This window comes from Streptomyces sp. NPDC059989 (assembly GCF_042736975.1).
Classification (GTDB): domain Bacteria; phylum Actinomycetota; class Actinomycetes; order Streptomycetales; family Streptomycetaceae; genus Streptomyces.
In genome coordinates, this window is the sequence record NZ_JBHWUO010000003.1 from 210,714 (window position 1) to 266,960 (window position 56,247).

Sequence of the window (56,247 nt, forward strand, 5' to 3'; positions counted from 1 at the left end):
CCACCCGCCTGCGCGGAGCCACGGACCACGCGGGCTGGGAGCACGGCACGGCGGCGGCCGACGCCGCCCATGTCGGAGGCCGAGGCAAGCCGCTCCCGCGCTAGCGCGGGGTGCGCACCGAGGCGGGCGCGAAGGCGGTGCGGGAGCGCCGGGTTCCGTGCTGGGACGGGGTCCGGTCGGTGCCGGCGGATGGGGACGCCCCGGCGTCGGGCGGGCTGCGCGGGGCCGCCCAGCAGTTCCTGGGCTCGTTGGACGAGGTGTCGGAGGCGCTTCGCCCTTGAGGGTGAACTGCAACCGGACCACGGGCGACCGGCGTCTGAGCCTGTGTGTGATCAAGGGACCACCCCGCGTGCACGTGCATCTGCCCATGCATGCGCCCATGAACAGAGCTATGATCCGGTGCAGTTGACATCTGCACTATCGGGGGCTTCCTGTGGACCACGCGTACAACGGGATGGCAGCTGCAGAACTCGACGGAGTGACCTGGCAGAAGAGCAGGCACAGCAACTCACAGGGATCCTGTGTGGAGTTCGCGAAACTGCCCGGCGGCGACGTCGCCATGCGCAACTCACGCTTTCCGGACGGACCGGCACTCGTGTACACGCCGGCCGAGATAGAGGCCCTGCTCCTGGGCGTCAAGGACGGCGAGTTCGATCACCTGATCAGCTGACGGAACAGCGCACCCATCAAGCCATGCACGTGCAGCGGCCGGGAATGATCGCAATGATCAATCCCGGCCGATTGTCGTACGGGTGGCGGCCGCTCAGTCCTGGAGCAGGAACAGCGCCCAGACCACCTTGCCGGTCAGCCGGCCCGCGAGCGGGTGCCAGCCCCAGCTGTCGCTGTACGAGTCCACCAGGAACAGCCCGCGCCCGGACTCCAGGTCGAAGTTCTCCTCCGTGCGCTCCGGCGAGAAGGCGCCGCCGGGCCGGTCCTCGCTGGGATCCCGCACCGCGCACACCAGCCGGGTGCTCCACCGCATCAGGTGCAGCCGAACCGGAGGCTCCGCCTCGGCGGCCGGCCGCCGCGAGTCCTCCGGCAGGGCATGGCGAAGCGCGTTGGTGACGAGTTCGGAGACGACCAGCGACACGTCGTCGAAGCGGTCGTCGAGACCCCACTGCGACAGCGTGGAACGGGTGAACGTACGGGCGCCCCGCACCGCCTCGAAGCGGGCGGGCAGAGCGCAGGAAGCAGACCCGGAGACAGCCGTGGGGTCGACCGGGGGCAGCCCCTGCCGTAACGGCTCGAGCATGGTCGATCCATTCGTCCCCATGCGAGGCACTCCCGGGATTCGCGGGCGGAGCGGTCATCTCCGTCCAGAAAGAACTGCGGGGTGGGTCCGTGCGCCGGCGCGAACAGCACGCAGGTGCGCGGGGACCATCGTTCCGAATGGCGGAGCCGGATGCAAGGGCAGATGCACGTGCACGCGCCGGACCTGTCCACTCCCGTGACGGTTCTTGCTCATTTCTTCCTACGCATACTTACGGACTTCTTTTCCGGGACGCCGAATTCCGTTACAGAACGAGTACGGGCCGATGCGTTTTGGTGGCAGACTGCGGCCCCTGGGGTACGGGGGCCCCGCACCGCACGCGCACACACCACGCGCACGCCATTGCGATGGGGAGGGCAGTACTAGTGACCGCAGAAGCAAGCGGTTCTGTGGTGCGCCGCATCCTCCTGGGCTCCCAGCTCAGGCGACTCCGAGAATCCCGCGGCATCACCCGTGAGGCGGCCGGCTACTCGATCCGCGCATCCGAATCGAAGATCAGCCGCTTGGAGTTGGGAAGGGTGAGCTTCAAGGCCAGAGACGTCGAGGACCTCCTGACGCTCTACGGAGTCACGGACACCGCGGAGCGCGAGTCCCTGCTGAGCCTGGTCCGCGAGGCCAACGCGACCGGCTGGTGGCACAGCTACGGCGACGTGCTGCCCGGATGGTTCCAGACCTACATCGGCCTGGAGGGCGCCGCCTCGCTCATCCGCATCTACGAAGTCCAGTTCGTGCACGGCCTGTTGCAGACCGAGGCCTACGCGCACGCCGTCGTCAGCCGCGGCATGCCCGGCGCCACCTCCGCCGAGATCGACCGCCGCGTCGCGCTGCGCCTGGAGCGCCAGAAGGTCCTCGTCTCCGAGAACGCGCCGGTCTTCCACGCCGTCCTCGACGAGGCCGCGCTGCGCCGCCCGTACGGCGACCGCGACGTCATGCGCGGGCAGCTGGAGCACCTCATCGAGGTCTCGCAGCGGCCCAACGTCCAGCTCCAGGTGATGCCGTTCTCCTTCGGCGGTCACGCGGGCGAGAGCGGAGCCTTCACCCTGCTGCGCTTCCCCGAGTCCGACCTCCAGGACATCGTCTATCTGGAACAGCTCACCAGTGCTCTCTACCTGGACAAGGACGAGGAAGTGGGGCAGTACGAGAGGGCGATGCGGCGACTTCAGGACGACTGCCCCGACCCCGACCGGACCAGGGATCTTCTCCGTGGCCTGCTCCAACTGTCTTGATTCGCACGTAGTATGACGTCTGATCAGTGCATGACGACCGATCGGTCTCCGGTGCAGCGCACGGGTGCGCGCTCGCAGTAAGGGATGGCATGTCGATATTCAGCGACCTCGCTCACCAGTACATCGACGGCGAATGGCTGGCCGGCACCGGTTCGTGGGACATCATCGACGTCAACCCGTACAACGGCGAGAAGCTGGCGGCGATCACCGTCGCCACCGTCGAGCAGGTGGACCAGGCCTACCGCGGCGCCGAGCGCGCGCAGAAGGAATGGGCCGCCACCAGCCCGTACGTCAGACGCGCGGTCCTGGAGCGCGCCCTGCGGATCACCGAGGAGCGCGAGAAGGAGATCATCGAGGCGATGATCGACGAGCTCGGCGGGACCCGTCCCAAAGCCGAGTACGAGGTCTTCCTCGCGAAGGAGTTCATCCGCGAGGCGCTCCAGCTGGCCGTCCGCCCCGAGGGCCGGATCCTGGCCTCGCCGGTCGAGGGCAAGGAGAACCGGGTCCAGCGCCTCCCGGTCGGCGTCGTCACCGTGATCAGCCCCTTCAACTTCCCCTTCCTCGTCACCCTGAAGTCGGTCGCCCCGGCGCTCGCACTGGGCAACGCGGTGGTGATCAAACCGAACCAGAACGCCCCGGTGGTCGGCGGCGGGGTCATCGCCAAGATCTTCGAGGACGCGGGCCTGCCCGCCGGACTCCTCAACGTCCTGGTCACCGACATAGCCGAGATAGGCGACGCGCTCCTGACGCACCCCGTCCCCAAGGTGATCTCCTTCGCGGGATCGGACCGGGTCGGCCGGCACGTCGGCGCCGTCGCCGCCCGCCACTTCAAGCGCACCGTCCTGGAGCTCAGCGGCAACAGCGCCCTGGTCGTCCTCGACGACGCGGACCTCGACTACGCGGTGGACGCGGCCGTCTTCAGCCGCTTCGTCTACCAGGGCCAGGTCTGTATGGCCGCCAACCGGATCCTCGTGGACGCCGCTGTCGCGGAGGAGTTCACCGAGAAGTTCACCGCCCGCGTGCGGGGCCTGAAGACGGGCGACCCGCACGAGGCCGACACGCAGATCGGCCCGCTGATCAACTCCTTCCAGGCCGACGCCCTGACCGCGCTCGTGGACCGGGCCGTGGAGTCCGGCGCGACGGCGCTCGTACGGGGATCTACGCGCGGCAACCTGGTCGAGCCCACCGTGCTGGCCGGGCTCCCCGAGGACTCCCCGCTGCTCGGCCAGGAGATCTTCGGCCCGGTGGCGCTGCTGGTGGTCTTCGACGGCGAGGACGAGGCCGTACGGCTGACCAACGCGACCCCGTACGGGCTCAGCGGCGCCGTGCACACCCGGGACGTGGAACGCGGCGTCCGCTTCGCGCAGCGCATCGAGACGGGGATGATCCACGTCAACGACTCCACGATCGGGGACGAGCCGCTGGCCGCCTTCGGCGGCGAGAAGGCCTCGGGCCTGGGCCGCCTCAACGGCGAGGCCACCGTCGAGGCCTTCACCACCCAGAAATGGATCTCGGTACAGCACGGCCGGAGCCGCTTCCCGTTCTAGACTCATCCGGGCGTACGGCATGCGTCCGGGGGAGATCGAGTTGAGCAACATACCGGAGACGGGACGGACCCCTCGGGTCCAGAACCGGCTCGTCGTCATCCAGATCGTGGTCTTCTCGCTGCTGCTCACCCTGGGCGGGCGGCTCTGGTACCTGCAGATACGCAATGGCCAGGGCTACACGGACGAGGCGAAGAACAACCACGTCCAGCAGGTGGTCCAGCCCGCCGTGCGCGGGTCGATCCTGGACTCGCGCGGGGTTCCGCTCGCCGACAACGCGACGCACCTCGTGGTCTCGGCCAACCGCACCGAGCTGCTCACCATGAAGGACAAGGGCAAGGCCGTCCTCACCCGCCTCGCCGGGGTCCTGGGCATGGACCCCCAAGAGGTGATCGACAAGGTCCGGCTCTGCGATGCCAAGACCCCCAAGCCCTGCTGGAACGGCTCGCCGTACCAGCCCATCCCGGTCAGCGACGAGGCCACCACCGAGCAGGCGCTCCAGATCCACGAGCACGCCGAGGACTTCCCCGGCATCACCGCCGAGCCCACCGCCATGCGCCGCTATGCCGCGCCGGACGAGGCCAACACCTCCCAGGTGCTCGGCTACCTCTCGCCGGTCACCGACGAGGAGATCGCCAAGGCGAAGAACTCCGACTCGCCCTACCTGCGCTCCGACCAGGTCGGCCGCTCCGGCCTGGAGCGCACGTACGACAAGGAGCTGCGCGGCAAGGCCGGCATCACCCGCTACGAGGTCGACAACCTCGGCCGCGTCACGGGCCAGGGCCGGACCGACAAGGCGCAGCCCGGCTCGAACATCGTGACCTCGATCGATTCGCGCGTGCAGGCCGTCGCCGAGCGCGAGCTGAACAACGCGATGATCGAGGCCCGCAAGACGTACGACAAGAACACCCGCAGGAACTACGAGGCGGACTCGGGCGCCGTGGTGGTCATGGAGGCCAAGACCGGCCGCGTCGTGGCGATGGCCTCGAACCCGACCTACGACCCCAACGCCTGGGTGGGCGGCATCTCGGCCAAGGACTACGCCGGGCTCACCGACAAGGAGTCGAACTACCCGCTGCTCAACCGGGCGATCCAGGCCCAGGCGGCGCCGGGCTCGATCTTCAAGGTGGTCTCCTCGACGGCGGCGGTGAACGCCGGGTACCCGTTCAACAGCCGCTACCCCTGCCCGAGCTCGTACTCGGTCGGCAGCCAGACCTTCACCAACTTCGAGTCCCAGGGCCACGGCGACATCACGATCGGCCGCGCCCTGGAGGTCTCCTGCGACACCGTCTACTACGCCCTCGCGGACCAGGAGTGGAAGAAGGACGGCGGGATCAACCCGAAGAAGAACCCGAACGACTGGTTCTTCAAGACCGCCCACGAGTTCGGCCTCGGCAAGCCCACCGGCATCGACCTGCCCAACGAGGTCGGCGGCCGGGTCCCCGACCGCAAGTGGAAGCAGGACTTCTTCGAGGCGAACAAGGCCGCCTGGTGCCGGGACGGCAAGAAGAACGGCTCCTTCGCCGAGAAGATCGCCTACGAGAACTGCCGCCAGGGCAACCAGATGCGCGAGGGCGACGCCATCAACTACTCGATCGGCCAGGGCGACACGCTCGTCACGCCGATCCAGATGGCCTCCGTCTACGCGGCCATCGCCAACGGAGGCACGCTGCACCACCCCGGCATCGGCAAGGCGGTCGTGAGCGCCGACGGCAGCTCGGTGCAGGAGATCGCGCCGAAGGTGCAGGGCAAGCTGCCGATGGACGGGAAGACCCGCGACGACATAGACGAGGCCCTCGCCGGCGTGGCCACCAACGGCAGCGCCGCCTGGCGCTTCGGCGGCTGGCCGCAGAAGCAGATCCCGATGCACGCCAAGACGGGCACGGCCGAGGTCCAGGGCAAGCAGACCACCTCGTGGTTCGCCTCGTACACCGAGGACTACGCGATCGTCATGACGATCTCGCAGGGCGGCACCGGCTCCGGGGCGTCCGGGCCGGCGGTCCGCAAGATCTACGAGGCGATGTACGGGCTCGACCCGACGGGCAAGCAGGACCTCTCCAAGGCCCTGCTGCCGCAGCCGGCCGGCGCGCTGCCCGTGCTCCGTCCGGACCCGGAAATCCCCGTCAACTGAGCGGGGATCGAGGACAGAAGCTGACCGCATTGCTCCGTAACGTGGTTCTTGTCAGCAGGAGAGACACGAACATCCACGCAGAAGGCGGTCCGTCATGGCTCAGATTTCCACCGAGGTTCCCGGCGACGAGCGCGGCACGCTCCTCGCCTTCGTCGAGTCCCAGCGCGCCGCGATCCGCGAAACGCTGCTCGGGATGAGCGAGGAGCAGGCCGCGAACCGCGCCACCGTCAGCGCGCTCACCCTCTCCGGGGTGGCCAAGCACGCCGCCGAGGTCGAGCTGGGCTGGCTGCGGATGGCCCAGCAGCGGCCGAACGAGCTCCAGCGCTCCCCGGAGACCTGGGGCGACTCCTTCGTCCTGGTCGACGGCGAGTCGATCCCCTCGGTCCTGGCCTTCTGGGACGGGGTCACGCAGGAGCTGGAGGCCTTCGTCACGGCCCTCCCGAGCCTCGACGACACCTTCCCGCTGCCGCCGAGGCCCTGGTTCCCGAAGGGCCACAAGGTCTCGATGCGCTGGATGCTGCTGCACCTGGTGGAGGAGTTCGCCCGGCACGCGGGCCACTCGGACATCGTCCGCGAATCCCTCGACGGAACCAAGGCCATGGGTTAGGGGACGGGTTAGCTAGCCTGGCCCCATGTCAGCGATCCGGCTTCTCGTACTCGGTGCCGTCCGCCAGCACGGGCGGGCGCACGGGTACCAGGTGCGCAACGACCTGGAGTACTGGGGCGCGCACGAGTGGTCCAACACCAAGCCCGGGTCGATCTACCACGCGCTCAAGCAGATGGCGAAGCAGGGGGTCCTGCTCGCGCACGAGGTGGCGCCCAGCGCGGCGGGCGGGCCGCCGCGCACCGAGTACGAGGTCACGGACGCCGGCCGCGCGGAGTACTTCAAACTGCTCCGCGAGGCCCTGGCGGCGTACGACCAGAAGTCGGACGTGCTGTCGGCGGCGATCGGCTTCATGGTCGACCTGCCGCGGGACGAGGTGCTGGCGCTGCTGCGCGAGCGGCTGGCGAAGCTGGCGGGGTGGCGGTCGTCGGTGACCGAGTACTACACGCCGGAGGGCGGCCCCGAGCAGCTGGGGCACATCGGCGAGATCATGCACCGGTGGGTCCACTCCGCGGATGCCGAGGCGGAGTGGACGCGCGGGCTGATCGCCCGGATCGAGGGGGGCGCGTACTCCTTCGAGGGTGAGGGCGATCCGTTCGTGGGGGTGCTGGCGGAGGGCCAGGAGAACCCGTTCGCGCAGTGAAGTCCCTCTGATCACCGACCGGGGATCACGATCACGGATCACCGCGCACCCGCGCACCCGCTTACTGATCAAGTTTGACTAGTCCGTAGCCGGGCAGTACCTTGGCGCGTCCCAGTACTCAAGTTTGACTACCTAGGAGTCGTGTTGGCGATCTTCGTCGAAGGTGTCCACAAGCGGTACGGGGCCAAGGCGGCCCTCGCCGGGCTCGACCTGGAGGTCGCCCCCGGCACGGTCCACGCGGTCCTCGGCCCCAACGGCGCCGGCAAGACCACCGCCGTCCGGATCATGAGCACCCTGCTGCGCCACGACGAGGGGGTGGTCCGGGTGGCGGGCCACGACGTACGGAAGGACGCGGCCGCCGTCCGCTCCCGGATCGGGCTGCTCGGCCAGCACGCGGCCCTCGACGAGGAGCTGGACGGACGGCAGAACCTGGAGATGTTCGGCCGCCTGCACCACCTCGGGGCCCGGCGGGCCCGGACGCGGGCGGACGAGCTGCTGGAGCGCTTCGGCCTGGCGGACACCGGCCGCAAGCCGGTCACGCGGTACAGCGGCGGCATGCGGCGCCGGCTCGACCTCGCGGCCTCCCTGATCACGGACCCGGAGGTGCTGTTCCTGGACGAGCCGACCACCGGGCTCGACCCGCGCGGCCGCGCCGAGGTGTGGAGCGCGGTCCGCTCCCTGGTCGGCGGGGGCACGACCGTCCTGCTGACCACCCAGTACCTGGAGGAGGCCGACCAGCTGGCGGACCGCATCGCCCTGGTCGACGGGGGCCGGGTGGCGGCCGAGGGCACGGCCGACGAGCTGAAGTCCCTGGTCGGGGCGGACCGGATCGTCGTGGTCCTGCCCGACGCCGAGCGGCTGGCGGCGGCCGCCCCGCTGCTGCCGGACCCGACGGTCGACGCGGACGCCCTGACCCTGAGCTTCCCGGTGGAGGACCGGATGGCGAGCCTCGCCCGGACCCTGCGGGCACTGGAGGAGGCGGGCATCGAGGTGGCGGACCTCTCGATCCGGCGGCCCACGCTGGACGAGGTGTTCCTGAGGCTCACGGACCGTACGGAGGTGGCCGCATGAGCAGCATGGCGTGGATCGCATCGGACTCGTGGACGATGACGCGGCGGGAGCTCGCGCACTGGGCGCGGCAGCCCGTGCAGGTGGTCGTCGGGCTGGTCTTCCCGGTGATGATGCTGCTGATGTTCGGCTTCCTGGTGGGCGGCGGGCGCGGGATCGACGGCGAGTACGTCGAGTTCCTGGTGCCGGGGATGCTCGCGCTCACCATGGCCTTCGGGCTGGAGGGCACCATGACGGCGGTCACCCAGGACCTGGGCAAGGGGGTGATCGACCGCTTCCGCGCGATGCCGATGTCCTCGTCGGCGGTCCTCGTGGGCCGCAGCGCGGCGGACATGCTCCAGTCGGCGCTCGGGCTGGTGGTCCTGGCCGGCGTCGGGCTGCTGCTCGGCTGGCGGTGGCACGGCAGCGCGGCCGCGGCGCTGCTGGCCTTCGCGCTGCTCCTGCTGCTGCGCTTCGCGATGCTGTGGATCGGCATCTTCCTCGGCATGGTCGCGGGCCGGCCGGAGATGGTGCAGGCGGTGCAGATCCTGGTGTGGCCGGTGGGCTTCCTCTCCAACGCCTTCGCCTCGCCGGAATCGATGCCCGGCTGGCTGGGGGCGGTGGTCGAATGGAACCCGATGTCGGCGACGGCGACGGCCGTCCGCGAGCTGTTCGGCAACCCGGCGGCGGCCTCCCCGTCGTGGGCCTCGGACCACGCCGCCCTCCTCGCCGTCGGCTGGCCGGTCCTGCTGGTGGCGGTCTTCTTCCCGCTGGCGGTGGGCCGCTTCCGGGGCCTCGGCCGGTAACTGCCACGCTGGAGGACCGGACGTGCGCAGAGGGCGTGCGCAGAGGACTTGCACAGAGGACTTGCACCTCACGTGGCGTGAGGACCCACAGTGAAGGGCGTACCCAACCAGAGGAGCGGAAGGCAATGGGCTACTCCGTGGGCCAGGTCGCCGGATTCGCCGGAGTCACGGTGCGCACCCTGCACCACTACGACGAGATCGGCCTGCTCTCCCCGAGCGGCCGCAGCCACGCAGGACACCGGCGGTACGACGACGCCGACCTGGACCGGCTGCAGCGGATCCTGTTCTACCGGGAGCTCGGCTTCCCGCTCGACGAGGTCGCGGTCCTGCTGGACGACCCGGAGACGGATCCGCGGGAGCATCTGCGCCGGCAGCATGCCCTGCTGACCGACCGGATCGCCCGGCTCCAGCAGATGGCCACGGCCGTTGAGCACGCCATGGAGGCGAAGAAGATGGGCATCAACCTCACGCCGGAGGAGCGGTTCGAGGTCTTCGGGGACAAGGACCCCGAGCAGTACGCGGAGGAGGCGGAGCGGCGCTGGGGCGACACCGAGGCCTACGCGGAGTCGCAGCGGCGGGCCGCCTCGTACACCAAGGACGACTGGAAGAGGATGCAGGACGAGAGCGCCGACTGGGGCGCTCGCTACGCGGCCCTGATGGAGGCCGGCGAGCCCGCCGAGGGCGAGCGCGCGATGGACCTCGCCGAGGAGCACCGGCAGCAGATCACCACCTGGTACTACGACTGCGGGTACGAGATGCACACGTGCCTCGGTGAGATGTACGTGGCGGACGAGCGGTTCAAGGCGTTCTACGACGCGATGAGGCCCGGTCTCGCCGAGCACCTGCGGGACGCGATCCTGGCGAACGCGGTGCGCAAGGCGTAGTCGGCGTGCGCACGGCGTAGGCGAATCGTCACGCATACGACCCCCTCCGGCCTCTGGAACCGGGTGGGGGTCGTGTGCGTTGATAATTGAGACCGCCCGCCCCGCACACGCCCCCTCATCCAGGAGAGTCCGGAAACCGTGTACACGCTTGCGCTCGGCCCACAGTGGCTGTCCCCGGACTATCTGATTTCGCACTTCGGACTGATCGGCATCCTGGTCATCGTCTTCGCGGAGTCGGGACTCTTCGCGTTCCTGCCGGGTGACTCGCTGCTGTTCACGGCGGGCCTGCTCGTCGCCAACGGCGAGTACATCAAGCAGCCGCTGTGGCTGGTCTGCACGCTGATCGTGGCCGCCGCGATCATCGGCGACCAGGTCGGCTACATGATCGGCAAGTTCTTCGGGCCCAAGCTCTTCAACCGGCCCAAGTCCAAGATCTTCAAGCGGGAGAACCTGGACAAGGCGCACGAGTTCATGGACAAGCACGGGCCGAAGGCCATCGTGCTCGCCCGCTTCGTCCCGATCATCCGCACCTTCGCGCCGATGGTCGCGGGCGCCGGCTCGATGAAGTACCGCACCTTCCTGACGTACAACGTCATCGGCGGCATCGGCTGGGGCGCGGGCATCACGGTCGCGGGCTACTGGCTCGGCCAGATCGACTTCATCAAGACCAACATCGAGGCGATCCTCGTCCTGATCGTCCTCATCTCGCTCATCCCGGTGATCTTCGAGGTGATGAAGGCCCGCAAGGAGAAGAAGGCCCTGGCGACCGAGGGCCCGTACGAGGCGGACGGCGCACAGGCCCAGGGCCAGCGGGGCCGACACGCGAAGCGCTAGCCGACCGTCCAGCCTCGCCGGCGTTTGAGGCGCGGGGCCCGGGGCGGAGCCCCGTTCTTTGAGCCGCGGGCGCGGACGGCGCCGCAGAATCCAGCCCCGCCGGCGTTTGAGGCGCGGGGTCCGGGGCGGAGCCCCGATCTTTGAGCCGCGGGCGCGGACGGCGCCGCAGAATCCAGCCCCGCCGGCGTTTGAGGCGCGGGGTCCGGGGCGGAGCCCCGTTCTGTGAGCCGCGCGCAGCACACCGCACCAGCCACCACGTACGCCCCCGCAGGCCGGCCAAGGCCTGCGGGGGCGTACGTACACCCCCCTAGAAGCCCCGTGTCCGCTTCGCGGCGCGCCGCTTGGCCGCACTCGCCGCCCCCGGAATCCGCATGAAGAGCCGCGACGTCTCCGACCCCAGGTTGACCCCGATCGCGATGGCCAGCGCGATGGCCGCGGCGTTCACCAGGGAGCCCAGGCCCTCGTTCAGCCGGTTCTCGGCGATCAGCAGCAGCCCGTAGTACGTCGCCGAACCCGGCAGCAGCGGCCCGATGGCCGCGGTCGTGTACGGCAGGGCGGAGGCGAAGCGGTAGCGGGAGAAGAGCTGCCCGAACAGGCCCACCAGCCCGGCCGCGATGGCGGTGGACGGCACGGGCGGGATACCGCCCGCGTAGTGCAGGGCCCCGAAGGTCACCCAGGCGACCCCGCCGTTCAGCGTCACGATCCACACGGTGGAACGTTCCTGCTGGAGCAGGATCGCGAAGGTGAACACCAGCACCATCGAGGCCGCGATCTGGATCAGCGGGCGCTGCTGGATCTGCAGGACCTCCTCCGGCCGCGGGGAGGCGTCGAACTGCAGGCCGACGTAGAGGACGACCAGTACGCCCATGATGATGCCGATGAAGAGGTACATGACCTCCAGCAGCCGGGCGGAGGCGGTGATGTAGAAGCCGGTCAGGCCGTCCTGCACGGCCGCGACCAGGGCCCGCCCGGGCAGCAGCGCGAAGAGCCCGCCGGTGATCACGGCGGAGGCCTTGACGTCGATCCCCGTCATGTTCAGTGCCACCCCGATCGCGGCGGGCGGCATCGCGGCGACCACGAACTGGTAGAACTCGGGCAGTCCGCGCCCCGCGCACAGCCATGCCAGCCGGTCGCCGAGCACCGCCCCGACGGCCGCCGCGATGAAGACGAGCACCCCGCCGCCGACCAGGGTCGAGGCGGCCCCGGCGAGCAGTCCGGCGGCGGTCGTGAGCACCCAGCCGGGGTACGGGTGGCGGTTGCGGCGGATCTCCGCCAGGCGGCGGTAGGCCTCCTCCAGCGAGATGTCGAACTCGTGCGCGCTGATGTCGTCCACCAGCTGGTAGACGGCCGCCAGGCGGGTGTAGTCGGTGCCGCGGCGGCGGACCGTGCGGTTGGCCGAGACGGGGTCGTCGACGAGGGAGGGCTGGTGCGTGATGGACAGCATCGTGAAGGTGACGGTGGGCTCGCACCGGTCCAGCCCGTAGGAGCGGGCCACGGCGAACATCGCGGCCTCCACGTCCTCGGCGCCCTCGCCGCCCGCGAGCAGCAGCTCGCCGATGCGCAGCGTCAGGTCGAGTACGCGGCCCACGGCGGGCCCCGCCTCGGTCGGCCTCTGCACGAGCTCCGGTCCGGGACGGACGTCGACCGGCATGCGCAGCATCGTGCGCATCCGGTCCTGCCAGGGGGACTCCTTCATGCGGGCGACGGGGAAACCCTGGCCGGGGGTGTAGGCGGACGGGGAGTGCTGGGCGCTGTAGGTCGCCGGGGCGGCGAAAGCGGAACCCTCGGGCTCGGCGGCGGGCGGCTCGGCACCCGCCGGACGCGCGAACTCGGAGGTCGGCTGGTCCTCCTCCGGAACCTCCGGCTCCATCCCCGGCGGCACGGAGAAGGCGCTGTGCGCCTCGTCGGACTTCGGCTTCCGGTCCTCGAACCCGGATCCTTCGGCCTCCGCCACACGTCCTCCAGTCCTGGCAGCCCGGTATCAGTATGCGGAACGGGTCGGGTGGGGGCGCGGGGGGTTGGCCGGGCGGGGTCCCGGCCCCCTTCGCGCCACCGGGGTGGGGCGGAACGCGAAGGCGGGCGGTGTCCCCGAGGGGATACCGCCCGCCTTGTCACGCGGGGTGCGGGGGAGTGCCCCGGCCCGTTACACCTGAGCGGGAGCTCAGTGGTGGCCGCCCTGGGCCTCGAGGCGCTTGAACGAGGCCTCGATCTCGGCCTCGGCCTCGGTGCGGCCGACCCAGTTCGCGCCCTCGACGGACTTGCCCGGCTCCAGGTCCTTGTAGACCTCGAAGAAGTGCTGGATCTCCAGGCGGTCGAACTCGGAGACGTGGTGGATGTCGCGCAGGTGCTCGACACGCGGGTCGGAGGCCGGCACGCACAGCAGCTTGGCGTCGCCGCCCGCCTCGTCCGTCATGTTGAACATGCCGATGGCGCGGCACTTGATCAGGCAGCCCGGGAAGGTCGGCTCGTCAAGGATGACCAGCGCGTCCAGCGGGTCGCCGTCCTCGCCGAGGGTGTTCTCGACGAAGCCGTAGTCGGCCGGGTAGCTGGTCGAGGTGAAGAGACGACGGTCCAGACGGATCCGGCCGGTCTCGTGGTCCACCTCGTACTTGTTCCGCGAACCCTTGGGGATCTCGATGGTGACGTCGAACTCCACGTCCTGCTCCTCCATATGCTTCGAGACTGCATTGAATTCAACTGCGTGCGCGTCCGGCCCAGCCTCCCCCAGCTACCGCTGGGCGGGTACCCCCAGCCGGGTGGGGTGCCATGCTCGCGGCAAGACGCAGTGATTAAGTGTCCCTCACGCATATGTGTGATCGCGAAAGGGGCTGGTCCGAGGTGCCATTGGTCAAGACGTGGCAGCTCATCGCGGGGTCGGCCGTCTCCGGCCTGGCCCTGTCGGTGGCAGTGGTGGCCGCCGCCGGTCCATGGGACTCCGGCCAGCGTAAGGCCGAGCGGGACAGGGCCGCCTCCTGGGGCCGTACGGGTGGCGCAGATCACGGTGGAGAGCCGCTGCCGCAGGCCGCGCCCAGCGCCCCCGGGGTGCTCGGGGCCGTCGGGCCGGGGGTCCCGCGCGGGCAGGCCGCGGTCGCCTCCGAAGGGCTCGCCGCCGCGTTGAAGCCGCTGCTCGCCGATCCCGCGCTCGGCACCGTGCGTACCGCCTCCGTCGTCGACACCGCCACCGGGCAGGTGCTGTACGAGGCCGGGGCCCGGGACGCCATGACGCCCGCCTCGACCATCAAGATCGTTACCGCTGCGGCGGCGCTGGCCGCGCTCGGGCCCGAGCATCGGATCAAGACCACCGTCGTTCCCGGGGGCGGCCCCGGGCAGATCGTTCTGGTGGGGGGCGGCGATCCGTCGCTGACCGCCAAGAAGAAGAGCCCGGCCGGGGCGGGCGGCAGCCTCGTCGCGCTCGCCGCCGACACCGCGCAGGCGCTGAAGGCCGCCGGGACCGTGAGCGTGACCCTGGCGTACGACGACAGCCTCTACACCGGGCCCGCCCGCCATCCCATCGGCGTCAACCCCAACATCGCCCTCGTGACCGCCCTGGCGGCCGACGAGGGCCGCCCCGACGACTCCACCTCCGGGCCGGTCGAGCGGGCCGAGGACCCCTCCAAGGCCGCCGCACGGGCCTTCGCCGACCTGCTGGCGGAGCGCGGGGTCAAGGTCACCGGCGAACCCGTACGGGCGAAGGCCGCGGACGGTGCCCAGCCGCTGGCCGTCACCCACTCCACCCCGCTGGCCGGGCTCGTCGAGCGGATGCTCACCAACAGCGACAACGACATCGCCGAGGCCCTCGCCCGGCAGACCGCCCTCGCCTCCGGGCAGCCCGCCAGCTTCGAGGGCGCCGAGAAGGCCGTGAGCGCCAAGCTCGCCGGCCTGGGGGTGGACGTCGCCGGGTCGCGGTTGGCCGACGGCAGCGGGCTCAACCGGGCCGACAAGGTCAGCGCCGGGCTGCTGACCGGGGTCCTCGCCAAGGCCGCCGACCCCCAGCACCCCGAGCTCCGGCCGGTCCTGACCGGACTGCCCGTCGCCGGATTCACCGGGACCCTGCGCAGCCGCAACGCCGGCACCTCCCCGGCCGCCGGCCTGCTCCGGGCCAAGACCGGCACCCTGACCGGCGTCAACTCGCTCTCGGGGACGGTCGTGGATCCGTCGGGGAGGCTGCTCGCCTTCGCCTTCCTGACCGCGAACAGCGCCGACGGGCCGACCGCCGAGAAGGGGCTCGACAAGCTGGCCGCCGCCGTCGCGGGCACTCCGTAGGGGGTCCGCGAAAGCCCTGGTCCACGTACGGTTGACGCATGACGAGCATCAGTGGTGCGGAGATGGTCGACTGGAACCTCGCGGTGGCGACCGCGACCCGGCTGGTGCGGCCCGGCCCGGAGGTCAGCCGGGACGAGGCCCGGGCCGTCGTCGCGGAGCTGCGCGGGCACGCCAGGACCTCGGAACGGCACGTGCGCGAGTTCACCCGGATGATCCAGGACGGGACGCCCGTCAACGACACGCCCGTCCTGGTCGTCGACCGGGCCGGCTGGGTCAAGGCCAATGTGGCCGGCTTCCGCGAGCTGCTCCAGCCGCTCCTCGGCAAACTGCAGGACCGCCGCGCGGGCACCCCCGGGGCAGCCGTCTTCGGCGCGGTGGGCGGCAAGGTCACCGGCGTCGAGCTGGGCATGCTGCTGAGCTTCCTGGCCTCCCGGGTCCTCGGCCAGTACGAGACCTTCGCGCCGGTCTCCCGCGAGCTGCCGGGCTCCGGCACCGGCGGCGGCCGGCTGCTGCTCGTCGCGCCCAACATCGTGCACGTCGAGCGCGAGCTGGAGGTGAACCCGCACGACTTCCGGCTGTGGGTCTGCCTGCACGAGGAGACGCACCGTACCCAGTTCACGGCCGTCCCGTGGCTCCGCGACCACCTCGAGGGCGAAATCCAGACGTTCCTCGGAGCCACCGAAGTGGACCCGGTGACCGTCCTGGAGCGCCTGCGCGAGGCCGCCCAGTCCTTCGCGGGCGCCCGTCCCGACGCCGAGCGCGGCGACGAGGGCCGCTCCCTCGTCGAGATCGTGCAGACGCCCGAGCAGCGCGAGGTGCTGGGCCGGCTGACCGCCGTCATGTCCCTGCTGGAGGGACACGCCGACTACGTCATGGACGGCGTAGGGCCGCAGGTGGTGCCCTCCGTCGCCGAGATCCGCGAGAAGTTCCAGCAGCGCCGGGCCAGCGGGGCGGGCCGCCTCGACGCCGCGCTGCGCAAGCTGCTCGGCCTCGACGCCAAGCTGCGCCAGTACCGCGACGGCGAGCGCTTCGTGCGCGCCGTCGTCGGCCAGGTCGGCATGGACGGCTTCAACCGGGTCTGGACCTCCCCGAACACACTGCCGACAAAGGCAGAGATCGCCAGGCCCGCGGACTGGGTGGCCCGCGTACACCGCAAGGGGAGCGAAGAGAGCGAATGAGGGTGACGCAGGGGGCGTAAACATGTCTCACTGGGGGAAGCAGCATCACCCGTCCGAGGGACCGTGGGCCGTGGAAGGGCGTGCGATGCTCGGGGAACGGCTCGGTTCTGTCACCATCGTCGCACTCTGAGTGACATCCCTGAGTGACAGCCCCCGCCCCGCGGGGGTACCCGGGCACCACCCCCAGCGCACCACACCCCCAGAAGCCTCCGAGGCATCCGAACACCATCGAAGGGCACCGGACATGGGTCCCCATCCTGCGGTCGCGGCGATACGCCTGGCGGTCCGCCGCGTACTCCACGACGTCCTCACCGACCTCACCGACCTCCCCCGGACCCCGTCCGGGCGGACCCCCATCGGCGACCCCCGCGCCGCTCTCGGCACCCCGCCGCTCGTCCTCGTCGCCTGCTCCGGCGGCGCCGACTCCATGGCCCTCGCCTCGGCCCTCGCCTTCGAAGCGCCCAAGCTCGGCATCCGGGCCGGCGGCATCACCGTCGACCACGGCCTCCAGCCCGGCTCCGACCTCCGCGCCGCCGAGGTCGTCTCCCGCATGACCGCCCTCCGCCTCGACCCGGTGGAGTCCGTCGCCGTGCGCGTCGGCCGTGACGGCGGACCCGAGGCCGCCGCCCGCGACGCCCGCTACGGGGCCCTGGACGAGGCCGCCGACCGGCTGGGCGCTGCCGCCGTGCTGCTCGGCCACACCCGGGACGATCAAGCCGAAACCGTCCTGCTGGGCCTCGCCCGCGGTTCCGGCATCCGCTCCCTGTCCGGCATGGCCGAAGTCTCCGGCGGGCCCGGCCGCAGCCACCGCTACCGCCGCCCCTTCCTCCAGGTCGACCGGCAGACCGCCCGCAAGGCCTGCATGGTCCAGTCCCTCCCCGTCTGGGACGACCCGCACAACATCGACCCCGCCTACACCCGCTCCCGCCTGCGCCACGAGGGACTGCCCGCCCTGGAGAAGGCGCTGGGCAAGGGGGTCGTCGAGGCACTCGCCCGAACCGCCCAGCTCTCCCGCGACGACGCCGACGCCCTGGACGCCTGGGCCGCCGAGGCGGAGACCGGCGTACGCGACGAAGACGGCCGCCTGGAGTGCGCCAAGCTGTACGCCCTGCCCCCGGCCGTCCGCCGCCGGGTGCTGCGCAGGGCCGTGGTCGCCGCCGGTTCTCCCGCAGGCTCCCTCTTCGCCCGCCACATCGAGGAAGTCGACCGCCTCATCACCGGATGGCGCGGTCAGGGCGCCATCAACCTGCCCGGCCGGGTCGAGGCCCAGCGGCAGGGTGGCAGACTTGTCATCCGGCAGGGCTGATTGGTGCTGAAACACGGCTGAGTCCTCCGGGGGCACCCCCCGGAGCCCCGGCCGACAACGAAAGTGATGCGGGTGGACGAGAAGGACATGGGCGGCGACCTCCAGTCGGTGCTCATCACCAAGGAAGAGATCGACGCGAAGCTGGCCGAGCTGGCCGCGAAGATCGACGCGGAGTACGCGGGCAAGGACCTGCTCATCGTCGGCGTCCTCAAGGGCGCGGTGATGGTGATGGCGGACCTGGCGCGCGCCTTGTCCACCCCGCTCACCATGGACTGGATGGCGGTGTCCTCGTACGGCGCCGGGACCCAGTCCTCCGGCGTGGTGCGGATCCTCAAGGACCTGGACACCGACATCAAGGACAAGCACGTCCTGATCGTCGAGGACATCATCGACTCCGGTCTGACGCTGTCCTGGCTGCTGTCGAACCTGGGCTCGCGCCAGCCGGCCTCCCTGGAGGTCGTCACGCTGCTGCGCAAGCCCGATGCGGCGAAGGTCGCGATCGACGTGAAGTGGGTCGGCTTCGACATCCCGAACGAGTTCGTCGTGGGCTACGGCCTCGACTACGCGGAGAAGTACCGCAACCTGCCGTTCGTCGGCACGCTCGCCCCGCACGTCTACGGCGGCTGATCCCGCTCCCGGTCCCCGGGAACCCCGATGAAGGCTTGGGGAACCTGGGGACGATTCCCGCCGTTGGAGCAGGGGAAGGCGGGTCTGTCAGCCGTCCCACGAGGCCGCGGGTGACAATACAGGGGTACATTCCGAAGAACAGTCTTTACTCACAGCAGCATTTACCTACGGGCAGGAGGGACGGGGTGCCTGGCGCCCCGTATGGATGGACGTGAAGCGATACTTCCGTGGGCCGGTCATGTGGATCGTGCTGGCCGTCCTCGCCGTGGTCGTGTTGATGAATGTCGTCGGCTCCGGCGGCGGCTACAAGTCGGTGGACACCAGCGAGGTCATCAAGGCGATCAACAGTGGCCAGGTGGAGACAGCGAAGCTGACCACCGGCGACAGCCAGATGATCAAGATCGAGCTGAGCCAAGGCCAGAAGCTCGGCAAGCACGACGGCACCAAGTTCCAGGCCAACTACATCGGGGATCAGGGCGTCCAGCTCGCCCAGAACCTCCAGACCAAGTACGAAGCCGGTCAGATCCCTGACGGATACTCCGTCACTCCGGACAAGACCAGCCCGTTCCTGAGCGTGCTGCTCTCGCTCCTGCCCTTCGTCCTCATCGTCGTTGTCTTCCTGTTCCTGATGAACCAGATGCAGGGCGGCGGCTCCCGAGTCATGAACTTCGGGAAGTCCAAGGCCAAGCTCATCACCAAGGACACCCCGAAGACCACGTTCGCCGATGTCGCGGGCGCGGACGAGGCCGTCGAGGAACTCCACGAGATCAAGGAGTTCCTCCAGGAGCCGGCGAAGTTCCAGGCCGTCGGCGCCAAGATCCCCAAGGGCGTGCTGCTCTACGGCCCGCCCGGCACCGGTAAGACCCTGCTCGCGCGTGCCGTCGCGGGCGAGGCCGGTGTCCCCTTCTACTCGATCTCCGGTTCCGACTTCGTCGAGATGTTCGTCGGTGTCGGTGCCTCGCGTGTCCGCGACCTGTTCGAACAGGCCAAGGCCAACGCACCGGCGATCGTCTTCGTCGACGAGATCGACGCCGTCGGCCGGCACCGCGGTGCGGGTCTCGGCGGCGGTCACGACGAGCGCGAGCAGACCCTCAACCAGCTGCTGGTCGAGATGGACGGCTTCGACGTGAAGGGCGGGGTCATCCTGATCGCCGCCACGAACCGTCCGGACATCCTCGACCCGGCGCTCCTGCGCCCCGGCCGCTTCGACCGGCAGATCGCGGTCGACCGCCCGGACATGCAGGGCCGTCTGGAGATCCTCAAGGTTCACCAGAAGGGCAAGCCGGTCGCCCCGGACGTCGACCTGGGTGCGGTCGCCCGTCGTACGCCCGGCTTCACCGGTGCCGATCTCTCCAACGTCCTGAACGAGGCCGCGCTGCTCACGGCCCGCTCGGACAAGAAGCTGGTCGACAACCACGCGCTGGACGAGGCGATCGACCGCGTCGTGGCGGGTCCGCAGAAGCGGACCCGGATCATGTCGGACCGGGAAAAGAAGATCACCGCGTACCACGAGGGCGGTCACGCCCTGGTCGCGGCGGCCTCCCCGAACTCCGACCCGGTCCACAAGATCACGATCCTGTCCCGCGGCCGGGCCCTGGGCTACACGATGGTCCTGCCCGACGAGGACAAGTACTCCACCACGCGCAACGAGATGCTCGACCAGCTCGCGTACATGCTGGGCGGGCGCGCGGCCGAGGAGCTGGTCTTCCACGACCCGACCACCGGCGCGGCGAACGACATCGAGAAGGCCACGGCAACGGCCCGCGCGATGGTCACGCAGTACGGCATGACCGAGCGGCTGGGCGCGATCAAGTTCGGCGGCGACAACACCGAGCCGTTCCTGGGGCGCGAGATGGCGCACCCGCGGGACTACTCGGAAGAGGTCGCGGCGCTGGTCGACGAAGAGGTCAAGAAGCTCATCGAGACCGCGCACAACGAGGCCTGGGAGATCCTCGTCGAGAACCGTGACGTCCTCGACAACCTGGTCCTCGCGCTGCTGGAGAAGGAAACGCTGAACAAGGAGCAGATCGCCGAGATCTTCTCCACGATCGTGAAGCGTCCGGCCCGCCCCGCGTGGACCGGCTCCTCCCGCCGCACCCCCTCCACCCGTCCGCCGGTGCTCTCTCCCAAGGAGCTCCAGCTGACGAACTCCGCGAACGGCACGTCGGCGGCCACCGCCGTCACGCCGGTCTCCACGGAGAAGGGCATCGAGGTGGCCCCGGAGGACCGCCCCGAAGTCTGATCCACCCGGAATGGAAGCCGCGCCCCCCAGGTTCTAGCCTGGGGGGCGCGGCACTTTTCACAGGAACGAGGAAGCGATGACGGACCCAGTGACCCTGACCGGCGACGAGGGCACGATCGGTGTGTTCGACGAGAAGCGCGCCGAGGCGGCGGTCCGTGAGCTCCTGATCGCGGTCGGCGAGGACCCGGACCGCGAGGGCCTCCTGGAGACCCCGGCGCGCGTGGCGCGGGCGTACAAGGAGATATTCGCCGGCCTCTACCAGAAGCCCGAAGAGGTCCTGACGACGACGTTCGACCTGGGCCACGACGAGATGGTCCTGGTGAAGGACATCGAGGTCATGAGTTCCTGTGAGCACCACCTCGTCCCCTTCCACGGTGTGGCGCACGTCGGCTACATCCCGTCCACCGACGGCAAGATCACCGGCCTGTCGAAGCTGGCCCGCCTGGTGGACGTCTACGCCCGCCGCCCCCAGGTCCAGGAGCGGCTGACCACGCAGATCGCGGACTCCCTGATGGAGATCCTGGACCCGCGAGGCTGCATCGTGGTCATCGAGTGCGAGCACATGTGCATGACCATGCGCGGCGTCCGCAAGCCCGGCGCGAAGACCATCACCTCGGCGGTCCGCGGCCAGCTCCGCGACCCCGCGACCCGCAACGAGGCCATGAGCCTCATCATGGCGCGCTGACCCGGCAGGGCCGTCCCGGCAGCGGCCGGCCACCGGCTCCTAGGCGGTGGCGTGGGCCTTGTCGGGGTCGTCGTCCTCCGGGAGCTTCAGGACGTGTTCCAGGAAGAGGGCGGCGGCGATGACGGCCGCGCCCGCCAGGACCGAGAAGCCGGCGTACCAGGCCTGGTCCCGGCGGGCGGGGACGTCGAGGGAGTCCATCAGCAGGAAGACGCCCACGCCGCCGTAGGCGCCCGCCACGAGGGCCGCCACCAGGGCGCTGGCCTGGCCGAAGACCACCGCGCGGGCCGCCATCAGCGGCTCCACGCCCTTGGCGCCCGGGCGGCGCTCCCGCTGGGCCTTGAGGCGGGCCCGCATCGACAGGGCCGTCGCCAGGAGGATCGCGGCGATGGCGCCCAGGACGATCGGCGCGGCCAGCGGAACGCCCGGCAGGGTGCCGTACGCGTTCCACAGGCGGGCACCCGCCCAGGACAGGACCCCGGCGACGACGAAGATCCCCGCCAGGACCGCCGGCCTCAGTTGCTTCACTTGCCCGTTCCCCGCTTTCCGCCGCACACGATCCGTCAGCAGTCCACAGGCTCGCACAGTTCCCCCCGCGTACGTGGCGATGGTGTCGGGTTCTCGCCGTGATGTCCGGTGTGTGAGAGGTGCCGTATGTGAGTTCATGGGTCGAATGCGTGACCTTCTGTTGGGGTCGTCGTTGATCCGATGACAGCACTGGACAGCAGGGGGGCGAGGGGTGACGCGGAAGGTGCCGCTCCTCCGGGGCGAGGCGGCTCGGACCGCTTGTGCTCGTGTTCTGTTGCGGAGGGGGGTGGATGAGGAGAGCGGCGAGTTCCTGTCCTCATCGGTACTGGCGGAGCGGGTCGGCTGGTGTGCAGAGCTGGTGGCCGGCATGGTCGCCGACCTGCTGGCCGGGCACTGGAATGCCGCCGATGTGGACGTTCTCGCGTCCGGAGAGGACTACGGAGGCAGGAGGCTGCCTTCGAGCGCGTGCGTGGCGCTGCGCCGTCTGGGATGGACTGCTGCGGCGCCGGAGGGCGTGCGGGTCAATGACCGGATCGTTCGCATGGCACAGGAGCAGGCCGGGCGCCTCCTGCGGTCCGTGAAGTGGCGTGCCGAACTGATCGGCGGGGTGATCGCGACCTGGCCCGCCGACTCGGACAGGCGTACGGGACAGGAGTGGGATGCGGTGCGTGCGGCGGTGCCGGACGGGACGCGTCTGCCGTCCAGCGTCTTCAAGGGCCGCACCCGGCAGATCGCCGCCTTCTCCACGAAGCACGGGCGGATGCCCGCCGATCTGTTCGAGATGGAGAACACCCCCAGACCGGCACGGATGCTCCTGCTGTCCGCCTGCGACAGACAGCAGGCGACCATCGAACGGGCGGACGAGCCGGGCCGTGCGCTCCTGCGCCTCCAGCTTCCCACCCGGCCCGAACCGCGGTCGTACAAGGACTGGACATGGGTGTCGTGCCCCATCGAACTGCCCCCGACGATCCCGGCGCGGGCTGTGCTGCACCTGCCCACTCTGCGCCCGTGCCAGGGCCTCGTCCGCGCAGATCTCGCCTACACCCATGCCGTGCCGAGATCGACCGGCAGCGGGCACAGGGTGGCGCTCGGTGTGGACTGGGGGTTGAACACCCTGTTGTCCGCTGGGTCTGCCCGGCTCCACGACGACGGGCAGATCACCGCCCTCGGATCCGGGGGCATGTTCCGCGCCGCCGGTGTTCTCGCCAAACAGCACCGCCTGCGCCGACTGTCCGAGCGTTTACAGACCAAGGCTGACCACTACGGACGGCTCCTCGCCGGACACGCGAGGCTCGGACGCGAGGCTCCGACCGCCCTCGACACTGATCACGCCGTCCTGCGGGACGAGATTCAGCACGTGTCCGCACGACGGTCGAACCTCAATGACGCGTTGGCGTGGGCGGCCGCCCGGTGGGCGGTCGATCAGGCCATCACCGTACGGGCGAGCGTCATCTACGTCGAAGACCTCCGCTCCATGGAAGCCAGCGGCATGGGCCGCACCATGAACACGCGTATGTCGCAGCAGGTCCGCGGGCGGATCGTCGACCGCATGCGGCACCTGGCCGCCGAGACGGGCATCGCCGTGGTCACCGTCCCGGCGCGGAACACGTCCAAGCACTGCCCCCGGTGCCTCACCCCGCTACGGCACCGAAAGGCGCCCGACCGGCCCACCACACCTGGCTGGAAATGGGCTGTCTGCCCCGCCTGCGCCTGGCAGGGAGACCGCGACCAAGGAGCCTGGCAGCGCATCGCAGCGCGCGGTCTGGCACACCAGGCCAAGACCGTGACCGACCGCACCACCGGAATCATGGCCATCCGCACGGTGGTGGACACACTCGAAGCGGCCGCGGTTATCACGCCGACTGCGCCGAAGACCAGCCGGAAGGATCGGTCCAAGACCGGACCCACCCGGCGACGGGCAACACGCCCCGCGCCCAGGCGACGCAGGGCACCCTCCCCCACCAGACCGCAAGGCCTGGCGGGAAAGCGTCCGGAGGGACACGCTCATACGGACCGGTACCGGCTGCCCCGCGCAGCCCACCGGCACCAGGACGTGACGACGATCAGCACACCCACCACCAGCCGACACCGGCCACGAGGAGCAGCACTGGGCGCGGGATTCCACCTCCATGCCCATACGAGTCCTCCACAGTGGGAGATCCCGTTCTCGGACACAGGTCTGACCACAGGATCAGTCAGCCGATCAGAGACGCGAACGACTACTCCGGCAGGCGGAGTTCCAGGTCCGGGCGCGGCGTGACTCCGGTGAGGCCGATTCCGGCCAGGAGGGCGGCGACGGGGCCGTGGCCCGGGAGCTGGGCCTCCGGGTCGATGTCGTGCCAGGGGGCCAGCACGAAGGCGCGCTGGTGGGCGCGGGGGTGCGGGAGGGTGAGGACGGGGTCGTCGGAGACGACGTCGGCGTACGCGACGATGTCGACGTCGATCGTGCGCGGGCCCCAGCGCTCCTCGCGGACGCGGTCGAAGGCCTCTTCGATGGCGTGGCCGCGCTCCAGGAGCGAGGACGGGGGCAGGGTGGTCTTCACCGAGACGACCGCGTTGAAGTACGCGGGCTGCGAGCCGGGCTCGACGCCCCACGGCTCGGTCTCGTAGACGGGGGAGACGGCCTTGACCCGCAGGCCGGGGGTGTCGCCGAGGGCGTCGATGGCGCCCTGGAGGGTCTCCAGCCGGTTGCCGAGGTTCGCGCCGAGCGCGATGACGGCCCATTTGGGGTTGGACAGGGTGACGTCCGCCGCGTCGACCGCCTCGACGACGGAGGCGGGGACCGGCTGGACGGTGGGGTCGCTCTGGGCGTTCAGTCCGTTGTTCATGCGCGGCTCCGGGTGATCGTGATGGTCACGTCGTCGAAGGGGACGGTGATGGGCGCGTCCGGCTTGTGGACGACGACCTCCACCTGTGCCACCGCTTCGTGCTTGAGGCACTGCTGGGCGATCCGCTCGGCGAGGGTCTCGATCAGGTCGACGGGCTCTCCCTGGACCACGTCGACGACCTCTTCGGCGACGACCCCGTAGTGCACGGTCTTCGCCAGGTCGTCTCCGGCCGCCGCGGGGCGGGTGTCGAGGTGCAGCACGAGGTCGACGATGAAGGTCTGGCCTTCCTCGCGCTCCCGGGGGAAGACGCCGTGGTGCCCGCGAGCCTTGAGGCCGCGCAGCGCGACTCGATCCACGCGAATCACTCCTGCTTTCGTAGGTGCTTCCGGTCCGGGACTCCCCGAAACCATGGGCCTATGCCGAGTGCGGTCGGCGTCGTCCGTCTTCGAATTTACCTGCGAAATACCCGGGACCCCGCCGGAGGGGGTCAGGAGGTGTCCTCTTCGTCCTCTTCGTCGGAGTCCGCGAGGACGGGAGAACCGTGGTGGGACCAGAGTCGCCAGCCTTCGGATGTGCGTCGGAACACATTCGTGGCGACGACCAGCTGGCCGACCAGCGGGCCGAGCTCCCCGCCGTCCTCGGCGGGTCCGCCGCTGAGGATGTTCTCCGTACACGTCACCAGCGCGGTGTCGCCTATGACGGCGACCTTGGTGTCGGTGAGGAAGAACTGGATGTAGTCCGTGTGGGACATGATCAGGGCGTACGAGCGCAGCACCTCGCCGCGGCCGGAGAGCACCGGCCAGCCGGGGTGCACGCAGGAGATCTCGTCATCGAGCCAGAGCGCCGACAGTGCGTCGAAGTCCCCCCGCTCCATGGCCTCGTAGAAGGCCGTGTTGACCTCTTCGACCGCTTCGATGTCGGTTCTGCTCACGTGGCTCCTTGTCGGTCGGTAGGGGTCACAGCGCTCCTTCCACGGCGCGGGCCACGCGAACCGCGTCCGCGGTGGCCCGTACTTCGTGGACCCGTACGGCCCAGGCGCCCTGGTGGGCGGCGATCGCGGAGACGGCGGCCGTGGCGGCGTCGCGCTCGCGGGCGGGCGGCGGGGCGGCGTCGGCCGCGCCGGCCAGGACCCGGCCGAGGAAACGCTTCCTCGACGCGGCGACCAGCAGCGGGAAGCCGAGTGCGCGCAGCCGGGGCAGGTGGGCCACGAGGGCCAGGTCGTGCTCGGCGTTCTTCGCGAAGCCGAGGCCGGGGTCGACGACGATCCGCTCGGGGGAGATCCCGCCGGTGACGACCGCGTCGATGCGGGTGCCGAGTTCGGCGGTGACCTCGGCGAGGACGTCCTCGTAGACGGCGAGGCTGTTCATGGTGTCGCTGAAGCCGCGCCAGTGCATGACCACGAAGGGGACCTCGGCGGCCGCGACGGCCGGGATCATGCCGGGGTCGGCGAGTCCGCCGCTGACGTCGTTGACGAGGACGGCGCCGGCCGCGACGGCCCGGGCGGCGACGGCCGCGCGCATGGTGTCCACGGAGACGGTGACGCCCTCGGAGGCCAGGCCGCGCACGACGGGGACCACCCGGCGCAGCTCCTCCTCCTCGTCGACGCGGGGGGCGCCGGGGCGGGTGGACTCGCCGCCGACGTCGACGAGGTCGGCGCCCTGGGCGACGAGGTCGAGGCCGCGCTTGACGGCGGCGGTGGTGTCGAACCAGCGGCCGCCGTCGGAGAAGGAGTCGGGGGTGACGTTGACGACGCCCATGACCGCGCAGCGGTCCCAGTCGGGCAGCCCTGTTACCTGGCCCCTGGGGGCCGGCCCGCGGTTGCTGTTCATGGGCTCAAGGGTAGAGCCCTTGCCCTGGCCGGGCGGTTGCGGTGGGGCGGGGCGGGGGCTGTGCCCCGGACCCCGTTCCCGGGGCTCCGCCCCCGGACCCCCGTGCCTCGAACGCCGGCGCTGGGTGTGCGGGTGCGGCGCCGTTGCCGGGGCTCCGCCCCGGACCCCGCGCCTCAAACGCCGGCGGGGCTGAAAGATCGGGGCTCCGCCCCGGACCCCGGCGCCTCAAGCGCCGGCGGGGCTGGATTGCCCGGAGGGCAATTCCAGCCCCGCCGGGCGCGGTCAGCGGTCAGCCATCAGGCCGCCTGGACCTCGCGTTCCTTCTGGGCCGGGACCTTGGCCGTGGTGTGGTTGTGGGCGCAGTCGCGGACCGGCTTGGGGCGGCGGCGGCTGGCGAACAGCCGCGGCAGGGCCAGCGTGACGAAGCCCTCGGCCTGCATCACGGCGAAGCCGATGCGGGGCAGGTCGCGGTGGGTGCGGTAGACCATGAAGCGCGGCTCCCAGCGGGGGCGGAACTTCTCGTTGAACTTGTACAGCGACTCGATCTGGAACCAGCGCGACAGGAAGACCAGCAGGCCGCGCCACATCCGCAGCACCGGGCCCGCGCCGATCTTCTCGCCGCGGGCGAGGGCCGCGCGGAACATCGCGAAGTTCAGCGAGACCTTCTCGATGCCCAGGGACGGAGCCGCCTCCAGGGAGGCCACGATGAGCAGCTCGTTCATGCCGGGGTCGGCGGCGCGGTCGCGGCGCATGAGCTCCAGCGACATGCCGTCGGGGCCCCACGGGACGAAGTGGAGGACGGCCTTCAGGTCGCCGAAGGGGCTGGTGTCGCCCTCCTCCACGCGGTGCGCGGTGGCGATGAAGCAGTCGCCGTCGCCCTCCTCGCCGACCCGGCCCAGGGCCATCGAGAAGCCGCGCTCGGTGTCGGTGCCGCGCCAGGCCTCGGCGGCGCCCCGCACCTGCTGCAGCTCCAGCTCGGTGAGCTCGCTGACGCGGCGGACCTTGGTGGTGTAGCCGTTGCGCTCGATGCGCTTCACCATCTGGCGGACGTTGCGCATGGCGCGGCCCGAGAGGGAGAAGTCTTTGACATCGACAATCGCCTCGTCACCCAGTTCCAGCGCGTCCAGGCCGGTCTCCCGGGTCCAGACCTCGCCGCCGGTCTCGCTGCAGCCCACGACGGCCGGGGTCCAGGAGTGGGCCTTGGCCTCCGCCATGAACCGCTCGATGGCGCCGGGCCAGGCCTCGACGTCGCCGACCGGGTCGCCGGAGGCGAGCATCACGCCGGAGACGACGCGGTAGGTGACGGCGGCCTTGCCGCTGGGGGAGAAGACGACGGCCTTGTCGCGGCGGAGCGCGAAGTGGCCCAGCGAGTCGCGGCCGCCGTGCTTGGCGAGCAGCTCGCGCAGCTTGGTCTCGTCGTCGGCGGTGAGTCGGGCGGCCGGGTGCTCGGGGCGGAAGGCCAGGTAGATCGTGGTGAGGGCGGTCAGCATGCCGAGGGCGCCGAGCGAGTAGCCGACGGTCCAGGAGACGCGGCCGGCGTAGTCGACGGGGCCCTCGAAGCCGAAGAGGCCGTAGACCACGTGCTGGATCTGCTCGTACAGGCCGGGGTCGCCGACGACCTTGCCGGGGTGGACGTTGACGATGACCAGGCCCAGGCCGATGGAGCCGGCGCTCATCAGGACGAAGTTCGCGAGCGCCTTCCAGCGGCTGCGCGGGTCGGGCAGCGCCTTGAATTCACCCTGGTGGCGCAGCAGCAGGCCGAAGAGGACCGCCGCGATGATGACGCCGATGAAGGAGTGCCGGTACACGAACTGCGCGGCGGCTCCCGCGGGCAGCAGCAGGACGGCGGCCCGCCAGGCGCGCCGCTTGTGCCGCTTGAGGCCGTGTGCCAGCAGCAGGAGCAGTACGCCCGAGCTGATGGCGAGGGCGGCGGCGAAGGGCCCGACGGAGCCGGGCAGTACCTCGGTGACCGCGTGGATCCGGCTGTGCCGGAACCGGGGGAAGACCCCGGCCGCGATGTCCAGAAGGCCGACGATCGTGACGGCCGTACCTACGAGGCCGGGCACGGCCTCCGGTCGTGGCCCGCGGAGGATTCGGCGGACCCGCTTCGGAACCTGTCCGGACTTATCGCCATCTATCCTGCTAGACATCGCTTCCCGTTGCTCCGCGAGAGATCATGTGGCCGAAGGCCGCGACAGCCTCCGGTGTGTGGTGCGTCCCTTAGGACGACATCGAGGAGGAGCGGGTTCACTCTTCCGTCGGAAAAATCCAGTCCTGCCATCAGAAAGTCGACTGACTGCTCATGGGTCTCACCAGTAATACGGTCCTGGCGCTGGCCATCATCGCCGGTGTGCTGCTCTTCGCGGCAACGATCTGGTTCTGGCCGAAGCTCTCCGGCCGCTCGTTCCGGGCGGTTTCCGGCCGGATCGGTCTCCTGCTGGCGACCCAGCTGGCGCTGTTCTCGGCCGTGGGGCTCGCGGCGAACAAGTCTTTCCTCTTCTACGGTTCCTGGGCTGACCTGTTCGGCCAGGAGACGTCCATCGGCAAGGTCGTCGACCACTCGATGAGCAGCAAGGACATCAAGGTCATCGACAAGCAGAAGCTGGACGTCCCCGGCGGCGGCAAGCCGCAGGTCGGCGGTCAGATCCTGAAGGTTGCCATAACCGGGCAGAAGTCCAAGATAACGAGCCCCGGCTACGTGTGGCTCCCGCCGGAGTACTTCCAGCCGCAGCACAAGGACCAGAACTTTCCGGCGTCCATCGTCCTGACGGGGTACCCGGGCACCGCCGAGAACCTGATCAAAGGGCTCGACTACCCGATGAAGGCCTTCAGCCTGTCCAAGGCGGGCAAGATGAAGCCGATGATCCTGGTCATGCTGCGCCCGACCGTGGCGCCGCCGCGCGACACCGAGTGCGTCGATATACCCGGCGGACCGCAGACCGAGACCTTCTTCGGCCAGGACCTGCCGCAGGCCATCACGGACACCTTCCGGGTCGGCAAGAAGCCGCAGAACATGGGCTTCATCGGCAACTCCACGGGCGGCTACTGCGCCCTGAAGATCGCCGCGCACTACCCGCAGACCTTCGGCGCCGCCGCGGGTCTGTCCGCGTACTACGAGGCCCCGGACGACCCGACGACCGGTGACCTGTTCCACGGCGACGACAAGCTGAAGAAGCGTGCGGACGTCCTGCACAGCATCGGGAACAAGAAGCCGACCGGCACGTCCTTCCTCGTCACCAGCAGCGAGAAGGGCGAGCCGAACCTCGGCGACACCAAGAAGTTCATCAAGCTGATCAAGGGCCCGGACCGGGTTTCCTCGATCATCCTCGACAGCGGCGGCCACAACTTCAACACGTGGCGCCGCGAGATCCCGCCGATGCTGGTGTGGATGAGCGGCCGCATCCAGGCCTGAGGCCAGGTCGTGTGCGCAGGCGGAAGGGCCCGACTCCGGGCGGGCCCTTCCGCCGTTTCCGCGGCCTCCTCGGACGCGCCCGCCCCTACGCCTCCTGCAACTGGGCCCGGCGCAGCGCCCGGTGGACGCCCTCCGGGGTCAGTACGCCGATCAGCTCGCCCGAGTCCGGGTCCGTGACCCCGATCCGGCCCGAGTCCTCCTGGAGCAGGGCGGAGAGGGCCTCGCGCAGCGTCGACCCCAGCTCCACCGCCGCCGCCGGGGCGGGGGACCTGCCGTCCGCCGCCGCCAGGTCGGCCGCCTCCACCGGGGTGACCGCCAGCCGCTTGAGCCCCCGGTCGGCGCCGACGAAGGAGGCCACGTACTCCGTGGCCGGAGCCCCGAGGACCACCGCCGGGCTCGCGAACTGCTCGATGGTGCCCGCTCCGTAGACGGCGATGCGGTCGCCCAGCCGGATCGCCTCCTCCAGGTCGTGCGTGACCAGCAGGATCGTCTTGCGCACCGTCCGCTGGAGCGTGAGGAACTCGTTCTGCAGGCGCTCGCGCACCACCGGGTCCACCGCACCGAACGGCTCGTCCATCAGCAGCACCGGCGGATCGGCGGCCAGCGCGCGGGCCACGCCGACGCGCTGGCGCTGCCCGCCCGACAGCTGCTCCGGGTACCGGCCCCCGTACACGGACGGGTCCAGGCCCACCAGTTCGAGCAGCTCGGCCGCCCGTGCGCGGGCCTTGGCCTTCGGGGTGCCGAGCAGCTGCGGCACGGTCGCCGTGTTCTCCAGCACCGTCTTGTGGGGGAAGAGCCCGACCTGCTGGATGACGTAGCCGATCCGGCGGCGCAGCTCGACCGGGTCGGCGGCCGCGATGTCCTCGCCGGCGAGCAGGATGCGGCCGGAGGTCGGCTCGATCAGCCGGTTGACCATCTTCATCGTGGTCGTCTTGCCGCAGCCCGAGGGGCCCACGAGCGTGACCAGCTCCCCCTCCGCCACCTCGAAGGAGAGGTCCTCGACGGCGGTCGTCCCGTCGGGGTAGCGCTTGGTCACATGCTCGAATCGGATCACATGTCCATCCTTCCCTACCCGTGCGCCCGTTTCGGCGAAGACTTTGTCAGGTGTGTATTACGCACCTGTGAAGGATTCCGATCATTGTCGGTGCCGGGGGTTATGGTCGACTGGAGTGTTGACACGTGCGTTCGGTGACGGGTGGGGGTGAGGGGCATGGCCGGGCAGAGCTGCCTGGTGGCGAACGACTGGATCTGCTGGGAGTACGTCTCCTCGCGCTCCCAGGAGCTCACCGACGCCACCCTCGAACACGTCTGGATCACCGGCGTTTCCGTCCTCATCGGCGTCGCCGTGTCCGTGCCGCTCGCCCTGCTGGCCCGCCGCGGCCGGCGCTGGGCGGCGCCCGTGCTCGCCTTCACCACCCTGCTCTACACGATCCCCTCGCTCGCCATGTTCTCCCTGCTGCTGCCGGTGTTCGGACTGTCGGCGGCGCTGGTGGTGACCGGTCTGGTGCTCTATTCGCTGACCATCCTGGTCCGCAATGTGATCGCCGGGCTGGAAGCCGTCCCCGAGGAGGTGCGGGAGGCCGCGCGCGGCATGGGCTACGGCCCGGGCCGGCTGCTCTGGCAGGTCGAACTGCCGCTGGCGCTGCCCGCGCTGCTCGCCGGGGTCAGGATCGCGACCGTGTCGACCGTCGCGCTGACCACCGTCGGCTCCATCGTCGGCAAGGGCGGCCTCGGCAATCTCATCGCCCCGGCCGTGAACAGCTCCTTCAAGGCCCAGGTGCTCACCGCCTCGGTGCTGTGCGTGCTGCTCGCGCTCGTGGCCGACCTGCTGCTGCTCGGCGTACAGCGGCTGCTGACGCCGTGGACCCGGGCCGGCGGCGGGCGGCCGGCGGCTCCGGAAAAGGCGGTCTGAGGCGATGGGCGTGATGGGAGGGGCCTGGGACTGGCTGGCGAACGGCGCCAACTGGTCGGGGGAGAGCGGGGTCTGGCACCGGCTCGGCGAGCACGTCTACGTCAGCGGGATCGCCCTCGCGATCGCCTGCGCGGTCGCGCTGCCCGTCGGGCTGTTCCTCGGCCACCTCGGCAAGGGCGGCGCCCTCGCCGTCAACATCTCCAACATCGGCCGCGCCGTGCCGGTCTTCGCGGTGCTGGCCCTGTTCATGGTCTCCCCGCTGCGCAACGCGGGCTATCTGCCGACCATCGCCGCGCTGGTGCTGTTCGCCGTCCCGCCGCTGCTGACCAATGCGTACGTGGGAATGCGCGAGGTGGACCGCTCGGTGGTGGAGGCCGCCCGGGGCATGGGCATGTCCGGCGGCCAGCTCTTCTTCCGGGTGGAACTGCCGCTCGCGCGCGGGCTCGTGATGACCGGACTGCGCTCGGGCGCGGTGCAGGTCATCGCCACGGCCACGATCGCTGCGATGGTCGGCCAGGGCGGCCTCGGCCGGATCATCACCGCCGGCTTCAACACGTACAACACCGCGCAGGTCGTCGCGGGCGCCCTGCTGGTGGCGGCGCTGGCCCTGCTGGTGGAGGGCTTCCTGGTGGCGGCCGACCGGCTGCTGCCGCGGACGGCCGCCCGCCGCTGATCCCTGCCGACCGTGCCGACCTCGACGACCTCTTTCCCCGCCTCGAACGGAGTCTCCCCATGACCAAGACCACGCGCGTCCTCGGCGCGTCCCTGGGCACCCTCGCCCTGACGGTGTCGCTGGCCGCGTGCGGCGGCGACACCCTGGAGAAGAGCAAGGACGGCGGCTCGTCCTCCGCCGCCCCGGCCTCGGGCGGCGCCAAGGGCAGCCTGGTGATCGGCGCGGCCGGCTTCACCGAGTCCAACGTCCTGGCCGAGCTGTACGCGCAGCTCCTCAAGGACGCCGGCTACAGCACGTCGATCAAGACGGTCAACAACCGCGAGCTGTACGAGCCCTCGCTGGAGAAGGGCGAGATCGACGTCGTCCCGGAGTACGCGGCCACGCTCGCTGAGTTCCTGAACGCCAAGGTGAACGGCCCGAAGGCGCCGGAGGAGAAGCCGGTCGCGTCGAGCGACGTCGCGGCGACGGTGGCCGGCCTGGAGAAGCTCGCGGCCCCGCTGGGCCTCAAGGCGCTGCCCGCGGGTGCGGCCGTGGACCAGAACGCCTTCGCGGTGACCAAGGAATTCGCCCAGAAGAACAATCTCAAGTCCCTTTCCGATCTTGGAAAGTCGGGCCTCAAGGTGAAGATCGCGGCGGGCGACGAATGCGCCGTCCGGCCCTTCTGCGCACCGGGGTTGACGAAGACGTACGGAATCCAGGTTTCCGGTATCGACCCGAAGGGTGTCGGCACCCCGCAGGCCAAGCAGGCGGTCAAGGACGGCGCGGACCAGCTGGTGCTGACCACCACCACGGACGCCACGCTGGACAGCTTCGGCCTGGTCCTGCTGGAGGACGACAAGAAGCTCCAGAACGCCGACAACGTGCTGCCGGTGGTCAACGCCAAGGACGCGGGCGCCCCGGAGGTCGCGGAGGCCCTCGGCAAGCTGACGCAGGCGCTCACGACGGCCGACCTGGTCGACCTGAACCGCAAGGTGGACGCGGAGCGCGCCAAGCCGGCGGACGTCGCGAAGGCCTACCTGGAATCCAAGGGCCTGCTGAAGAAGTAGCAGTTACGCGTTTGATGGAGAAATGTGGGTTGACGTGCTCCCCGGCCTAAGGGCCGGGGATTCCCGCCGCGGCCGGGTGGCCGGCTGGGCGGCTTCCTGCTTCAACGCGCTGTGCCGGGATCTTCGCCCCGGTCTTACCTGCGCTCTGCGAGGCGTTTAGCCTGTCCGCCCGTCCGGCGGCCAGCGTGTTGTGTGCTGCGTTCTCGTCGCGATCATGGACGGTCCCGCACCTCCCGCAGGTCCATTCACGGACATGCAGGGGCTTGGGACCGTCCTTGACCCCGCAAACAGAGCAGACTTGCGAGGTCGGCTCGAACCGGCCGATCTTCCCGAAGTGTCGGCCGTGCTTGGTGGCCTTGTACTGCAGCATGTTGACGAACTGGGTCCATCCCGCGTCGTGCACGGACTTGGCCATGCGGGTGCGTGCGAGGCCCGACACCGCGAGGTCTTCCACGTACACCGCTTGGTTGTCGCGGATGATCTGCGTGGAAGTCTGGTGGTGCCAGTCCCGACGCCGGTCGGCTACCCGGGCGTGTTGCCGCGCGACCTTGATCCGGGCCTTCGCGCGGTTCTTGCTTCCCTTCGCCTTACGGGAAAGGTCCTGCTGCAGGCGTTTGAGCTTCTTCTCCGCCCGGCGCAGAAACTTCGGCGAAGAGATCTTGGTCCCGTCGGAGAGTGTGGCGAACGTCGCGAGACCGAGATCGATGCCGACTTCGCTGTCCAAATCGGGCAGGAGGTCGGGGGCGGCGTCCACCACAAAGCTGGCGAAGTACCGGCCGGCGGAGTCCTTGACGATCGTCAGCGAGGTGGGTGTGGCAGGCAGCGGTCTCGACCACTGCACCTTCAGGCAGCCGACCTTGGTCACATGCACCGTGCCGTTCTCGTTCAGGGAGAAGGCGCTGGTGCTCAAGCGGATGGACTGCCTGGTGTCCTTCTTGGACTTGAAGCGGGGAGGGGAGACCTTCGGGCCTTTGCGCTTGCCCGTCAGGGAGTCGAAGAAATTCTTGAAGGCGGCATCCAGATCCCGCAAGGACTGCTGAAGCACCACGGCCGACACCTCGGCCAGCCACGTGCGTTCTTCCGTGCGTTTGGCCTGCGTGATCCGGACCTTCGACAGCTCGGCCGACGTCACATACGGCAGCCCCGCCGTATGCGCTTCCTTCCGGTCGCGCAGGCAATCGTTCCACACCACACGAGCGCATCCGAATGCCTGCGCAAGCGCGGCGCGCTGGGAGGCATCCGGATAAATCCGGTAGTTGTAGCGGAGCTTCACACGGGAGACCGTATGACCGCATCCGGCATGATGCGGGAGAACATCAGAAATGAGCGGGAATGACCATTCCCGCGTAGCCTGTGGACAACAACAGCGTCCGGGCCGGCGTGCGGATCCGAACAATCGTGATCATCTCGGACCGCGACGGCGGGCTGGGGCTTTCGCCGCAGAGCCTCGGTAACTCCTCTGAAGAGATTGCCGGGCGGGTACCCCACAAGCGTCCACGCCCTGTAAATTTCGGGCCATGCCCCGTGGACGCCACCGCAATCCCGAACCCCTGCACCGGCTGCTCACGCCGACGAGCGTGGCCGGCGTGTCCCTCGCCAGTGCCGGCGCGGCCTGGCTGCTCGCGGAACCTGTGGCGCTACGGCTGCTCGTGGCCCTCACGGCGGGTGCCGGGATCGCCGGCGCCGTCGTGATGCGCGCCTGGGACCGTTCGGCGGGCCGCCGCGTCGCGGAGCTCGCGCGCGAGCGGGTCAAGGACGAGTGGAAGACGGAAGAGCGGATAGCCGAGCTCGAATCCGATCTCGAAGAGGCGCGGATGCTGCGCGCCAAGCTGGACGACAAGCTGCGCGCCAAGCGGGTCGAGCTGGCCGGGCTGCGGGGCGAGCACGCGGCGCTGCTGCGGCGGTACGCGACCGCCGAGACCGAGCGCGCCAGCGCGCTGGAGGGCCGCCGGCTGCTGGCCATCGAGGCCGCCGCGGCCCCGGCCGCGCCGAAGGCCCTTCCGCCGGTCACCGAGGACCGCACCTCCGCGGGCGCGCCCACCGCGGTCGGCTACGCCCGGGCCCATGCGGCCCTGGGTGCGCTGGCGGCCCGCAAGGCGCAGGCACAGGCACAGGGGGAGCCTCGGGCGCTGCCCGCCGGTCCCGCGTCCCCGCCCGCGCCCTCCGGGGGCGACGACGGCCACGGGCGTCCGGCGGTGGCGGTCCCGGCCCGGCGTCCGGCCGCGGCGGTGGCTCCGTACGCGGCGCAGCGGCGGTCCGCTTCCCGTGTCGAGGGCGGCTTCGACTTCTTCGGTACGAAGACCGCGGCGCAGGCGCGTGCCGTGATCGAGGCGGTCCAGAACGAGGACCTGGCGGACGTGGTCGGCGCCGAGGCCCTTGAGGTCCACAAGGCGGAGTCGGCGCAGACCAAGCCGCCCACCCCCGAGATGCGCGCGGTGGGCCAGGTCATCGACCTGACGGCCCATGACGAGACCGAGCCGATCGACGTGGCCCGGCTCCGCACCGCGATCTCCTAGCCGATCCTTTCGGCCCGCGTACGAGGCCACCGGGCGGGCCGGGTGGCGGCGTCAGAACAGCGGCAACTGGCCCGGCTGCGGCCCCAGGGTGAAGCCGTCCAGGGTCGGGGCCGACGCCCCGAGGACCACCCGGGCCCGCGAGCCGGGGCAGGACACCAGATCGCCCCGCCCCCGTCCGGCCGGCGGGTCGTGGCGGGCGATCCGGCCGGCGGTGACGGCGCAGTCGCGGCCGCAGGAGGGGCAGGCGCGGCGGGGGGAATGGGACATGCCCCAAGTCTGCCCTGCCGCACCGACATCGGCCGCCGTGGCCCATGCCGGCCCTGCCCCACCGACGACGGCCTCGCCGTACCGGCCTCAGGCCCGCCGTACCGGCGTCAGGCCTGCCGTACCGGCGTCAGGCCTGCCGGGACGCCAGCCACGCCTCGTGGGCCTGCTCCACCCGGCCCCACAGCGCGATCCGGTCCGCCGGGGTCAGGTCGTCGAGCTCCCGCCCGAAGACCCCGGACAGCGCGTCGAAGAACTCCTCCGAGCTGCCCAGTTCCCGCTCGACGGGTCCCTTCTCCGGGTCGATGTGGCTCAGCACCCGCCCCCGCAGCAGGTCGATGCCCGCCGCGTCCCGGCGCAGCACCGCCAGGGTCCGGATGAAGGGGGAGTCCTCCGCGGTCGACAGCCGCAGGTGCTCCCCGGCGAACTCGTCCATCGTCGCCGGCGCGGAGCGGAAGTTCATCACGGGGAAGGGACCCCCGGTGTTGTGGAAGGTCCAGCCCTGCTCGGCGCCGTCGAGCCGCTCCAGGCGGTAGCGGAACCCGCCCTGGTCGTACGTGCCCTCGCGCAGCGGCAGCGGTTCGTACGGGCCGTCGCCGAGCCCGGCGTCGACGAAGTAGGCCTCGCCGTCGACGCGTACGGTCAGCGCGAGGTGGTTGCCGTTGACCTCGCGGGCGTCGGGCTCCTCGTACACCCCGCCGACATGGCGGGTGACGTCGTAGCCGAGCCGTTCGAGGAGGGCGGCGAAACCGCCGTTGAGGTGGAAGCAGTAGCCGCCCCGCCCGGCGCCGAAGCGGCGGACCGACAGCTCGGGGTCGATGCCGGGCGGCCGGCCCAGCTGGATGTCGATGTTCTCGTACGGGACGCGTTCCAGGTGGGCGCGCTGGAGGGCGAAGAGCCCCTCGGCGGACGGGGTGTGGGGTCCGGTGATGCCGAGCCGCCGCAGATAGCCGTCGAATATGCCAGTGGTCATCGGTCCACCCTACGGGTGGTGGAGCCGATGACCCTTCAAGTCCGTTTTTATGTCTACTTGTCGATGTCGATGTCGAAGTTGGTGCCAGCGCCGGTGTCGGTGCCGTGAGGCTGACGGGAGGCGAGCCACGCCTCGTGCGTCCGGCTCACCCGGGCCCACAGCGCGGCCCGGTCCGCCGGCGTCAGGTCGTCCAGGTTCCGCCCGAAGACGCTCGCGATGACCTCGAAGAACTCGTCCTCGTCGGCGAGTTCGCGCTCGCTCGTCCCCTTCGCGCCGTCGACGCGGGTCAGGATCCGGCCGCGCAGCGCGTCCGAGCCCTCCGTGTCCCGCCGCAGGATCGCGAAGGTCCGTACGAACGGCGAGTCCTCGGCGGTCGTGAACTGGGTGTGCATGGCCTCGAAGTCGTCCATCGCGGCCGTGGCGTCACGGAAGTTCATCCGGGGCATGGGGCCGGCGAACTTGCGCAGCGTCCAGCCCGGGGCCTCGCCCTCCAGCGGGACCAGCCGCTCCAGCGTGTAGCGGAACCCGCCCTGCTCGTACGCGCCCTCGCGCAGCGGCAGCGGTTCGTACGGGCCGTCGCCGAGCCCGGCATCCACCCAGTACGTCGTCCCGTCCACGCGCACGGTCAGCGTGAGGTGCCCGCCGCTGATCGCACGGTCCTCCGGGTCGGGGGTGACGCTTCCGGCGTGGCGCGTCACCTCGTAGCCCAGGGATTCGAGGAGCAGCGCGAGGCCGCCGTTGAGGTGGAAGCAGTAGCCGCCGCGCCCGGCGGCGAGGCGGCGCGCGGACAGCTCGGGGTCGATGCCGGGCGGCCGGCCGAGCTGGATGTCGACGTTGTCGTAGGAGATGCGTTCCACGTGCGCCCGCTGGAGGGCGAACAGCCCCTCCACCGAGGGGCTGCCCGGGTCGGCGATGCCGAGTCGCCGCAGGTAGTCGGCGGATATGCCAGTGATCATCCGGCCAGGTTAGGCCGGAGCCCGGCGGGGGCGGCGGCTATTTGTCGATGTCGCCGACGACGAAGAAGAGCGAGCCGAGGATCGACACCATGTCCGCGACCAGCTGCCCCGGCAGGAGCACGGCGAGGGCCTGGATGTTGTTGTAGGAGGCGCTGCGCAGCTTCAGCCGGTACGGGGTCTTCTCGCCCTTGGAGACCAGGTAGTAGCCGTTGATGCCGAGCGGGTTCTCGGTCCAGGCGTACGTGTGGCCCTCGGGGGCCTTCAGGACCTTGGGCAGGCGCTGGTTGATCGGGCCGGGCGGGAGCTCGGCCAGGCGGTCCAGGCAGGCCACGGCGAGTTCGAGGGCGTTGTGGGTCTGCTCCAGCAGCACCTCGAAGCGGGCCAGGCAGTCGCCCTCGGTGCGGGTGACCACCTTGAGGACGTCCTGGAGCTCGCCGTAGGCCAGGTAGGGCTCGTCGCGGCGCAGGTCGAAGTCGACGCCGGAGGCGCGGGCGATGGGGCCGGAGACCCCGTACGCGTGGACCGCCTCGGCGGACAGGACGCCGACGCCGCGGGTGCGGCCGCGGAAGATCTCGTTGCCGCGGACGAGCTTGTCGTAGACGTCCATGCGGGTGTTGACGTCGGCGATGGCGGCGCGGGCCCGGCCGAGCCAGCCGGCCGGGAGGTCCTCCTTGAGGCCGCCGACGCGGTTGAACATGTAGTGCATGCGGCCGCCGGAGATCTCCTCCATGACGGCCTGGAGCTCCTCGCGCTCGCGGAACGCGTGGAAGATCGGGGTGATTCCGCCCAGTTCGAGCGGGTACGAGCCGAGGAACATCAGGTGGTTCAGCACCCGGTTCAGCTCGGCCAGCAGGGTCCGCATCCACACGGCCCGCTCGGGGACCTCCATGCCGAGCATCCGCTCGACGGCCATGACCACGCCGAGCTCGTTGGAGAAGGCGGACAGCCAGTCGTGGCGGTTCGCGAGCATCACGATCTGCCGGTAGTCGCGGGCCTCGAAGAGCTTCTCGGCGCCGCGGTGCATATAGCCGACCACGGGCTCGGCGCTGGCGATCCGCTCGCCGTCGAGGACGAGGCGCAGGCGCAGCACGCCGTGCGTGGAAGGGTGCTGGGGGCCGATGTTGAGCACCATGTCGGTGCTCTCCGCCGCGCCGCCGATGCCGACCGTGGTCTCCGTCATGCGGGCATTGTCTCAGCCATAGGGTGGAGGGATGGAAACGGGGACGACGGGTGAGACGGACGGACCCGAATGGGTGGGTCTGCCGGGCGGGCTGCTCACGCTGAGGCGGCTGCTGCTGGTGGGCTGGACGGGCCTTTTCGCGGTGGTGACCGGGGTGCTGCTGGGCCTGTTCGCGGGCCCGGCGTGGGCGGCCCTCGGGCTGGTCTGGCTCGCGGTGCTCGCCTGGGGGTGGGTGCTGCTCGGCCGGAACTGGCGGTCCTGGCGGTACGCCGAGCGCGCCGACGACCTGCTGATCAGCCGGGGCGTGCTGTGGCGGGAGCAGACGGTGGTCCCGTACGGGCGGATGCAGCTGGTCGAGGTGGCCTCGGGCCCGCTGGAACGGCGCTTCGGGCTGGCCTCCGTACAGCTGCACACGGCGGCCGCGGCGACGGACGCCAAGATCCCGGGCCTGGCGCCGGCCGAGGCGGAGCGCCTGCGCGACCACCTCACCGCGCTGGGCGAGGCAAGGTCGGCGGGCCTGTGACCTCCGGTCCGGCGGGCGGCGACCCGGTGACCCCCGGTCCGGCGGGTGGACCCGGCGGACCGGGGCCTGTCTCCGCCGACCCGCCCGCCGCAGGCGGAACCGGCTCGGGGCTGGCCCCGTACTCCGCCGAGCCCGCCGCGGGCGAGCGGCGGCTGCATCCCTTCACGCCCCTGCGGCGGGCGTGGGTGCCGATCGCCGCGACCGTCGGCGTGATCGCGCAGCAGGGGGACCGGGCCGGGGAGTGGATCGGGGCGCTGTCCGCCCTGCTCCGGCTGGCCGCGCTCGCGGGCCTGGTGCTGGTGTTCGGCCTGTACGGGTTCCTGAGCTGGTGGTTCACCCACTACGCCGTCACCGACACCGAGCTCCGCATCCGCAGCGGCCTGCTCTTCCGGCGCACCGCCCACATCCGCCTCGACCGCATCCAGGCGATCGACGTCACCCGCCCGCTGCTGGCGCGCCTGACCGGGGTCGCCAGCCTGCGGCTCGACGTCATCGGCACCGAGGAGAAGGACCAGCTGTCCTTCCTCTCCGAGAAGGAGGCCGTGGCCCTGCGCGCCGAGCTCCTCGCCCGGGCCGCCGGCTTCGCGCCCGCCGAGGCGGTGCGCCTCGGCGAGGCCCCCGAACGCGAACTGCTCCGCGTCGGCCCCCGCGACCTCGCCGTGTCCCTGCTGCTGAGCCTCGGCGTCATGGGGGCGCTGGCCGGTGGGCTCATCGCGCCGGTGGTCGTCTGGTGGGTCAGCTCCAGCCCGTGGGCGGCCGTCGTCACCCTGCTCCCGATGCTCGGCGCGGTCTGGGCGGGCAGCGCGGGCCGCTTCCTCACCGAGTACGACTGGACGGTCGCCGAATCCCCGGACGGGCTGCGCCTGGACCACGGGCTGCTGGACCGGGCCCACGAGACCGTGCCGCCGGGGCGCGTGCAGACCGTACGGATCGTGGAGCCGCTGCTGTGGCGGCGGCGCGGCTGGGTCCGCGTCGAGCTGGCCGTGGCGGGCTCGAAGAACGAGGTGCTGGTCCCGGTGGCCTCGCGGGCCGCCGCGTACGCGGTGATCGCCCGGGTCCTGCCGGGGGTGGACCTGGCGGCGCTGTCCTTCTCCGGCTCCCCGGCGGCGGGTTCGCGCTGGGTGGTCCCGGTGTGGTGGAAGGGGTACGGCCTGGCCGTCTCCCCGGACGTGTTCGCCGCCCGGCAGGGCCGCCTGTGCCGCCGTACGGAGATCGTCCCGCACGCCAAGGTGCAGAGCGTCCGCCTCACCCAGGGCCCCTGGGAGCGCGCCCGCGGCGTGGCCGACGTACACGTGGACACCGGCGCGAACGGCACGGTCACGGCCCGGCTGCGGCCGGCGGCCGAAGCGGCCGCGCTCCTGTACGCCCAGGCGGCCCGCTCCCGCACCTCGCGCGCTTCGGCCCGCCCGGACCGCTGGATGACGTAGCGCAGACAGGGCCGGACGAGGGGTTGCGTTCGGCACGGGAGGTAACTGTGTGATCAAAGGACAGTCCTACTGATCACTTCGGGTAGCGAAGGGGGCGACGGATCCTCGACCAGATCCGCACTCGTCGACCGCAAGGAACAGCACCGATGACCTCGACCTCTTCCCCCCTCCTGCGCCGCACCGTACGCGTCGCCGTCCCCGCCGTGGCCGCCCTGACCCTGACGATGGCGTTCGCCGGCCCCGCGGCCGCCGACCCGTCGTTCGTGTCCCGCGCGGGCGGCGTGGTCAGCTTCGCGGCGCTGCCCGGAGAAACGAACACCGTGACCTTCCTCAACCTCGGCTCGGTCTTCCGCGTCACCGACACGACGGCCAATCTCACCGCCGGTCCCGGCTGCACCCAGGTCGACATCCACACCGTCAACTGCGGTTCCTCCACCAACGTGACCCGCATCCAGGCCGCACTGGGCAACCAGAACGACATCGCCGAGAACAAGACCAACGCCCCGGCCGACATCGACGGCGGAGCGGGCGAGGACCAGCTCACCGGCGGGGGCGGCAACGACCGGCTCACCGACCCCGACGGCTGGAACGGCCCCACTCTCATCACCACCACCTTCGACGGCGGAGGGGGCAACGACACCATCGTCAGCAGGAACGGCGGCTTCGACCGGATCGCGTGCGGCGCCGGCTTCGACATCGTCGTGGCCGACAACGCCTCCCTCGACTTCCTCGCGACCTCGCACAGCTGCGACTTCGTCATCCGCTGACCTCCCCGCCCGTGTGCGCGCACGGCGTCCCCCGGGCCGGGGGACGCCGTGCGCGGACTGCACCGTTGCGGGACTACGCGGCTCCGCCGCCGCCCGCGCGGACCAGGCCCGTTTCGTACGCCAGGACCACCACCTGCACGCGGTCGCGCAGGTTCAGCTTCGTCAGGATGCGGCCGACGTGGGTCTTCACCGTCGCCTCCGAGAGGACCAGCCGGGCGGCGATCTCCCCGTTCGACAGGCCCTGGGCGACCAGCAGCATGACCTCGCGCTCGCGGTCCGTCAGCCGCTCGATGTCCTTGTTCTGCGGCTCCTGCGTAGTGGTCGGCAGCATCGGGGCGAAACGGTCCAGCAGCCGCCGCGTCGTGGAGGGCGCCACCACCGCGTCGCCGCTGTGCACCGAGCGGATCGCCGCGAGCAGCTCGGCCGGCGGAACGTCCTTCAGCATGAAGCCGCTCGCACCCGCCTTCAGCCCGGAGAAGGCGTACTCGTCCAGGTCGAAGGTGGTCAGGATGATGACCTTGGGGTGCTCCTCCGGCTCGCAGATCCGCCGCGTGGCCTCGACCCCGTCCAGCTTCGGCATGCGCACGTCCATCAGCACCACGTCCACCTTGGTGGCCCGCAGCACCTCCAGCGCCTCCAGACCGTCACCGGCCTCGGCGACGACCTCCATGTCCGGCTGGGCGGCGAGCACCATCCGGAAGCCGGTGCGCAGCAGCACCTGATCGTCGACGAGCATGACTCTTACGGAACTTCCAGGAGCAGGCGCATCAAAGGCAGTCATACGGCCAGGGTACGCAGACGGCAGCCCCGCCCGGTCGTGACGCTCACTGTGGCCGGACGGGGCTGGTGAGGGGCTCAGTGGTTCAGGTCCCGGTCGTCGTCCAGCGTTCGCAGACCGGGCGCGAGACGGGGCAGGAGGCCCGTACACCGGGTCCCTCGGCCCAGCTTGGCACCGCTGAGGGGCAGCCGGTCGATACGCGCGGGATCGGTCACTCGTTCGTGGGACCGTCCGGAATCCGAGCAGAGAAGCGAAGAAGGCGGCGTTACGGTCGCGTCATGACGACACCACGGATAGCCGAGGATGCCGGGCGCGCCCGGTACACCTTCAGGCTTCGCGTGTCGTCCACCGCGCTTGCCGCGCTGATGGGCGAGTGGGACCGGTGCCGCTGGCTCTGGAACGAGTGCGTGGCGAAGTCCAAGCAGGTCCACGCCTGGAACAGGACGAGTCCGCAGGGTGCTGACAGGCGCACCTGTGGTCCCGCACAGCTCGACAGGATGCTGACCGAGGCACGCGCCCGTACGCGGTGGCTGCGTGAGGGCAGCTCGGTCCCGCAGCAGCAGGTGGTACGGGACTTCGGCAAGTCCAAGGCCAAGGCACAGAAGGACATCCGAGAACGGCTGCCCATGGCGCGCAGGGCTGGGATGCCGAAGTGGAAGAAGAAGCGCGAGGCGCGGCCCACCCTCAACTACACCCGGCGCGGGTTCCGGATGAAGGACGGACGCCTCCACCTGGCGGGCGGGATCGTCCTGTCGGTGGTGTGGTCGCGGGGGCTGCCTGACGATCCGTCCAGTGTGCGTGTCTATCAGGACTCGCTGGGGCATTGGTACGCGAGCTTTGTTGTCCCTGTACGGGTTGAGTCGCTGCCCGGGACCGGGCGTGCGATCGGTGTGGACTGGGGCGTGAAGGAGACCGCGACGACCACCAGCGACAACCATGATCTCCCTCATGCTCAGTACGGAAAGAAGGCCGCTACGAAGCGCGCTCGCTATCAGCGGATGATGGCCCGCCGGAAGCCTAGGAAGGGTCACGGCGGCTCGAAGCGCTACAAGGCAGCGAAGAAGCAGGCCGCAAAGCTGCACAAGAAGACCGCCCGGCAGCGTCAGGACAGGGCCCGTAAGTGGGCGAAGTCCGTGATCCGCGACCATGACGTGATCGCGGTGGAGGACTTCCGGTCGAAGTTCCTGGCGAAGACCACCATGGCCAGGAAGGCAGCTGACGCCGCCATCGGCGCCACCAAAACAGCCTTGATCGAGATGGGTCGCAAGCACGGGCGTATCGTGCACCTGGTACATCCCGCGCACACCACGATGGACTGCGCGCAGTGCGGAGCGAGAGCCAAGCACGCACTGCCGCTGGGTGAACGCACCTACACCTGCACCGCGTGCGGAGCCGTGTCTCCACGAGACAAGAACTCCGCCCGCGTGATGCTCATCCGGGCTGGTCTGGACCCGGCTAGTGCTGATCGTGGAAGACCTCCCGAGGCGCTGCCTCGGGAGGCTGCGTGAGCTAGGAATCCCCGAGCAGCCCTGAAGGAGGGAATCCCACTTCTTCGGGGAGGGGAGCAGTCAATCGGATGGACATCCGTTACCTCGACCTCGTCTTCGTATTCGTCAGCTCTTCTTCAACGGAAGCAGCGCGCTGATCCGGAAGCCGCCGCCCGGCCGCGGCCCGGTGTCGAGCGTTCCGCCGACCATGCCGATCCGCTCGCGCATGCCGATCAGCCCGTGCCCGGCGCCGTCGGCGCCGCCGTCCTCGTACAGTTCGTGCGCCGCGCCCCGCCCGTCGTCCTCGACGAGCAGGCCGAGGCCGTCGTCGAAGTAGACCAGCCGCACGCTCGCCTTCGCATCGGGGCCGCCGTGCTTGCGCGTGTTCGTCAGTGCCTCCTGCACGATCCGGTACGCCGTCAGCTCGACGCCGCTGGGCAGCCGCCGCGGCGCGCCCTCGACCTCGAAGTCCACCGAGAGTCCGGCCGCCCGCACCTGCTCGACCAGGACCTCGATCTGCTCGACGTCCGGCTGCGGTACGTAGTCCTCGGACTCCTGGGGCTCGCCGGTGCGCAGCACGCCCAGCAGCCGGCGCATCTCGGCGAGTGCCTGGCGGCCGGTGCCGGAGATGGTCTGGAGGGCTTCCTTGGCCTGCTCGGGCGCCGCGTCCATGACGTACGCCGCCCCGTCCGCCTGGACCACCATCACCGAGACGTTGTGCGCGACGACGTCGTGCAGCTCGCGGGCGATCCGGGCGCGCTCGGCGGCGACCGCCACCTTCGCCTGGGCCTCGCGCTGGTTCTCCAGCCGCTGGTTCCGCTCGATGAGCTGGGCGTAGTAGGCGCGGCGGGTGCGCAGGGAGTCGCCCAGCACCCAGGCGAGCACGAAGGGGATGATCATGAAGAGGGCGAAGAGGACGTTGTCGATGGTGCTGCTGCCCTTGTCCACGCCGAAGCGCAGGAAGTAGAGCGGTGCGGCGGCCAGCCCCCAGCCCAGCGCGGTGCGGGAGACCCAGCGCGGGACGTCGCTCGCGGCGACCGTGAAGAGGATCACGAACATGGCGAGGTCCCAGACCCCCGCGATGATCCCCGCGCCCAGCTGGAAGACGCCCGCCCCGAGGGTGAGCCAGAACATCGCCTGCGTCCACTTGCGGCGCAGGGCCACGGCCGTGCTCAGCGCGACCACCACGGGGACGGCGGCGAGCTTCAGGGGCGTGTCGAGGTCGGGCTCGCCCACGACGTTCAGCATCGAGACCCCGAAGAGGAGGACAGCCCAGAAGCTGTCGACGCCCGTCGGGTGTCTGCGGAGGAAGTCGTAGAGGCGCTGCACGTAACCCAGCGTAGGGAAAGGAGAAAGGTGCTGGAGTCAACCACAGGTGCGAACCTCGCACGCGGGGTGTACTCCCCAAGGTGGAGCCGAGCATAACCTTTGTCTGATGAGCACTCAGGGTGAATGCGTGACTCCGGCCCGGTGGCGCGGGGCGATGGAGGCCGCACTGTACGGGCCCGGCGGCTTCTACGTGCGGCCGGGCGGGCCGGGGCCGGCCGGGCATTTCCGCACCTCGGTACACGCCTCGGGGCTGTACGCGGGGGCCGTGGCCCGGCTCCTGCTGTGGGTGGACGCGGAGCTGGGGCACCCGGAGGGGCTGGACCTGGTCGATGTCGGGGCCGGGCGGGGGGAGCTGCTGGCCGGGGTCCTCGGGGCGCTGCCTGCGGAGGTGGCCGCGCGGGTGCGTCCGTATGCCGTGGAGCGGGCGGAGCGGCCGGAGGGGATCGATCCGCGGATCCGCTGGGTCGCCGCCCCACCCGAACGGACGACGGGGCTGCTCTTCGCCAACGAGTGGCTGGACAACGTGCCGCTGGACGTCGCGGAGGACGGGCGCTACGTGCTGGTCGCGCCGGACGGTACGGAGACCCTCGGCGGCCCGGTGGACGGGCCGGACCGGGCATGGCTGGAGCGGTGGTGGCCGGGCGGCGGCCGCGCGGAGATCGGCCGGGCGCGCGACGAGGCGTGGGCGGCGGCGGTGGCGAGCCTGGAGCGGGGCCTGGCGGTGGCGGTGGACTACGCGCACACCCGGGAGGCGCGGCCCCCGTACGGGACCCTGACGGGCTTTCGCGGGGGGCGGGAGGTGCCGCCGGTCCCGGACGGCAGCTGCGATGTCACCGCGCACGTGGCACTGGACTCCTGCGCGGGGCCGGGCGCGGTGCTGCTGACCCAGCGCGAGGCGCTGACCGCCCTCGGCGTCTCGGGCGCCCGGCCGCCGCTGGCCCTGGCCTCGACGGACCCGGCGGCGTATGTCCGGGCCCTTGCCGGTGCGGGGGAGGCGGCGGAACTGACCGCCCAGGGCGGGCTGGGGGACTTCGGGTGGCTCTGCCAGCCGGTTCGCCTCCCGGCGGCGTGGCCCGGCGCGACGCTCGGCTGACGCGCCGCTGCTGGGGCTCCGCCCCAGACCCTCCCCCAGACTCCGTCCGGGGGGACCCCCACCTCAAACGCCGGCGGGGCTGAAAGATCCGGGGCTCCGCCCCGCGCCCCGCTCCTCAAACGCCGGAGGGGCTGGATGTGCCGGGCGGGGTCGGTGAGCGGCCCCGCCCGGCGGAATGGGCTTCGTTACTGCGTCACCTCGTGGTCGTGGCCCTCGTGGAGGCCACCCCCGCTGCCGCCGCCAGGCGTCGGCTGCGAGACGACCGGCTTCGACAGCGGGGCCAGGTCGTAGGCGTAGTGGCCGACCGCGTCCGCGATGACGTCGACGTTGATGTCGAGCGCCTTCTGGTCGATGTTGGTGATGTCGTCACCCTTGGCGTGGTAGTTCACGTCGTAGGCGACGCCCGCCTGGCCGCCGAACTTCGCGGCCTCCTCCGGCGTCTTGATGCCCTCGGCGCCGGTGAACGTGCCGCCGGACGGGATGCCGACCTCGATGAACGGGCCGTAGTCCGAGCGGCCGGAGAAGTCCGTGCCCGCGTGCGGGATCTTCTTGGAGTCGAGGAAGTCGTTGATCCCCTTCTCCAGCTGGGCGGAGCCCGCGGGGCCGGGGCCCGCGCCGACGCCGTCCGAGTCGTCGCCGTCGTAGACGAAGTACGCGGCGTTCGGCGAGGCGATCATGTCGAAGTTCAGGTAGAGCTTGATCTGCTTCTTCTGCGCGTCGCTCAGCCCGGCGACGTACGCCTCGGAGCCCAGGAGGCCGTACTCCTCCGCCGACCACCAGGCGAACTTGACCTTGTTCTTGATCTTCGTCTGGCTGCTCGCGAGCCGCTGCGCGACCTGGAGGATGCCGGCCGAGCCGGAGCCGTTGTCGTTGATGCCCGGGCCCGCCGCCACCGAGTCGAGGTGCGCGCCGAGGAAGACGGTGTTGTTCTCGTCGCCGCCGCGGGTCTCCGCGACGAGGTTGTACGTCTTGCGGTTCTCGCGCAGCTGGCGGATGTCCAGGGTGACCTCGACCGGGCCGGCCGCGGCCTCCGCGGCGAGCTTCTCGCCGTCCGCCTGGGTGATGCCGCCGGTCGGGACCTTGCCCGCGTTCGCGTCGCCCAGGGTGCCGTTGAGGGCGCCCGCGGTGTTGTTGTAGATGATCGCGCCGACGGCTCCGGCGGCCGCCGCGTTGGCCTGCTTGGCGGCGAAGGTGCAGCCGCCGCGCTTGACCAGGGCGATCTTGCCGGTGAAGGCGCCGGCGGCGAAGTCGCCCGGCTCGCAGCCGTTCGTCCCGTCCGCGTCGACCGGGGCGACGGCGACCTGGGCCGTCACGCCCTCCGCCGGGGTGCTGGCGGTGTACGTCATCAGGTGGATCGGGACGTCGCGCCCGGCCGAGCCGTTCACCGTGAGCTTCTCGGAGATGGTCTCGACGTACACGAAGTCGAACTCGTTCTTCGTCACCTTGTAGCCGGACGCCCGCATCACGGCTTCGATGTACTGGGCGGACTGGACGTGGCCCTTCGAACCGGCCACGCGCGTGCCCTTGTTGTAGTCCGCGATGGACTGAAGGACCTTCAGGTGGTTGTACGCACCCTTGCCGGTCGCGTCCTTGACCAGCTTCCTGGCCAGTGCGTCACCTCGGGCGGCGTCGCTCTGCGGGCTCCCGGTGGCACCGGCCGGCCCGGCGAGCAGCAACGGAGATACGAGGGCCGCGGCCGCCAGGGCGGCGGTGGCAGCGGCTATACGGCGTGAGGGCATGCAGGGTCCTTCCACGGCAATGTGAGCAGGGAGGAGCGGTGGACGCACGTTAAGCAGCAAGGAGCCACTCTGGCCAGAGTTTTAGCTGATTCCGGTTTGTGAATTCCGCATATCGGCGACTTGGCGCTGCCGTTACCGCCTAGCGGAGGAGGCCCTCGATGAAGTCCGAGCCGATGCGGGCGACCGCCGTCAGGTCCAACTGGTGCTGGACATAACGCCCTTCGCGTCGCGTATGCATCAGACCGGCCTTTTTCAGGACGGCCAGATGGCGTGACACCTCCGGCGCGGTGATCCCGTACACGGCCGCGAGCTCGCTCGTCGTGTACGGGGCCCGGGCCAGGCTCCGGCACAGCCTCATCCGCATCGGGTGGGCCAGCGCCTCCATCCGACGCTGGAGCAGCTCCACCGAGCGGGGCTCGGGGGCCGGTTCGGGGGTGCCGAGCGGATAGTGGACCACCGGCCGCCAGCCGGGGGCGTGCAGTACGAGCAGGTGGGGCCAGCCGAAGTTGGTCGGTACGAAGACCAGGCCGGTGCCTATGCGGGGGTCGGTGGCGGTGGTCGAACCGTTGACCATCTTGTCGGCGGTGATGGTGGTGAGGCCCTCGTCGACGCTGAGCGCGGAGGAGACCTCCTTCAGCGCGGCCGGCAGCCCCTTGCGGCGGAGCACCTCGGTCTTGTGGCGGGCGTCGGCGGTCTGCCCGGGCTCTATGCGCTTCCAGGTCTCGGCGAAGAAGGCCTCGTCGCAGTCCTCCAGGAGCCGGCGCATCCACACCCGGACGGCGGCGGGGTCGTCCAGCAGCCGGGCGGAGAAGTCCAGCTGGCGGGGGCCGCGGGCGGCGGCCGTCTCCAGGGCCCTGGTCCGGGCCGCCGGGTCGGTGAGGGGTGAGGGCCAGCCGCCCTCGTTGTACAGCGCCAGCCAGCAGTGCTCCAGGGCGGCCAGCACGAACTGCTCGTCGTCCATCCGGTCGAGTACGTCGAGCTCCTCGGCCAGGGTCCCGGCGGGGCGGCCGGTCCCTCCGGGGGAGGCGGCGAAGGCCATGAAGATGTCGGAGAACGAGCTCCGCCACATGAAGTCGGCCTCCAGCAGCCGGTCCGCGAGGCAGGGGTCGAGGGCGGCGGCGGTGGCGGTGGTCCAGGAGGTGAGGCGGGGGTGGTGGGCGGGCTGGGAGAGCGCGTGCAGCGCCATGCAGAGCTCTGCGAGCGGGGAGGGCGCGAAGGTGATCCGCTCCGCGGGGAGCCCGGTGATGTCGATGGTGACGCTCATCGGCCCATTCTGTCCCTCACGGACACGGCCGGGGCCGCAGGGGTGCGCGTGACCGGCGCGGATGGCCGATCGACCGGGCGCGGCGCCGCTGCGGGGGCGCTGCCCCCGAGCCCCCGCGCCTCAATCGCCGGCGGGGCTGGATGTTGGCTGATGCCGTCCGTCTGCCGAGGGGCGGAGCCCGATTTGTAGCCGCACCTGTGTGCTGAGGCGGGCAATTCCAGCCCCGCCGGCGTTTGAGGCGCGGGGTGCGGGGCGGAGCCCCGAATCCTGTAGCCGCACACGGGCACTCGGGCGGGCCGAAATCAGCCCCGCCGGCGTTTGAGGCGTGGGGGTCCCCCCGGACGGAGTCTGGGGGAGGGTCTGGGGCGGAGCCCCAGGGGCCTCGGCCGCCGCCGACGGTCGAGGCGCCGGGCGGACGATTGACGGCGGCCGTCAATCGACGGGCAGGTCCGCCGCGGCGGGTTCAGGGTGGAGCTATGACCGCCATCGAGCAGTACCTCATCGACACCTACCGCGCCTCACAGCACGGCGCCCCCATGCCCCCGCCGCCGGGGCGGGACGATCTCGCCGTGCTGCGCGCGGCCCGGTCCTACGAGCAGTTCCGGGCCGTTCTGGACGGCCGCCCGGCCCGGCACCCCTGGTGGGCCGCCCTGCGCCGGGTGTGGGTCACCGCCCGAAGGTGATCTCGTAGGCGACCTCCGCCCGCCGGTCGGCCACCACGATGTCGGCGGTCTCCACCGCCCGCCCGTCCGCCGCGTAGTGCGTCCGCTCGATCTCGGTGATCAGGTCCCCGACACTGATGCCGAGCAGATTGGCCTGCGGCTGGTCCGCGCGCCCCGGCCGCGGGACCTCCGTCGCCGACACGACCGTCACCCCGATCGACCGCATCCGCTCCACCACGCCCGCCCCCTTGAGCGGGCCCCGCTCCGGCAGGATCACCGGCGTGCCGTCCGTGACGGACAGCGGCTCCCACGATTCGCAGATCTCCACCGGGCGCCCTTCCGACAGGAACTCGTACGTCGTCACCACGCACGGATCGCCCACCCCGATGCCCAGCCGCGCCGCGATGCGCTCGGGCGCCGGGATGCGGGCCTTGGAGTGCGCCTCCCAGGTGCCGCTGCCGTTGTTCCGGCCGCCGGGGCCGCTGAGGCGGCGCAGCCGGGAGCGGGGGATCCGCACCCGCTGCCGCGGCACGCGCACGTAGGTGCCGGATCCCGCGCGGCCCTCCAGCCAGCCCTCGATGATCAGCAGCTCCATCGCGCGCTGCGCGATGCTCTGCCCCACCGCGTACTCCGCGGCGAAACGCGCTCTCGACGGCAGCCGGGCTCCGACCGGCCACTCCGCCGCCCGGATCCGTGCCCGCAGCGCGTCCGCCACCTTCAAGTACGCTGAATCACGAGGCATTTGGGCCGTCCTGTACCAGTCGTCGAGACTGACAAGTTAAGCCATCAGGTCGAAGCTGAACCTTCCGGTCCCGACACGCCTTCAGTCGAAGTTCGGCGCGTTGCGCTCGTAGACCAGCCGCAGCCCGATCAGCGTCAGCCACGGCTCGTGGTCGTCGATCACCGAGGACTCGCCGAGCACGATCGGCGCCAGGCCGCCCGTGGCGATGACGCGCACGTCGTCCGGGTCGCCGTTCGCGCCCGCCAGCTCCTTGGCCATCCGGGTGACGATCCCGTCGACCTGCCCCGCGAAGCCGTAGACCACGCCCGACTGCATCGCCTCGACCGTGGACTTGCCGATCACGTTGCGCGGCCGGGCCAGCTCGATCTTGCGGAGCTGGGCGCCGCGGACGCCGAGGGCCTCCATGGAGATCTCGATGCCGGGGGAGATCACCCCGCCCACGTACTCGCCCTTCGTGGACACCGCGTCGAAGGTGGTCGCCGTACCGAAGTCGACCACGATCGCCGGGCCCCCGTAGAGCTCGACGGCCGCGACCGCGTTGATGATGCGGTCCGCGCCGACCTCCTTCGGGTTGTCCATGAGGATCGGCACGCCCGTCTTGATGCCGGGTTCGACGAGGACCGCCGGCACGTCCCCGTAATAGCGGCGGGTGACCTCGCGCAGCTCGTGCAGCACCGACGGCACCGTCGAGCAGATCGCGATGCCGTGGATGCCGTCGCCCAGCTCGTTGCCGAGCATCGGGTGCATGCCCATCAGGCCCTGCATGAGCACGGCCATCTCGTCGGCCGTGCGCCGCGGGTCGGTCGAGATCCGCCAGTGCTCGACGATCTCTTCACCGTCGAACAGGCCCAGGACCGTGTGGGTGTTGCCCACGTCGATGGTGAGGAGCACCGGTTACACCGCCTCGCGCAGATCGAGGCCGATGTCCAGGATCGGGGAGGAGTGGGTCAGGCCGCCGACGGCCAGGTAGTCCACCCCGGTCTCGGCGTACGCCCGGGCGCTGTCCAGGGTCAGCCGGCCCGAGGACTCCAGCACCGCGCGCCCGGCCACCAGGGCCACGGCCTCCGCGGTCTGCGCGACCGTGAAGTTGTCCAGCAGGATCAGGTCGGCGCCGGCCTCCAGCACCTCGCCGATCTGCTCCAGGGTGTCGACCTCGACCTCCACGGGCACGTCCGGGAAGGCGTCCCGTACGGCCTTGAAGGCCTGCGCGACCCCGCCGGCCGCCACCACGTGGTTGTCCTTGACCAGCGCCGCGTCCGACAGCGACATGCGGTGGTTGACGCCGCCGCCGCAGCGCACCGCGTACTTCTCCAGCGCGCGCAGGCCCGGAGTGGTCTTGCGGGTGTCGCGGACCTTCGCGCCGGTGCCCTCCAGCACGTCCGCCCAGCGGCGGGTGGCCGTCGCGATGCCCGACAGGCGGCACAGGATGTTCAGGGCGCTGCGCTCCGCCGTGAGCAGGTCGCGGGTGTGCGCGCGTACGGAGAGCAGGACCTCCCCGGCCTTGACCGTGTCGCCGTCCTCCGCGTGGCGCTCCACCTCGAAGGCCTCCGTGCAGACCACGGAGAAGACGGCCTCGGCGATGCGCAGCCCGGACACGACCCCGTCCTCGCGGGCGACGAAGTCGGCGACGGCCTCGGCGTCCTCGGGGATCGTGGCGACGGTGGTCACGTCGACCCCGCCGTCGAGGTCCTCGGAGAGCGCCATGTGGGCGATGTCCTCGACCTCGACGGGGTCCAGGCCGGCGTCCGCCAGCAGCTGGGCCAGCGCCGGGTCGAGGCCGGTCTCCTCGCCGTCGCCGCAGGCGCAGTCGTCGCCGCAGCCGCCGTCGTTCTGGTCGATCAGGGGGAGTTCGGGGGTGCTCACGGTCACTGCTCCAGGCTCTGGGTGCTGAGGGGTACGTGCACGGACGGGAAGTCCGCGGAGTCGGTGGGGACGACGACCAGGGCCCGCTTCTCGGTCGCCGAGAGCCGGACGACGAGGTGGCGCCGCCAGCCGGCATCGTCCCGCTCCGGGTGGTCCTCGCGCCAGTGGCAGCCGCGGGTCTCCACGCGCCGCTGGGCGGCGGCGACGAGCACCCGGGCCACGCACAGCAGGTTCGTGGCCTCCCAGGTGTCCACCCCCGGTTCGGCGGTCTTGCCGTGCGCTTCGAGGTCGTTCAGGGCGGTGGCGTACAGGCCTTCGAGGGCCTCGGCCGCCGTGCGCAGCGACTCGGCGGAGCGCAGCACGCCCGCGCCGTTCGTCATGATGCGCTGGATCTCGTAGCGCGCCCCGGCGGGCTGCAGTGGCCCGGTCGCGGGGACCGGTATGCCGGGGCCGTTGCCGGAGCGGGCCTGGGCGGTGATGTCGTCGGCGATGCGCTCGGCGAAGACCAGGCCCTCCAGCAGGGAGTTGGAGGCGAGGCGGTTCGCGCCGTGCACGCCGGTGCAGGCGACCTCGCCGCAGGCGTACAGGCCGGGAACGGTGGTCCGCCCGTGCAGGTCGGTCCGTACGCCGCCGGACGCGTAGTGCGCGGCGGGCGCGACCGGGATGGGCTCGGTCACCGGGTCGATGCCGTGGGCGCGGCAGGCGGCGAGGATGGTCGGGAAGCGGTGCTCCCACATCTCGGCGCCGAAGTGCCGGGCGTCCAGGTACATGTGCTGCGCGCCCTGCTCCTGCATGCGGCGCATGATGCCCTTGGCGACGATGTCGCGCGGGGCCAGCTCGGCGAGCTCGTGCTGGCCGAGCATGAAGCGGACCCCGTCGGCGTCGACGAGATGGGCACCCTCGCCGCGGACGGCCTCCGAGACCAGCGGCTGCTGGCCCTCGGCGTCCGGGCCGAGGAAGAGCACCGTCGGGTGGAACTGCACGAACTCCAGGTCGGAGACCTCGGCGCCGGCCCGCAGCGCGAGCGCCACGCCGTCGCCGGTGGACACCGACGGGTTGGTGGTGGCGGAGAAGACCTGGCCCATGCCGCCGGTCGCGAGGATCACGGCGGGCGCGTGGACGGCGCCGACCCCGTCGTGCTGGCCCTCGCCCATGACGTGCAACGTGACCCCGGCGGTACGGCCCCGCGCGTCCTGGAGCAGGTCCAGTACGAGCGCGTTCTCGACCGTACGGATCCCCGCGGCCTGCACGGCTTCGACCAGGGCCCGGGAGATCTCGGCTCCGGTGGCGTCGCCGCCCGCGTGCGCGATCCGGCGGCGGTGGTGGCCGCCCTCGCGGGTCAGCTCTATCTCGCCGGTCTCGGCGGAGGTGTCGAAGACGGCGCCGGTCGCGATCAGCCGGCGGACGGCGTCGGGGCCCTCGGTGACCAGGAGCCGGACGGCGGCCTCGTCGCACAGGCCCGCGCCCGCCACCAGGGTGTCGTCCAGGTGCTGTTCGGGGGTGTCGCCCTCGCCGAGGGCCGCGGCGATCCCGCCCTGGGCCCAGCGGGTGGAGCCGTCGTCGAGCCGGGCCTTGGTGACCACGACCGTACGGCGGCCCGCGGCCGCGCAGCGCAGCGCGGCGGTCAGCCCCGCGACGCCGGATCCGACGACCACGACATCGGCGTCGACGGACCAGCCGGGGGCCGGAGCGTGCAGCCGTATGCCGGTGCCTGCGCCGCCCGACGGGAGGTCTCTGCCTGGGGTGCTCACGAGTGCGCTCCGAATTCCAATGGGATGTTGTCGATCAGCCGGGTCGTGCCCACCTTCGCGGCGACGGCCAGTACGGCGTGCCCCGTGAAGTCGGGGCCGATGTCGGTGAAGTCCTGCGGGTCCACCAGCGCCAGGTAGTCCAGGGTCAGCGGCGGCTCGTGGCGGCCCGCCTCCTCCAGGACGTGGCGCGCGGCGGCCCGTACGGCGTCCGGCAGCCCGGTGTTCGCCGCCGAGACGGCGTGCGCGTCCGCGGAGGCGCGGATCTCCCCGAGCCGGGCCAGGGCGGTGGCCCGCTCGTCGCTGGCCGGGGAGGCCTCGGCCCGGGCGCGCAGCGCCGCCTGCGCGGCGAGCCGGTCCTGCCCGGCGAACAGGGCGCGGGACAGGGTCAGGGCGGTGCGCCGCTCGACGGTGGAGAGGTAGCGGTTGCGGGACGACAGCGCGAGCCCGTCCTCCTCGCGGACGGTCGGTACGCCGACCACCTCGACGGGGAAGTTCAGGTCCGTCACCATCCGCCGGATCAGGGCGAGTTGCTGCGCGTCCTTCTGGCCGAAGAGCGCCAGGTCGGGGCGGGTGAGGTGGAGCAGCTTGGCGACGACGGTCAGCATCCCGTCGAAGTGGCCGGGACGGGTGGCCCCTTCGAGGCGCTCGCCCATCGGCCCGGCGCTGATCCGCACCTGCGGGTCGCCGCCCGGGTAGACCTCGTCGACGGCGGGGGCGAACACGGCGTCGGCGCCCGCCCCTTCGGCGATCGCGAGATCGGCGTCGAGGGTGCGGGGGTAGCGGTCGAGGTCCTCGTTCGCCCCGAACTGGAGGGGGTTGACGAAGACGGTGACGACGACCTGGCCCTCGGGGCCGGCCTGCTCGCGGGCGCTGCGGATGAGGGTGGCGTGGCCGTCGTGCAGGGCGCCCATCGTCATCACCACCGCCCGGCGGCCAGTGCGCGGGAGCTTGTGCAGCTCCTCGGCGGTGTGCAGCAGCAGCTCGGTCACTGGGCCCCACCCTCGGGATCGGCGAGCACGCCGAGCAGGTCCTCGGCGAGCTCGGGCTTGAGCAGACCGTGCGCGAGGGCCCGGTCGGCGGTCGTGCGGGCCATCGCCAGGTATCCGGCGACCGCGCTCGGGGCGTGCTTGCGCAGCTCCGAGACGTGCGCGGCGACCGTACCGGCGTCGCCGCGGGCCACGGGGCCGGTCAGGGCCGCGTCGCCGGAGCGCAGGGCGTTGTCCAGGGCCGCGCCGAGCAGCGGGCCGAGCATCCGGTCGGGGTGCTCGACCCCGGCCTTGGCCAGCAGCTCCATCGACTGGGCGACCAGGGTGACCAGGTGGTTCGCGCCGAGGGCGAGGGCCGCGTGGTAGAGCGCGCGGTTCTCCTCCGCGATCCACTCGGGCTCCCCGCCCATCTCGATGACCAGGGCCTCGGCG

52 protein-coding genes and 2 pseudogenes (2 of these 54 running past the window's edge) are annotated in these 56,247 nt (G+C 71.1%); 29 read left to right on the plus strand and 25 right to left on the minus strand.

Annotated elements, in window-relative coordinates:
• Together ACFWBN_RS04315 and ACFWBN_RS04320 are read left to right on the plus strand one after the other, a co-directional pair.
• Positions 1–104, plus strand: the 3' portion of a protein-coding gene (locus ACFWBN_RS04315; RefSeq protein ID WP_385170288.1) for a DUF2786 domain-containing protein. 1,075 nt of this gene lie to the left of the window's left edge; 104 of the gene's 1,179 nt are visible here — the last part of the coding sequence; the start codon falls outside the window, past its left edge; the stop codon is at positions 102–104.
• 329 nt (positions 105–433) lie between these two features.
• On the plus strand, positions 434–670 hold the full coding sequence (locus ACFWBN_RS04320) for a DUF397 domain-containing protein (RefSeq protein ID WP_112450436.1): 237 nt from the start codon (positions 434–436) through the stop codon (positions 668–670).
• A 93-nt stretch (positions 671–763) separates the two neighbouring features.
• Here the strand turns inward: ACFWBN_RS04320 and ACFWBN_RS04325 are convergent, their stop codons facing one another.
• Entirely contained in the window at positions 764–1,273 is a 510-nt protein-coding gene (locus ACFWBN_RS04325; protein WP_385170293.1) for an ATP-binding protein, read from the minus strand.
• A gap of 344 nt (positions 1,274–1,617) precedes the next feature.
• On the opposite strand from ACFWBN_RS04325, the gene ACFWBN_RS04330 reads away from it, so the two are divergent.
• The 9 genes and pseudogenes from ACFWBN_RS04330 to ACFWBN_RS04370 form a co-directional block, all read left to right on the plus strand.
• Positions 1,618–2,496, plus strand: coding sequence for a helix-turn-helix domain-containing protein (locus ACFWBN_RS04330; protein ID WP_385170296.1), 879 nt, complete (start codon positions 1,618–1,620; stop codon positions 2,494–2,496).
• Positions 2,497–2,585: 89 nt separating this feature from the next.
• Positions 2,586–4,043, plus strand: coding sequence for an aldehyde dehydrogenase family protein (locus tag ACFWBN_RS04335; RefSeq protein WP_385170299.1), 1,458 nt, complete (start codon positions 2,586–2,588; stop codon positions 4,041–4,043).
• 40 nt (positions 4,044–4,083) lie between these two features.
• A pseudogene (mrdA, locus tag ACFWBN_RS04340) lies at positions 4,084–6,159 on the plus strand (penicillin-binding protein 2); the annotation flags it as partial.
• Positions 6,160–6,265: 106 nt separating this feature from the next.
• Positions 6,266–6,778 (plus strand): DinB family protein, encoded by a 513-nt coding sequence (locus tag ACFWBN_RS04345; protein ID WP_385170302.1) that lies wholly within the window; start codon positions 6,266–6,268, stop codon positions 6,776–6,778.
• Between the two features lie 25 nt (positions 6,779–6,803).
• Complete coding sequence (locus ACFWBN_RS04350; RefSeq protein ID WP_385170305.1) at positions 6,804–7,418, plus strand: PadR family transcriptional regulator; 615 nt, start codon at positions 6,804–6,806, stop codon at positions 7,416–7,418.
• Positions 7,419–7,559: 141 nt separating this feature from the next.
• Positions 7,560–8,489 carry an ATP-binding cassette domain-containing protein gene (locus ACFWBN_RS04355; RefSeq protein ID WP_385170308.1) on the plus strand — a complete coding sequence of 310 codons (930 nt, stop codon included), beginning with the start codon at positions 7,560–7,562 and terminating at the stop codon, positions 8,487–8,489.
• A complete protein-coding gene (locus tag ACFWBN_RS04360) occupies positions 8,486–9,271 on the plus strand; it encodes an ABC transporter permease (protein WP_385170311.1) in 786 nt (261 codons plus the stop codon). Before ACFWBN_RS04355 ends, ACFWBN_RS04360 begins: the two co-directional genes overlap by 4 nt.
• Positions 9,272–9,396: 125 nt before the next feature.
• Entirely contained in the window at positions 9,397–10,155 is a 759-nt protein-coding gene (locus ACFWBN_RS04365; protein ID WP_385170314.1) for a MerR family transcriptional regulator, read from the plus strand.
• A 138-nt stretch (positions 10,156–10,293) separates the two neighbouring features.
• Positions 10,294–10,953 (plus strand): annotated as a pseudogene (locus tag ACFWBN_RS04370) (VTT domain-containing protein); the annotation flags it as partial.
• A gap of 343 nt (positions 10,954–11,296) precedes the next feature.
• Here the strand turns inward: ACFWBN_RS04370 and ACFWBN_RS04375 are convergent.
• Together ACFWBN_RS04375 and ACFWBN_RS04380 are read right to left on the minus strand one after the other, a co-directional pair.
• The gene (locus ACFWBN_RS04375; protein ID WP_385170317.1) at positions 11,297–12,943 is read right to left on the minus strand and encodes a threonine/serine exporter ThrE family protein; all 1,647 of its coding nucleotides are present in this window, start codon (positions 12,941–12,943) and stop codon (positions 11,297–11,299) included.
• Between the two features lie 207 nt (positions 12,944–13,150).
• Positions 13,151–13,645, minus strand: coding sequence for an inorganic diphosphatase (locus ACFWBN_RS04380; protein WP_030756147.1), 495 nt, complete (start codon positions 13,643–13,645; stop codon positions 13,151–13,153).
• Between the two features lie 182 nt (positions 13,646–13,827).
• Between ACFWBN_RS04380 and dacB the strand changes: the two genes are divergently transcribed.
• From dacB to folE, 6 genes are all read left to right on the plus strand, one after another.
• The gene (gene dacB, locus ACFWBN_RS04385; RefSeq protein ID WP_385170320.1) at positions 13,828–15,252 is read left to right on the plus strand and encodes a D-alanyl-D-alanine carboxypeptidase/D-alanyl-D-alanine-endopeptidase; all 1,425 of its coding nucleotides are present in this window, start codon (positions 13,828–13,830) and stop codon (positions 15,250–15,252) included.
• A gap of 38 nt (positions 15,253–15,290) precedes the next feature.
• Positions 15,291–16,430, plus strand: coding sequence for a zinc-dependent metalloprotease (locus ACFWBN_RS04390; RefSeq protein ID WP_385170323.1), 1,140 nt, complete (start codon positions 15,291–15,293; stop codon positions 16,428–16,430).
• A gap of 244 nt (positions 16,431–16,674) precedes the next feature.
• Positions 16,675–17,736 carry a tRNA lysidine(34) synthetase TilS gene (tilS, locus tag ACFWBN_RS04395; protein ID WP_385170326.1) on the plus strand — a complete coding sequence of 354 codons (1,062 nt, stop codon included), beginning with the start codon at positions 16,675–16,677 and terminating at the stop codon, positions 17,734–17,736.
• Positions 17,737–17,802: 66 nt separating this feature from the next.
• Positions 17,803–18,363, plus strand: coding sequence for a hypoxanthine phosphoribosyltransferase (gene hpt / locus ACFWBN_RS04400; protein WP_362394741.1), 561 nt, complete (start codon positions 17,803–17,805; stop codon positions 18,361–18,363).
• A 205-nt stretch (positions 18,364–18,568) separates the two neighbouring features.
• Positions 18,569–20,605 (plus strand): ATP-dependent zinc metalloprotease FtsH, encoded by a 2,037-nt coding sequence (gene ftsH, locus ACFWBN_RS04405; protein ID WP_385170331.1) that lies wholly within the window; start codon positions 18,569–18,571, stop codon positions 20,603–20,605.
• Between the two features lie 76 nt (positions 20,606–20,681).
• Positions 20,682–21,290, plus strand: coding sequence for a GTP cyclohydrolase I FolE (gene folE, locus ACFWBN_RS04410; RefSeq protein WP_385170334.1), 609 nt, complete (start codon positions 20,682–20,684; stop codon positions 21,288–21,290).
• 39 nt (positions 21,291–21,329) lie between these two features.
• Here folE and ACFWBN_RS04415 read toward each other — a convergent pair whose 3' ends face one another.
• On the minus strand, positions 21,330–21,815 hold the full coding sequence (locus tag ACFWBN_RS04415; protein WP_385170337.1) for a DUF3180 domain-containing protein: 486 nt from the start codon (positions 21,813–21,815) through the stop codon (positions 21,330–21,332).
• 286 nt (positions 21,816–22,101) lie between these two features.
• On the opposite strand from ACFWBN_RS04415, the gene ACFWBN_RS04420 reads away from it, so the two are divergent.
• Positions 22,102–24,075 carry a zinc ribbon domain-containing protein gene (locus ACFWBN_RS04420; RefSeq protein ID WP_385170340.1) on the plus strand — a complete coding sequence of 658 codons (1,974 nt, stop codon included), beginning with the start codon at positions 22,102–22,104 and terminating at the stop codon, positions 24,073–24,075.
• On the opposite strand, the gene folK is transcribed toward ACFWBN_RS04420, so the two are convergent.
• The 5 genes from folK to ACFWBN_RS04445 all read right to left on the minus strand — a co-directional run bounded on the left by folK (position 24,035) and on the right by ACFWBN_RS04445 (position 28,622).
• Complete coding sequence (gene folK / locus ACFWBN_RS04425) at positions 24,035–24,643, minus strand: 2-amino-4-hydroxy-6-hydroxymethyldihydropteridine diphosphokinase (RefSeq protein WP_385170343.1); 609 nt, start codon at positions 24,641–24,643, stop codon at positions 24,035–24,037. The two genes, ACFWBN_RS04420 and folK, sit on opposite strands and share 41 nt — an antisense overlap.
• Positions 24,640–24,999, minus strand: a complete 360-nt coding sequence (gene folB / locus ACFWBN_RS04430) for a dihydroneopterin aldolase (RefSeq protein WP_030010912.1) — start codon at positions 24,997–24,999, stop codon at positions 24,640–24,642. The genes folK and folB overlap by 4 nt, the downstream gene beginning before the upstream one ends.
• A 131-nt stretch (positions 25,000–25,130) precedes the next feature.
• Positions 25,131–25,574, minus strand: coding sequence for a nuclear transport factor 2 family protein (locus tag ACFWBN_RS04435; protein WP_385170346.1), 444 nt, complete (start codon positions 25,572–25,574; stop codon positions 25,131–25,133).
• A 25-nt stretch (positions 25,575–25,599) separates the two neighbouring features.
• The gene (folP, locus tag ACFWBN_RS04440; RefSeq protein ID WP_385170349.1) at positions 25,600–26,472 is read right to left on the minus strand and encodes a dihydropteroate synthase; all 873 of its coding nucleotides are present in this window, start codon (positions 26,470–26,472) and stop codon (positions 25,600–25,602) included.
• A gap of 296 nt (positions 26,473–26,768) precedes the next feature.
• The gene (locus ACFWBN_RS04445) at positions 26,769–28,622 is read right to left on the minus strand and encodes a phosphatidylglycerol lysyltransferase domain-containing protein (protein ID WP_385170352.1); all 1,854 of its coding nucleotides are present in this window, start codon (positions 28,620–28,622) and stop codon (positions 26,769–26,771) included.
• 152 nt (positions 28,623–28,774) lie between these two features.
• Between ACFWBN_RS04445 and ACFWBN_RS04450 the strand changes: the two genes are divergently transcribed.
• On the plus strand, positions 28,775–29,884 hold the full coding sequence (locus tag ACFWBN_RS04450) for an alpha/beta hydrolase-fold protein (protein ID WP_385170355.1): 1,110 nt from the start codon (positions 28,775–28,777) through the stop codon (positions 29,882–29,884).
• Between the two features lie 85 nt (positions 29,885–29,969).
• Here ACFWBN_RS04450 and ACFWBN_RS04455 read toward each other — a convergent pair whose 3' ends face one another.
• Entirely contained in the window at positions 29,970–30,938 is a 969-nt protein-coding gene (locus tag ACFWBN_RS04455) for an ABC transporter ATP-binding protein (protein ID WP_385170358.1), read from the minus strand.
• 156 nt (positions 30,939–31,094) lie between these two features.
• Here ACFWBN_RS04455 and ACFWBN_RS04460 point away from each other — a divergent pair, with 156 nt between their 5' ends.
• The 3 genes from ACFWBN_RS04460 to ACFWBN_RS04470 are packed head-to-tail and all read left to right on the plus strand — an operon-like array spanning position 31,095 to position 33,515.
• Positions 31,095–31,796 carry an ABC transporter permease gene (locus ACFWBN_RS04460; protein ID WP_385170363.1) on the plus strand — a complete coding sequence of 234 codons (702 nt, stop codon included), beginning with the start codon at positions 31,095–31,097 and terminating at the stop codon, positions 31,794–31,796.
• A 4-nt stretch (positions 31,797–31,800) separates the two neighbouring features.
• Positions 31,801–32,469, plus strand: a complete 669-nt coding sequence (locus tag ACFWBN_RS04465) for an ABC transporter permease (protein WP_385170367.1) — start codon at positions 31,801–31,803, stop codon at positions 32,467–32,469.
• A gap of 59 nt (positions 32,470–32,528) precedes the next feature.
• Positions 32,529–33,515, plus strand: a complete 987-nt coding sequence (locus ACFWBN_RS04470; protein ID WP_385170371.1) for an ABC transporter substrate-binding protein — start codon at positions 32,529–32,531, stop codon at positions 33,513–33,515.
• A gap of 46 nt (positions 33,516–33,561) precedes the next feature.
• On the opposite strand, the gene ACFWBN_RS04475 is transcribed toward ACFWBN_RS04470, so the two are convergent.
• Positions 33,562–34,788, minus strand: a complete 1,227-nt coding sequence (locus ACFWBN_RS04475; protein ID WP_385170374.1) for an RNA-guided endonuclease InsQ/TnpB family protein — start codon at positions 34,786–34,788, stop codon at positions 33,562–33,564.
• Between the two features lie 244 nt (positions 34,789–35,032).
• Here ACFWBN_RS04475 and ACFWBN_RS04480 point away from each other — a divergent pair, with 244 nt between their 5' ends.
• A complete protein-coding gene (locus ACFWBN_RS04480; RefSeq protein WP_385170377.1) occupies positions 35,033–36,031 on the plus strand; it encodes a hypothetical protein in 999 nt (332 codons plus the stop codon).
• A gap of 51 nt (positions 36,032–36,082) precedes the next feature.
• Here the strand turns inward: ACFWBN_RS04480 and ACFWBN_RS04485 are convergent, their stop codons facing one another.
• The 4 genes from ACFWBN_RS04485 to ACFWBN_RS04500 all read right to left on the minus strand — a co-directional run bounded on the left by ACFWBN_RS04485 (position 36,083) and on the right by ACFWBN_RS04500 (position 39,404).
• Positions 36,083–36,298, minus strand: coding sequence for a hypothetical protein (locus tag ACFWBN_RS04485; RefSeq protein ID WP_385170380.1), 216 nt, complete (start codon positions 36,296–36,298; stop codon positions 36,083–36,085).
• Positions 36,299–36,425: 127 nt separating this feature from the next.
• Positions 36,426–37,268 carry an arylamine N-acetyltransferase gene (locus ACFWBN_RS04490; RefSeq protein ID WP_385170383.1) on the minus strand — a complete coding sequence of 281 codons (843 nt, stop codon included), beginning with the start codon at positions 37,266–37,268 and terminating at the stop codon, positions 36,426–36,428.
• 53 nt (positions 37,269–37,321) lie between these two features.
• Positions 37,322–38,224: an arylamine N-acetyltransferase gene (locus ACFWBN_RS04495; protein ID WP_385170386.1), complete on the minus strand. Its 903-nt coding sequence runs from the start codon at positions 38,222–38,224 to the stop codon at positions 37,322–37,324.
• 37 nt (positions 38,225–38,261) lie between these two features.
• On the minus strand, positions 38,262–39,404 hold the full coding sequence (locus tag ACFWBN_RS04500; protein ID WP_385170389.1) for an NADH-quinone oxidoreductase subunit D: 1,143 nt from the start codon (positions 39,402–39,404) through the stop codon (positions 38,262–38,264).
• Positions 39,405–39,435: 31 nt separating this feature from the next.
• Here ACFWBN_RS04500 and ACFWBN_RS04505 point away from each other — a divergent pair, with 31 nt between their 5' ends.
• From ACFWBN_RS04505 to ACFWBN_RS04515, 3 genes are all read left to right on the plus strand, one after another.
• A complete protein-coding gene (locus ACFWBN_RS04505; RefSeq protein WP_385170392.1) occupies positions 39,436–39,927 on the plus strand; it encodes a PH domain-containing protein in 492 nt (163 codons plus the stop codon).
• Positions 39,924–41,354, plus strand: a complete 1,431-nt coding sequence (locus tag ACFWBN_RS04510) for a PH domain-containing protein (RefSeq protein WP_385170395.1) — start codon at positions 39,924–39,926, stop codon at positions 41,352–41,354. Before ACFWBN_RS04505 ends, ACFWBN_RS04510 begins: the two co-directional genes overlap by 4 nt.
• Before the next feature lie 146 nt (positions 41,355–41,500).
• Positions 41,501–42,121, plus strand: a complete 621-nt coding sequence (locus ACFWBN_RS04515; protein ID WP_385170398.1) for a hypothetical protein — start codon at positions 41,501–41,503, stop codon at positions 42,119–42,121.
• A gap of 73 nt (positions 42,122–42,194) precedes the next feature.
• Here ACFWBN_RS04515 and ACFWBN_RS04520 read toward each other — a convergent pair whose 3' ends face one another.
• Positions 42,195–42,857, minus strand: coding sequence for a response regulator (locus tag ACFWBN_RS04520; protein ID WP_385170401.1), 663 nt, complete (start codon positions 42,855–42,857; stop codon positions 42,195–42,197).
• A gap of 320 nt (positions 42,858–43,177) precedes the next feature.
• Between ACFWBN_RS04520 and ACFWBN_RS04525 the strand changes: the two genes are divergently transcribed.
• A complete protein-coding gene (locus ACFWBN_RS04525; RefSeq protein WP_385170404.1) occupies positions 43,178–44,407 on the plus strand; it encodes an RNA-guided endonuclease InsQ/TnpB family protein in 1,230 nt (409 codons plus the stop codon).
• Between the two features lie 105 nt (positions 44,408–44,512).
• Here ACFWBN_RS04525 and ACFWBN_RS04530 read toward each other — a convergent pair whose 3' ends face one another.
• Positions 44,513–45,715, minus strand: a complete 1,203-nt coding sequence (locus ACFWBN_RS04530) for a sensor histidine kinase (protein WP_385170407.1) — start codon at positions 45,713–45,715, stop codon at positions 44,513–44,515.
• Between the two features lie 106 nt (positions 45,716–45,821).
• On the opposite strand from ACFWBN_RS04530, the gene ACFWBN_RS04535 reads away from it, so the two are divergent.
• Complete coding sequence (locus ACFWBN_RS04535) at positions 45,822–46,808, plus strand: SAM-dependent methyltransferase (protein ID WP_385170410.1); 987 nt, start codon at positions 45,822–45,824, stop codon at positions 46,806–46,808.
• A gap of 185 nt (positions 46,809–46,993) precedes the next feature.
• On the opposite strand, the gene ACFWBN_RS04540 is transcribed toward ACFWBN_RS04535, so the two are convergent.
• Both ACFWBN_RS04540 and ACFWBN_RS04545 read right to left on the minus strand, forming a co-directional pair.
• A complete protein-coding gene (locus ACFWBN_RS04540; RefSeq protein ID WP_385170413.1) occupies positions 46,994–48,547 on the minus strand; it encodes a M20/M25/M40 family metallo-hydrolase in 1,554 nt (517 codons plus the stop codon).
• Between the two features lie 139 nt (positions 48,548–48,686).
• Entirely contained in the window at positions 48,687–49,811 is a 1,125-nt protein-coding gene (locus tag ACFWBN_RS04545) for a DUF5937 family protein (protein ID WP_385170417.1), read from the minus strand.
• A 476-nt stretch (positions 49,812–50,287) separates the two neighbouring features.
• Here ACFWBN_RS04545 and ACFWBN_RS04550 point away from each other — a divergent pair, with 476 nt between their 5' ends.
• Positions 50,288–50,494: a hypothetical protein gene (locus tag ACFWBN_RS04550; RefSeq protein WP_385170420.1), complete on the plus strand. Its 207-nt coding sequence runs from the start codon at positions 50,288–50,290 to the stop codon at positions 50,492–50,494.
• On the opposite strand, the gene ACFWBN_RS04555 is transcribed toward ACFWBN_RS04550, so the two are convergent.
• The 6 genes from ACFWBN_RS04555 to ACFWBN_RS04580 form a co-directional block, all read right to left on the minus strand.
• Entirely contained in the window at positions 50,478–51,215 is a 738-nt protein-coding gene (locus tag ACFWBN_RS04555; protein WP_385170423.1) for a GntR family transcriptional regulator, read from the minus strand. The two genes, ACFWBN_RS04550 and ACFWBN_RS04555, sit on opposite strands and share 17 nt — an antisense overlap.
• Positions 51,216–51,296: 81 nt before the next feature.
• Complete coding sequence (locus tag ACFWBN_RS04560) at positions 51,297–52,106, minus strand: type III pantothenate kinase (RefSeq protein ID WP_385170426.1); 810 nt, start codon at positions 52,104–52,106, stop codon at positions 51,297–51,299.
• 3 nt (positions 52,107–52,109) lie between these two features.
• Positions 52,110–53,078 carry a carboxylating nicotinate-nucleotide diphosphorylase gene (gene nadC / locus ACFWBN_RS04565; RefSeq protein WP_385170540.1) on the minus strand — a complete coding sequence of 323 codons (969 nt, stop codon included), beginning with the start codon at positions 53,076–53,078 and terminating at the stop codon, positions 52,110–52,112.
• Positions 53,079–53,080: 2 nt separating this feature from the next.
• Positions 53,081–54,829, minus strand: coding sequence for an L-aspartate oxidase (locus ACFWBN_RS04570; RefSeq protein ID WP_385170429.1), 1,749 nt, complete (start codon positions 54,827–54,829; stop codon positions 53,081–53,083).
• Positions 54,826–55,818, minus strand: a complete 993-nt coding sequence (gene panC / locus ACFWBN_RS04575) for a pantoate--beta-alanine ligase (RefSeq protein ID WP_385170431.1) — start codon at positions 55,816–55,818, stop codon at positions 54,826–54,828. Before panC ends, ACFWBN_RS04570 begins: the two co-directional genes overlap by 4 nt.
• Positions 55,815–56,247, minus strand: partial view of a Rossmann-like and DUF2520 domain-containing protein gene (locus tag ACFWBN_RS04580; protein WP_385170434.1) — the 3' end only. Its footprint extends 473 nt past the window's final position; 433 of the gene's 906 nt are visible here — the last part of the coding sequence; the start codon falls outside the window, past its right edge — the gene reads right to left on this strand; its stop codon occupies positions 55,815–55,817. Before ACFWBN_RS04580 ends, panC begins: the two co-directional genes overlap by 4 nt.

Bases quoted from the DNA above. Each gene is read 5' to 3' on its own strand.
- ACFWBN_RS04325 (WP_385170293.1), bottom strand. From the start codon at position 1,273: ATGGGGACGAATGGATCGACCATGCTCGAGCCGTTACGGCAGGGGCTG.
- ACFWBN_RS04330 (WP_385170296.1), top strand. From the start codon at position 1,618: ATGGGGAGGGCAGTACTAGTGACCGCAGAAGCAAGCGGTTCTGTGGTG.
- ACFWBN_RS04335 (WP_385170299.1), top strand. From the start codon at position 2,586: ATGTCGATATTCAGCGACCTCGCTCACCAGTACATCGACGGCGAATGG.
- ACFWBN_RS04345 (WP_385170302.1), top strand. From the start codon at position 6,266: ATGGCTCAGATTTCCACCGAGGTTCCCGGCGACGAGCGCGGCACGCTC.
- ACFWBN_RS04350 (WP_385170305.1), top strand. From the start codon at position 6,804: ATGTCAGCGATCCGGCTTCTCGTACTCGGTGCCGTCCGCCAGCACGGG.
- ACFWBN_RS04360 (WP_385170311.1), top strand. From the start codon at position 8,486: ATGAGCAGCATGGCGTGGATCGCATCGGACTCGTGGACGATGACGCGG.
- ACFWBN_RS04365 (WP_385170314.1), top strand. From the start codon at position 9,397: ATGGGCTACTCCGTGGGCCAGGTCGCCGGATTCGCCGGAGTCACGGTG.
- ACFWBN_RS04390 (WP_385170323.1), top strand. From the start codon at position 15,291: ATGACGAGCATCAGTGGTGCGGAGATGGTCGACTGGAACCTCGCGGTG.
- tilS (WP_385170326.1), top strand. From the start codon at position 16,675: ATGGGTCCCCATCCTGCGGTCGCGGCGATACGCCTGGCGGTCCGCCGC.
- hpt (WP_362394741.1), top strand. From the start codon at position 17,803: ATGCGGGTGGACGAGAAGGACATGGGCGGCGACCTCCAGTCGGTGCTC.
- ftsH (WP_385170331.1), top strand. From the start codon at position 18,569: ATGGACGTGAAGCGATACTTCCGTGGGCCGGTCATGTGGATCGTGCTG.
- folE (WP_385170334.1), top strand. From the start codon at position 20,682: ATGACGGACCCAGTGACCCTGACCGGCGACGAGGGCACGATCGGTGTG.
- folK (WP_385170343.1), bottom strand. From the start codon at position 24,643: ATGAACAACGGACTGAACGCCCAGAGCGACCCCACCGTCCAGCCGGTC.
- folP (WP_385170349.1), bottom strand. From the start codon at position 26,472: ATGAACAGCAACCGCGGGCCGGCCCCCAGGGGCCAGGTAACAGGGCTG.
- ACFWBN_RS04445 (WP_385170352.1), bottom strand. From the start codon at position 28,622: ATGTCTAGCAGGATAGATGGCGATAAGTCCGGACAGGTTCCGAAGCGG.
- ACFWBN_RS04450 (WP_385170355.1), top strand. From the start codon at position 28,775: ATGGGTCTCACCAGTAATACGGTCCTGGCGCTGGCCATCATCGCCGGT.
- ACFWBN_RS04460 (WP_385170363.1), top strand. From the start codon at position 31,095: ATGGCCGGGCAGAGCTGCCTGGTGGCGAACGACTGGATCTGCTGGGAG.
- ACFWBN_RS04465 (WP_385170367.1), top strand. From the start codon at position 31,801: ATGGGCGTGATGGGAGGGGCCTGGGACTGGCTGGCGAACGGCGCCAAC.
- ACFWBN_RS04470 (WP_385170371.1), top strand. From the start codon at position 32,529: ATGACCAAGACCACGCGCGTCCTCGGCGCGTCCCTGGGCACCCTCGCC.
- ACFWBN_RS04480 (WP_385170377.1), top strand. From the start codon at position 35,033: ATGCCCCGTGGACGCCACCGCAATCCCGAACCCCTGCACCGGCTGCTC.
- ACFWBN_RS04485 (WP_385170380.1), bottom strand. From the start codon at position 36,298: ATGTCCCATTCCCCCCGCCGCGCCTGCCCCTCCTGCGGCCGCGACTGC.
- ACFWBN_RS04490 (WP_385170383.1), bottom strand. From the start codon at position 37,268: ATGACCACTGGCATATTCGACGGCTATCTGCGGCGGCTCGGCATCACC.
- ACFWBN_RS04495 (WP_385170386.1), bottom strand. From the start codon at position 38,224: ATGATCACTGGCATATCCGCCGACTACCTGCGGCGACTCGGCATCGCC.
- ACFWBN_RS04500 (WP_385170389.1), bottom strand. From the start codon at position 39,404: ATGACGGAGACCACGGTCGGCATCGGCGGCGCGGCGGAGAGCACCGAC.
- ACFWBN_RS04505 (WP_385170392.1), top strand. From the start codon at position 39,436: ATGGAAACGGGGACGACGGGTGAGACGGACGGACCCGAATGGGTGGGT.
- ACFWBN_RS04515 (WP_385170398.1), top strand. From the start codon at position 41,501: ATGACCTCGACCTCTTCCCCCCTCCTGCGCCGCACCGTACGCGTCGCC.
- ACFWBN_RS04520 (WP_385170401.1), bottom strand. From the start codon at position 42,857: ATGCTCGTCGACGATCAGGTGCTGCTGCGCACCGGCTTCCGGATGGTG.
- ACFWBN_RS04525 (WP_385170404.1), top strand. From the start codon at position 43,178: ATGACGACACCACGGATAGCCGAGGATGCCGGGCGCGCCCGGTACACC.
- ACFWBN_RS04535 (WP_385170410.1), top strand. From the start codon at position 45,822: ATGAGCACTCAGGGTGAATGCGTGACTCCGGCCCGGTGGCGCGGGGCG.
- ACFWBN_RS04540 (WP_385170413.1), bottom strand. From the start codon at position 48,547: ATGCCCTCACGCCGTATAGCCGCTGCCACCGCCGCCCTGGCGGCCGCG.
- ACFWBN_RS04545 (WP_385170417.1), bottom strand. From the start codon at position 49,811: ATGAGCGTCACCATCGACATCACCGGGCTCCCCGCGGAGCGGATCACC.
- ACFWBN_RS04550 (WP_385170420.1), top strand. From the start codon at position 50,288: ATGACCGCCATCGAGCAGTACCTCATCGACACCTACCGCGCCTCACAG.
- ACFWBN_RS04555 (WP_385170423.1), bottom strand. From the start codon at position 51,215: ATGCCTCGTGATTCAGCGTACTTGAAGGTGGCGGACGCGCTGCGGGCA.